Here is a 57,671-nt window from a genome sequence, read left to right on the forward strand (position 1 = left end):
TTTCGGAGGTCGTGGCGGTATCGCGTTGTATAACCGGAATCTCCTCCAGGCGTTGTGCGCGTATCCGACGATGGAGCGGGTGCTGGCCATCCCGAGAAAAGTGTATTATAGTTTGGAGAAGATGCCGGACAACCTCGATTACCGCGTAGAAGCTGCAAACAGCAAGCTCAGGTATTTATACGCTTGTCTGCGGACGGCATTCTCTTCCCCCCGTTTTGATGTGATTATTTGCGGCCATCTCCATTTGTTGCCGATTGCCTGGTTGCTCGGCATATTGTATCGGTGCCCGGTTGTTCCTGTTATCTACGGGCTTGAGGCATGGACTCCCACTTCGCATAGATTTGCGAACTACCTGTGTCGCAGATTGAAGACTTTCATTTCGATACGAAGGTTAACGGCGCGAAGATTTATTGAGTGGACAAAAATATCGAACGAACAGTATTACTATCTGCCAAATTGTGTCGACGAATCAAAATATGGAATCGGTCCCCGCAGAGAAGACTTGATTGAACGCTATAAGACCAGAGGAAAAACAGTTGTCATGACGGCCGGTAGGTTAGATGCCGGCCACGACCTGAATAAGGGTTTTGATGAAATCCTGGAGGTATTGCCGGAGCTTAAAACGCGAATTCCCAATCTTGTGTATCTGGTGATGGGGGATGGGGAAGATAGGGCAAGATTAGAGGAAAAAGCAAAAGAGCTTGGTGTTGCTGACATTACAATATTTACGGGTTATGTCTCAGAGGCTGAAAAGGCGGACCATTATCGCTTGGCCGATGTCTTTGCGATGCCGGGCAGTCATCCCGAGTTTGATCGTTATCCATATAGATTTGTTTTTCTGGAGGCGTTGGCTTGCGGCGTACCGGTGGTTGGATGCAGACTTGAGGATCCGTGGGAGATCAATGACCCGGACTCGCAAATCATTATACAGGTAAATCCGTACGACAGGGGTGAAATTATTGAGGGTATACTATCCGCGTTATCACGCCCGAAGAATCAAGTTCAGCCCGGGCTTGAAAATTATTATTTTGGCAAATTTGAGACAAATTTTCACCAGATTGTCTCACATATTATTGTTGGGGTGAAGTGCTGATGTCGGGGGCGGTTGCCAACAATATTTCTATTTTGTTCGCGCGTTGATCATAGAGGTCGAAACGCTCGCATGGGATTACGTATCTTACTATGCCAATATTTGTATCGATGTTGGTGCTGAAAATTGAAAAGAGAGATGAACCCGCTGGAACATATTCAAAGCGTCACCGTCTGTGATCTTTGCGGAGCCGACGTTACACAGAATGGAACCTGCGTGGCGGAAGGGCGGCAGGAACTGCTGGGTGTATCGATACATCTATCGACAGTCGTCTGTCGGCGTTGCCGCTTTATATTTCAGCCTGAACGGTTCTCCGAAACTCTGATGACAGCATTGTACAGACAGGACACCGGCAATGCCTTTGACGAAACAAAAGAAAAGCAATCAATTAACAAGTCATATCTGAGCGAAAGGCAAGCGGTTATCTCACGTGTGTTGACTGCCTACGGTATTTCAGAAGGCGCAGCAGTGCTCGATGTAGGCGGTGGACGCGGAGAGTGTTGTCAACATCTCGCGCAACGGCATCGGGTTGTGGTTGCAGACGCAACCGAGTGCGATCCGGCGGATCCCAGGATAGAGAAGGTGCATGGATTTTTCTCAGCGACCTTGGATGAGGGGACATTTGACGTCGTGGTGATGAATCACGTCCTCGAACATGTTTTTTCGCCCACAGAATTTCTGGCTGCTGCCAATCATGTGCTGAAAAAAGGCGGCATCCTTGTTGTGGAGGTGCCGTTCGAGCTTTATACTCCCCTCGTGGCCAGACACTTGGGCGACTGGCGGCATGTAGGTTACTTTTGCCGCGCCACATTGCGCCAGTTTCTCGAAAAATCAGGCTTCGTCGTGGAGCATCTTGCCTTGGAAACGGGGCGCTATGAAGCGCGACGTTTGCCGCTGGTTCGAGCAATCGCCCGCAAAACGACACCTCAGATACCGAGCAGGTCTGATCGTAATTCCGTCCTGGTACTGGTTGCCGATATGTTCAAGCCGGCTGTTCTGGGAGCGCTTGCTAAACGTCTGGTGTGTCGATGATTGTCAAAACGGTATCAGCAAATTTTGCCATCCAGGCGATAACCTTCGCGACCTCGGTCTTGACAGCGCGTATGCTGGGCCCTGTCGGGAGAGGTGAACTTGCGCTGGTATTGCTCTACCCTCAGCTTGTAGCCGGTCTCACACTCATGGGCGTTGATCGGGCGGTGGCTGTCCTTAGTGGTCGAGGGGAGCTTGTCCGGCCCATAGCAGCTATCAGCAAGCTGGTGCTGCTGCTCACTATTCCCGCGATGGCGGCTGGCTACATAGCCTTGCACTGGCGTTTGACCGACCCGCATATTGCGGGGTTGTCCACATTGTACCTCGCCTACGTTCCAGCAGTATATTTTTTCATGCTTGTTGTGTTCCTGTTTAACGGAACCGGTGATTTCGTTCGATTCAATCTGGTTCGACTGGGATTCTATGTGGTCAATCTAATTTTGCTGATTTCCATCTGGGCAGCGTCCCCATCGGCATCCCTGGACTGGGTGGTAATGGCAAACCTGGCTGCCGTTTACGGTGGACTGGCTTTGGCGACATGGTTGCTTCGTGGATTCCAGCGTTCGGGTGGCACCGGCATCGTGGCGGCTTCACAGACAAGCGATGTCCGTCGCACGCTCCGTCTGGCCTTAGTCTTTGCGATACCTGCAGCATTGGCCCAATTTAGCATTTCCGCTTACCAGATTGTTATAGAACATCACATGGGCGCAGGTCCATTGGGTCTATTCGTTGTCTATTATTCCTACAGCCGCCTGTTCTCTCCGGTGGGAAGTGCAATAGGATCACATCTGTTCCATCTCGGCATTGTAGGTGGGAATAGAGATATCGCGCTCACCTTTCGGAGAAGTCTGATAATCTATTTCGGATGCTCTCTGCCGTTATGGCTGATTGCCGGGTGGCTGATCCCACTGCTGTTCGGGCGGGGTTTCGTAGTGAATCCATGGGTTGTAGGGCTCCTCTTTGTTTCAGGCCCATTTACTCTTTCGTCAGCTACCCTGGCGGAATTCCTGAATGGACGGCAGAAAGTGGGCGCCAATACCGGCGGATTGGTGATTTATCTTGCCGCTTTGGTCGTCTTGGGTTGGTGGCTGGTGCCGCAGTATGGCCTTGTCGGGATGGCATTGGCGATGTTAGTTGCTGATATACTGCGTTGTGTTTACATCATCAGACAGGTTGGACGTGATACCCAACAACATATGGTAGACTTTTTATGGGTGACATGGACAGATCTTGCCGCACTGGCAATTGCCGGGAAAACGGCATTGCTGCGGTTTCGCGTGTGGCAGTCAACATTTTGATGTGCACTTCATGAGCTTTACGAGGTCGTTGTTTTGATATTGCCATTGCAGGAGAAGGTTATTATGGTAGATAAAGAAAATCTTTTAACGGTTCTCAAAGATTGCGCGCGAGAATACCCAAAGGACCTCATCGACAGAGAGTTAATGGATGTCCCCAGGATTGCCTTTAATATTTCTCTGGTTCTTCAACGGACTGAGGGCAGGGTTAGAATTTGTGATCTTGGTGGGGGCATCGGATTGTTTTCCGTGGGCTGTGCTGCAATTGGTATGTCTTCCATCCTTGTCGATGATTTTCGAGATAAGGTAAATACTGAGTTTGAGGCAGTACCTCGGACTGTTCACAATAAATATAACGTCGAGGTGATAAATACCGATGTTATCGAAACCCCACCCTCATTTGGCATTGGATCATTTGACGTCGTTACCACTTTTGATTCTCTTGAACATTGGCATCATTCGCCTAAACCTCTTTTTCGAAAGGTCATGCAGTGGTTAAAGCCGAACGGATTGCTTATCATAGGTATGCCGAATTGCGTGAACCTGCGAAAAAGAATTACCGTGCCGCTTGGTTATGGCAAATGGTCTCGTATGGAAGATTGGTATGAAGACGATAGATTCCGAGGTCATGTGAGGGAGCCGGATGTTGCGGATCTCCGCTATATAGGTGCAGATCTCGGCCTAAAAAACATTGAAATCCTGGGACGCAACTGGCTTGGTTATCAGTCGCGATTCAATTGGGTAAGAGTAATGACACCGTTAATTGATATGCCTCTCAGGCTGTTCCCTGCGCTGTGTTCAGACTTATACTTAATTGGGAGGAAACCGTCTTGATTTTGGAAGGCTGGACAAAAAAAAGCTGTTCCGCAAGTGAAAGAAGAAAGAAGAAAAAGCGCAATAAAATATTTATGGAATTGCGATCATGATAGTGAACCTTTTCCTCTCCAGTCATGTCTGGACCGCACCCCTCAATGCTTTCGGCGTACGCCAACATGTGGCGGCACTGTATGAAGAAGTATTTCGGGGCAGTGAGGTCAGAGTGTACCCCAGGAATCGTGAGGGCGGTTTGCTGGTCAATGGACTGCGGCATCTGCCTGCTCTCCTGTCAGGCGGAATCAACGTCCTTACACAGGGCTACCCAATCGTGACTGGCGCCCTGGCGACCTGGATTACCCGAAATCCGCGCCTCATCGTACATACGTGGAAAGTGCCGGGGTTTTCAGACGAGCGGATGTCCGCAAAAGTGAACGATCTTCTGCTGCGCCGGGTGATCAACCGTGCGCGCGCGGTTGTTGTTGTAAGCAAGCTCCAGAGACGTCAACTTGAAGCGCTCGGGGTATCTTGCCCAGTCGTGTTCGCCCCGGTGTCAGTGGATAGTGCGTTTTGGCGCGCAGACCCGGAGGACCTTGATGCGGTACTGATGCATTTTGGCCTGGCAAAGCACGGTTATATTTTGACGGCAGGCGGGCCCGATCGAGACGAGGTTTATGCTGCCAGGGTGGCCAGAATATTGGAGGTGCCCTATGTCCGGGCCAGTTGGGATATCCATACTGCCGAGCGCTCGCGACTACAACTTGCCCGTGAAGGTTTGGAAAATTACTCCCGAATCCTCAATAATCCTTCCGATGTTGAATTGAGGGCTCTATATGCCGGAGCACACGTGGTTTGTTTGCCAACACTGACGAGGACAAATCCTGCAGGTCTTACCTCTCTTGTGACGGCCATGGCTTGTGGGGCGGCAGTTGCCATACCGGAGACTATAGCAGAGGGCTACATCGAGGATGGGACGAATGGTCTGGTGTTCAGGGGATCTCCGGATGAATTTGCCGCGCGAACGCTTTCTCTACATGATAAGCTGCCTTTAATCCGGCAGAAGGCGCGGCAGTTTGCGGAAAATGAATTGAATACCATAACTGTGGCAAAGCACTTAAAAACCAAACTTCAAACTCAGCGAGTATTGGATTAGTCGAATGGCACAAATCATGTTAATAATAATGTCAGCAATTCTCATGCTGGCAATGTTTGCGTATGGGCGAGCACGAAAAACTGACTTTGATATGCTCGATATGTTTTTCTTGATGGTTATGCTTTATTTCGGTGTTTATAGTTTTATTGATGCGATGGTTAACGAAGTTGTTGGTAAAAGTGCCTTGGTTGTGATGGATACTTTTATCTTGATATTTACAGCACTCTTTGCTACCCGTTTACTTTATCTAAAGCTTCCCTTGAGAGTCAGGAACGTACTGCAGTTTAATTACCTGATAAATCAATGGGCCGATGTTGATCATAAGGTGGTTGGTTTTTTTGCCGCTTCGGTTGTTGCTTTCAGTGTCTATATATATTTTGACTTCGGGATTTTAGCAACATACTCCGGAGTAGAACTTGAATTGCTTGGCATCTCGGCGCCTTCGTGGGTTGGTCCTGTTAAGAGCTTAATGAGTGGCATCGGCTTTGCTGTATATGTTTTTATTGTGGCTTCATTATTAAAAGGGAAAATAAAACTATTATCAATATTTAATGTAGTAATGTTTGTTATGACAGCCATTCTTGCTCTTGAGGGCCGAAGGGCAACTCTTGAATTATTATTAGTCGCGTTTGTTATGTGGTCGTGTTCACGGCGAAGGAATGTTTATTCCATTAAATATGTGCCATATGTAGTTAGTTTGTTCATTTTAATTATTTTGGCCAGCAATATATATCAGACATATCGGCAGGATCTGTTTTCCATCGAGGCTAGAATTGAAAATAGAGAAATAACGGGCGTGATACCTGCACTTGCAAATATTGACGCCACTATCGATAATCTTAAAGATCGCTCTGCCATGTGGAATTTTAATTATATGATTATGTCTGAACAAGTAGATAACATATCGAAAATATTTTATGGTGACTTGGGTTGGCAAGCCTTTCTCAATTCAATCCCGACGTTATTATGGAGATCAAAAGAAGTAGTGGATATAGACGAAATGATTGCCACTTTCTATGGTTTTGAGATGATTGATTATCCGACCAATAATTTCGCTTGTCTTTTGGCGGATTATGGTATTTTAATGATAGTTGCTATTCCCATCATATATTTTGTTGTATTATTCCTTGTTGCATACTGTCATTTTAGATTTCCAAGTAAACCGCTATTTTTACTCGTCTCAACATTTAGCTTACAATATCTTATTAAAGTAGAGAACTCGTATGGTGACATATTTGTATTGCTTAGAAATGTTATCTTGTTAATAGTTTTGTTCATTATTGTTCGCTGGATTAGTCACTCATCTCGTATTGTGGCGCGCGCCAATTATTATGACAGGGCGTCATAGAGGCGATGACCTGTAGAATGCTGAAGTAATTTGAAATAAGGTTGGAACAATTAGTGATTTGGGGCAATTGACGCTGGCGAGATTGACTGATTAATTTAAGGATTTGTCTTGATGAAAGTTCTCCATGTAATACCAAGCTTGAGTGAAAATCTTGATGGGCCTGCAAACGCCATTGGGAAGATGTGCAAAGGTTTAGTTGTTGAGGGGGTCGATATTACAATTTATACGACGGACCTGCATCCTATTAATTACGATAGTCTCAAGGGTCTGGAAGTGAGGGTATTTAAAACATTTAAAAAAAGCAATTACTGTTTCAGCGCGGGTTTATGGTTGACATTGAAAAAGAATATATCGCAATATGACATTGTTCACATACACGCATTATGGGTCTTTCCTTCAACAATAGCAGCGTATCTATCAAGAAAAAAGAAAGTCCCCTATATCATCAGGACGTGCGGTATGCTGGATTATTACAGCGTAACTCATGATAAATGGAAGCATTTTAAAAAAAGGCTCTATTTTAATATATTTGAACGTCATAATTTGAATTTAGCTTCCGCCATTCACTTTACCTCTTTGGAAGAGCAGAAAAGAACGGAGCATCTGAACATTAAATCCTCATCCTTGATTTTGCCGGTCGGGGTAGAAATAGGCGAGTTTATTGATCTGCCTGCGAAAGGGTGTTTCAGGGCACGGTATCCTTTTTTAAAAGATAAGAAAATAATTCTATTTTTGGGACGAATCCATTATAAAAAGGGATTGGAAATACTTCTCGACGCGTATAAGAGGATATCGGATAGAACGGATAAAGCGCATCTCGTTATTGCAGGCCCTGACAATGATGGATATGAAGAACATTTGAAGAAAAAAGTCAGCAAGCTTGAGCTCAACGACAAAGTTCTTTTCACCGGACTGGTGAAAGGGAAACAAAAAATAGAGGCCTTTACTGATGCTGATGTTTTCTGCCTGCCTTCATTTCAGGAAAACTTCGGCATTGCCGTGGTCGAGGCCATGGCTGCACAGCTCCCTGTGGTGATAAGCGACCAGGTCAATATTCATGCTGAAATCTCTGACGCGAAAGCTGGATTCGTTACCCCGTGCGATCCGGAAGAAGTGGCTGATGCAATAATGCAAATAATAAGCAATGATACACTGAAGGGCAAAATGGGGTTGAATGCCCGTCAACTTGTTTTTAATAAGTTTTCATGGGACAGGATAGCGAAGAAGATGACGGAAAACTACCAAAGGATCATTCAAGAGTATAAGAGCGATGAGAGTCCTGTTAATTAAGCCGCCGATTACGTATTATAAAAGTGATATCGAATACTCGCCCTATGAGCCGCTGGGTTTGATGTATCTGGCGGCGTATTTACGAAAATATAGCGGCTGCGAGGTTAAACTGCTGGATGCTTCAGCGCGGATTGACTTAAAGCGATGGGAAGGCGATTTCTTAAAATACGGATATACCGATGAAATGATCGTTCGTGAAGTTGTAAATTATCAGCCCGATTTGGTCGGCATATCCTCCATGTTCACGATCAACTCAAAAGGGGTCCATGATACTGCAGGGCTCATCAAAAAAACAGCGAGAGAAATTCCGATTATTATCGGCGGAGCCCATGCTTCGGCGTTTCCTCACTGGGTGCTGAAGGACGACAATGTGTCTGCGGTTGTTAAGGGGGAGGGCGAGAAAACATTATTGGCAATAGCGGACCGCATCGTAAACAAAAAAAGCTTTCTTGATCTGGACGGGGTCGTTTTCAGAAACGTCGATGGTATTGTTGAAAATCGCGCCAGAGAATATATCGCCGATCTTGATACCATCCCGTTCCCGGCGAGAGACTTGCTCGATATGAATGTTTATTTCAACGAGAAATACAATTACAGTCATTCAATGTCGCCGCCGAGAACAACAATAGTATCAAGCAGGGGATGTCCCTACAGATGCACGTTCTGTTCGATACACTCACTCTGGAGGCACACGTACCGGATGCGCAGCGCTCAAAATGTCGCGGATGAGATCGAACATCTGAAAAATGAGTATCGCGTGAGAGAGGTCGCTTTTTTTGATGACAATCTGACCGTCAGCAAGAAACGAATGATCGCTATTTGCGATGAAATAGTTGGAAGGAAACTCGATATCCACTGGTGTACTCCAAACGGCATCGCCATATGGACTCTGGACAAGGAGGTGCTGTCGAAGATGCGGGAAAGCGGATGCTATAAATTGACGTTTGGAATAGAGACGGCATCGCCGAATACACAGAAGTTCATCAGAAAAGAACACATTGATCTTAACAAATCAAAAGAGCTTATTCGCTATTGCAATGAGATCGGCATCTGGACACATTCGACATTTATCATCGGATTTCCTTATGAAACCGAAGCGGATATTATGAAAACGATCGACTATGCGGTAAGTTGCGGTGTTGATATGGCAACCTTCTTTATTGCAACCCCCTATCCCGGGACGGAGATGTACGATATTTACAAGAAGGAGAACTTATTGCCGGATGTCGGCGCGTCTAACGCACTTGAATGGCTTGGAGCTGTTAACAAGGCAATGTGTGATACAAAATATTTAAAATTAGAGCAAATTGAGAGGTTTATTGCCCTGGCCCAAAGAAAAGTGTACCTGGACAGGGCCATCAGCTTTTTGAACCCACTCAGGGCGTTTCCTAAAATCAAAGGAAAAGACGAAATCAGATATTTTGTTAAACAGTTATATTCGTATTCTAAAAGACTGCTCAAGAGTCTGCATAAATGAAACTATCCTTCGTGAGGAACCATTGAAAATATGCATCGTGTCATCCTGTGGCGGTCACCTGACCGAAGTCCGGTGTTTGAAACCTGCCTACGAGGCTTATGAGTACTTCTATGTCTTGAACGATAAGGCGATCCTGCCTGCCGATATGCGGGACAGAACGTATTTCATGGCGCATTCTGAGCGTGACAAGAAGTTTTTTATCAACCTTTTGGAAGCGTTTCAAATCTTGCGTAAGGAAAAACCGGACGTGATACTGAGCACCGGTGCAGGGCCGGCGGTTCCTTTTGCCATTGTCGGGCGGTTTTTATTCAGGACGCGCGTGCTATTTATAGAAACAGTTACGAGAATTAACAAACCTTCCCTGACGGGTCGAATAATGTACTGGCTGGCCCATGATTTCTTCTATCAATGGAAAACCCTGCGACAGTTCTTCCCAAAAGCAAAATACGGGGGACCATTATTGTGACGACCTTTGTTTCAGTAGGAAATGCCACCCAACCTTTTGACCGTCTGATCGAGGCGGTTTTACGAATTGCCTCCAGACTGCCTCAGCCGGTTATTGTGCAGCACGGGAATACTCTTTTACAATGTACAGGGTGCATCTCAAGGCCATTTATGGAAATGACTGAATTCAGTCAGCATGTTGAGAAGGCAGAGTTACTGATTCTTCACGCGGGTGCGGGGTCAGTAATTCAGGCCATCCAGGCGGGGAAAGTTCCGGTGGTCATGCCGAGACGGGCAAAGTATGGCGAGCACGTGGATGACCATCAGTTGGAGTTTGCGCGGGCCCTGGCAGAAATGGGTAAAGTTGTGGTTGCTGAAGAACCGGAAGATTTGATTATTGCGATAGAAGAGGCAAGAAAGCGGCAAGGCATGGCGCACGCTTTGAATAAACGCCCCCCTCTGGTTGACTTGATTGACGAGACATTGCGGGAGTATGCGAAGACTTTTGAGAAAGCAACAACGCAGGATTAATCATTGAGTTAGTTATAAAGGGACATTACGCATTGGAGGTGTGAGCCATTACCAGAAAACGAATACTCATTTCAGGCTTTGCAGTCTTGCTTCTGATCGCCGGCATCGCGTTCTTCATCAAGGCGGGATCGCTGCTCACCGTTCCCAAATCTGCCACCAAACCCGCCGACCTGATCGTCATTCTGGGCGGCGAGACCGGCGCCAGATCGATCCGTGGACTTGAACTCTACCGGGAGGGGCTTTCTTCACAGATTCTTCTGACCGGTATTGAGTATGGAGAGCTTCAGACGCAGCAAAGCTATCTTGACTGGCGCGCGCAATTTCTCATCTCATCGGGTGTTCCCAAAGGCCGGATCCTCTTTGATCTCCGTGCAAGGAATTCCTGGGAGGAAGCGGAAAATACCCTGGAACTGATGAAGCACAAAGGGTGGCATCGGGTGATCGTCGTCAGCGATCCGCCGCATCTGCGCCGACTTGACTGGGTCTGGGGTAAAATATTCAAAGATAGTGGTATCGAGTATTCCCTGAGCGCCTCGCATCCTTCCTGGTGGGATGAAAAGAAATGGTGGAGCAACGAGATGTCCATGAAGTTTGTGACCATGGAGTATTTGAAGATTGGGTATTATGTTTTGAAGTATTAGCGAACAAGCGCTTTAGTTCAAGGTTCAGGGTTCAAAGTTAATAGTTCGGAGTTGGGAGACTTCGACGAGCTCAGTCGAGTCGTTCGGAGTGCGGAATTTAACCTTGAACCTTGTGCATCGAACTTATTTTGTCGAAAAAACGGTGAGTTGAACTGCGAAGGGGCACTCTATAGCGTTTTAATGAGATCGTCCTTGCTGATATTGTTCCAGAGGCTTACTTTTGAGAGGATATCATTCAGTGTTCCTTTTGCCAACATCTTATGGTCCGGGACGGTGACATGATGTTCTCCCGTAGTTGTTGTTTTGCGAAGCCTGACATGGCTTCCTTTCTGCCTGGTCACCTGATATCCGAGTTTTTGAAGACCTCGGATCAAGTCCTGTCCGCTGATTTGCGGCAGCTTAGGCGACACCGGTAAGCTCCATTTCAGACATTACAAGAATTTCCACTGATTTGCCCTTGTGAAGCTCTTCTTCAAGGTGCAAAGATACGGCCTCTTTTATATTTTTCAATAACTCCTCATACGTTGAGCCCTGAGTAAAGATATCCTCATCAGTGCCCCTTGCGCACCAATATTCACCATCAAAGTAGGTGTCCATTTTAACAAGCATATAAAATCCCTCCTTATTATCAATTGATTCTGCTTGACTCCTTCTATATAATAACATATCTGCTGATAGAGGGAAAGCAGTTTTAAGAGGAGTGGGGCGGATATGTTATTCAGGGTTTGAGGATCAGGGTTGATCAGTTCGTAGTTGATGGATGATAGCTGGCAAGCGAACAAGCTATCAAGCGAACAGGCGAACAAGCGTGCAAGATGGAAAGCCGACAAGCTGACAAGCGAATTAGCTAGTAAGCTGACTCGCTGGCAAGCATGCAAGCTGACAAGAAGGAGTCCATTGATCATCCTCGGTCTCAACGCATATCACGGTGACTCATCAGCCTGCCTCGTCGTTGACGGGAAGCTTGTCGCGGCGGCGGAAGAGGAGCGGTTCCGGCGCATCAAACACTGGGCCGGGTTTCCGACCGACGCTGTCAGATATTGCCTGACAGCGGGCGGGATCACCATCGACCAGGTGGACCATGTCGCCGTCAACCGCAACCCCAGCGCGAATCTTCTGAAAAAGGCGCTCTTTGCTTTCTCCAAGCGGCCGAGTTTTGGCGCAATCAAGGATCGGCTCTCTAATGCGTCAAAAATCCAGGATGTAAAAACCATCCTGGGTTCAAAGTTCAAGGTTCAGGGTTCAGGGTTTGATAATCAACTAAAAACTCATAACTTAAAACTCAAAACTGTTGTCCACAACGTGGAACACCATGTGGCTCACCTCGCCAGTTCGTTCTTCGTTTCTCCCTTCGATTCCGCGGCCGTGGTATCCGTGGACGGGTTCGGTGATTTTGTGAGCACCATGTGGGGTACGGGCAGCGGCAACCGGATCACCGTGGAAGACCAGGTGACATTTCCCCATTCCCTTGGTCTCTTCTATCTCGCCATGACGCAGTATCTCGGATTTCCCCATTACGGAGATGAATACAAGGTCATGGGCCTGGCCCCCTATGGCAAACCGACAGAGATGAACACGATGCGCCAGATAGTTCAATTGAAACCGAACGGGCGGTTCGAGCTGGACCTTGATCATTTTCTTCATCATTCGGAAGGCATATCAATGGTCTGGGACAATGGCGAACCGAAGATCGGGACGGTCTATTCCGACAAGATGATCGAGGCTTTCGGTCCGGCCAGGCAAGAAGACGGCCCGCTCACTGACCATTATAAAAACATTGCCGCCTCCCTGCAGGAGATGTACGAAGAGGTCTTCTTCCATCTTCTTGATCATGTATATAAGGAAACAAAGAACCCCAACCTCTGTCTTTCCGGGGGCTGTGCCATGAATTCCGTGGCGAACGGCAAGGTGTTCGACCGGACCGGTTTTAAGGACCTCTATGTCCAGTCTGCAGCCGGCGACGGCGGGGGCGCGATCGGCGCTGCATTTTACGTTTGGAACCAGGAACTGAAGAAACCCCGTTCGTTCGTCATGGAGCACGCGTTTTGGGGGCCAAACTTCAGCGAAGCTGAAGTTAGTTCGGAGTTGGGAGTTTTGAGTTCGGAGTTGGGGAAACTCAAGTGCCTGGTTGAAAAAGTAGAAGACGAGGCGGAGCTGTGCCGCAGAACGGCTGAGCGGATTGCCGAGGGAAAGGTGGTCGGCTGGTTCCAGGGCAGGATGGAGTGGGGGCCGCGGGCGCTCGGGAACCGCTCGATCGTGTGCGATCCCCGCCGTGCGGACATGAAGGAGATCCTGAACCAGAAGATCAAGCGCCGCGAGTCGTTCCGGCCGTTTGCGCCGTCGATCATCCGTGACGCAGTCGGAGAGTGGTTCGAGACCGACTATGAAGTGCCGTTCATGCTGCAGGTGTATCAGATCCGGGAAGAGAAACGTGCATTGATACCTGCTGTGACGCACGTGAACGGTTCCGGCAGGCTGCAGACCGTCACTGAGGGGCAGAATCCCAGGTACTTTCAGCTCATCAAGGCATTCGAGAAGCTGACAGGAGTGCCGATGGTACTCAATACGTCGTTCAATGAAAATGAACCCGTGGTCTGCACGCCGAAGGAGGCGCTGGACTGCTTTCTGCGCACGAAGATGGATGTGCTGGTGATGGGGGATTGGGTTGTGGAACGACAGCTTTGAGTCAGGAGTTAGGAGTTCAGGGTTCAAAATTCAGGGTTCAATTCTTAACTCCGATCCAATACCTCCTCAAAAAGCCCCTTGCTAAAAGCCGCGTATTTCAGTATTATAAAATTATCGGGAAAAACGGTGAATTAGAGCAAATAAGGAGGGTGATCAATATGGGGATATCCGTCAATATACCGGACAGAATGACTGAATACATCAAGGAACCCTATGATAATTCCGTGCAGGAGCTGCTTGCGGTCGAACTATACCGTGAGGGCCGGCTTACGCTGCGACAGGCGGCGGACATGCTGAATGTCGGCACTCAGGAAATGCTCGATGTGCTTTTAAGAAGAAAAAGCTATTTAAACTACGGACGGGAAGAGCTGAATGAAGACATCTCCTACGCTCGTAGTTAGCGACGCTGATGTACTCATCCACCTGGCAAAGCTTGGGAGACTTCCGCTTCTGCGGATGTTGTATGAACGTGTCTCGATTCCCGAATATGTACGACAGGAGATAATGTCCAAGGATGATCACGGGATAACCGAGGCGATTGGTTCCTATTTGATGGTTCATCCCGCTTCACAGGATAAGGCGACTGCGATTGCTTCGCAACACGGCATCCATATAGGAGAGGCGCACACCAAGGCGCTGGGTGAGTCGTTGAATGCCGAGTTGTTTTTATCCAACGAACGGAAAGTGAGAAAAGCGGCGATTGAGGAAGGTTTTCGGGTCGCCGGAACGATCGGCGTTATTTTGCGTGCCGCCCATATTCAGGCGATAACAATGTCCGAAGCGCTTTCCCTCCTTGAACTGATGCGGTCTGCGGATTTCAGAATCCATCCTGATTTAATTCAGGAAGCGATAAATAGCTTACGTGAATAAAAAGTTATTTTTATGATCTCGTTGCGTTGCGAACGGAAAAGGGGATCCACATACATACTCAGTTTTCCAGTGAAAGCATACTAAATCACATCCTGTACCTGTAAAGTTTCCTTCTCGTTTCGGCTATGAACTCCCTTTAACTGTTAAAATTGAATTCGAAGAATATTATCTCAAACATCGCTCATATTTATTTGGCCTGAAAATTCTCTTCATGACTTTTCCCAAGGTTATGAGCAGGGAAGGGGTGACGCACTGAGGGCAGCATGGGACATAGGGGACATAGGGCAGAGTGTTCAAAGTTTGTAGCTCTTAGTTGTGAGATTTGAATTGGACTGCGCAGGGCAGAGGGTAGAGCGTTTTGAGTTATGCGTTGGATTACGTGAGGAAGAGGGAGAAGGGAAAAGGGACGAGTACAACATCACCTCGCTCATAGTGTAGCATAGACGGCGTCCTCTTCCTTGATCCAGATCTTTTCGAATGATGCTTCAGATATCTGTTGATAGGCTTTTGTCAGTGACGCTTTTTCTTTTTTCGTCTCAAGAAAAAGAATAAAATCGTAAACTTCGACGAGAATATTTTCCGGAAGTCTGTCAACTTCATTTTTTATCATATCTTTGACTGTCATGGTCACTGCCTCCCGACCGGCGCTTCTTGTACAATTTTGAGTGGATATATCGAAAACCCTTGAACCCTTGTGTATAATATAGCATATCTGATGAATGAGGGAAAGCAGAAAGCAGAAAGCAGAAAGCAGAAAGCAGAAAGCAGAAAGCAGAAAGCATAGAGCATAGAGCAGAGGGCAAAGAGTACTGTACTTATCCTGTTTTGAGTTTTTAGTGATGAGTTCTTAGTTCAACGGCTGAGCATTGGGCAGGGAGCAAGTCTACGTGCACTGCAGGGGGGCTTTACGCAAACACCAATCGTCCTTTTGGTTCTGGAATTATTCTCCCCAAGTCCTTAGCCGTATCAATCCACTCCTGGATAATGACTTCCAGATTGGCAATAGCCTCCCCATACGTTGCACCGTCTGAAGCGCAACCCGGAAGCTCAGGCGCCTCGGCAATAAAGGCTTCATCGTCATTACTCCAATAGATAATCACTTCGTACTTAATCATGGACTTGATCTCCCAATTTATATTTTAGAACCACGTTCCGAATTTGTTTAACTTGATACGCCTTTGATTTTGATCCTTTTGGCTGCAAATTCAAAATCTCTTCAATTCCCATTTTAGAAAAAATGTGATGACTGCCGCGAATCCTTTCCTGAAAACCCAGAGTACGAAGCAATTGACGCATCTCATCAAAGGGGATATTAGCATCTGAAGTGCCGCACAATATTCGCTCTAAGAGTTTTTCTTTTTGCGTCACGCGTTTTCCCTCGTTACGTTGCTTGCAAAAAATAATACTTCAGAACGCGCGAATGGTCAAGCCTTATTTGTGGTGACAGTGTCAGTGAAATTGTTCCCCATAGCGCGGTGACGAATGCGGCATGGTCAGGCTTGACAATATCGTGTCTCAGAGATTGCAATGCATCCGACAATCGTCTACAATAAAAAGCAAGAACGGCATTGAATCCCTGATGAAAACAAGAACAAATACCTCGGAGGGAGATGTTTTAGACAGGGCATATTTATGAAACTATCCATCATTACCGTGGTGCTCAACAACGTTCAAACGATCGATGGTTGCATGCAGAGCGTTCTGGACCAGACATGTCCCGATGTTGAATATATCGTCATTGACGGCGGGTCGCGGGACGGGACCATTGATGTCATCAAGAAGCATAAAAGTCATATTACAAAATTCATCTCTGAGCCGGACAAGGGAATGTATGATGCCCTGAACAAGGGTGTCAGGATGGCCTCCGGCGAGATCATCGGTTTTCTCCATGCCGACGACCTTTACGCGAATAATAAAGTTCTTGAGACTGTCGCGCGCAGGATGGGATCGAATGGCATTGACTGTTGCTATGGGGACCTGGTGTATGTGCGTCGGGCAGATCCGGAAAAGATCGTCCGGCATTGGAAGTCCTGTCCTTTTCAGGACGGTCTGTTCCAGAAGGGCTGGATGCCGCCGCATCCGACTTTTTTCGTGAGAAGAAAAGCATACGAAGCCCACGGTGTCTTCGATACCCGTTTCACGATCTCCGCTGATTATGAACTGATGCTCAGGTTTTTTGAGAAGCACCGGATCTCTTCCGCATATATCCCGGAAGTCCTGGTGAAGATGCGGATGGGCGGGGCGAGCAACCGCAGTCTCAGGAATATGATGGTCAAGACCAAGGAGGACTATCGGGCGTGGAAGGTGAATTCCCTGCGCCGGAGATTTTATACGATCTTGCTCAAGAACCTATCAAAGGTGAGGCAGTTTTTTGGGGCAGGTTGAGAAGGGCAGGGGGCAGAGTTCGGGGTTCAGAATCTAACCTTGAACCGGGAACGTTGAACATTGAACGAAGGCAGAAGATGCGTTTGCATTCATTTCAGCTATTTGTTATACTCACATTGCGTTGACACCAAAACGAATAATTCACTAAAAGGAAATCATGCAGGAACAGACAGTACGGCAACCACCATCGCCCTCCATGGATTATCTGTGCATCATCGGGAAACGGAAAAAGCTGATCATCGGGCTGGTCGTTGTATCGGTTTGCGCAACGGCGGTCATTTCCTTGTTCATGACGAACATCTATCGGGCCTCCGCGGTCATTACCACGGTTTCGGAACGGGATTCTTCTTCCAGCGCTGCGATGCAAATGTTAAGCGCCAGCGGACTCGCAGGCATGGCGGATATCGCAGGCGTATCTTTTCCCGGAGGTCAAAAGCTGAACGTGCTGGAATCATACCTGAAATCCAATATTGTCAGGGAAAAGGTGATTGTAAAGAACGGGCTTCTTCCGGTCCTTTTCCCCCGTCGATGGGACGCGGAGAAAAAAGAATGGAAGCGGCAGTCGCCGGGATTCCTGAGGAGAACGCTCAATGTTTCCTCCCGTGTGGTCGCGACGCACGATGCTGCAGTGCAACAATCCGAAGAACAGCGAGGGCCGACGATCTCGGATGGGCTGAGGGTTTTGCAGGGAATGATCACCATTAAGAGTAATGTGAAGGCAAACACCCTGACAATAACCGTTGATGATCGTGACCCCCGGATGGCCTCGAACATGGTTGCCTGCCTGCTTGAGGCGCTTCAGGACCATTTGAGCGAAGAAAAGAAGAGAAGCGCGAACGAAAACAGGGATTATTTAAAAGGGCAATTAGTCAAGGCTGTTGATCCCTTAACGCGCCAAAAGATCTATTCTTTATTGTCCAAGCAGATCGAGACGGCGCTCATGGCCGAGGTGAAGGGGAACATTTTCACGGTTATCGATCCTCCGCGGGTCCCGGACCGGAAGGTAAGACCGAACCGGACGCGGCTGGTGATCAATGCCTTTATCCTGTCCCTGATCCTCGCGGTCTTTCTCGCGGTGTACCTCGAAAAGCGCGAGAAGTGAGGGGTTCTGAGTTCAAGGTTCAGGGTTCAAGGTTCAGGGTTCGGGGTTCAGGGTTCAGGGTTCGGGGTTCAGGGTTCGGGGTTCAGAATCTAACCTTTAACCTTGAACGTTGAACATTGAACCTTTTTCAACTTTTCCGCTTGTTCCATTCATGGAGGTAATAGAACAATGCCTCATTTTCCCGGGTGCTCTAAAAAAGCTGATGATATGCGCTCATTATCCAGGACCAACCGACGCCTGGTCTTGATCGCTGTCGGATGTTTCCTGTTGACCGCGGTTGCTCTTCTTATTCCGGTTGCCGCGCTCCATGCCCAGTCACAGGAAGGACTGGAGCGCCTCACGCCGGCACAGCGCCAGGCATTGCAGTCTGAAATATTGCGGAACAAGGGCGAACTGTCACCTGAGATGCTGGAAAAACTGCGGGCAGCGCAGGAGAAGCCCCAGACGCAGGAACAAACGCCTTCTGAGCCTCCCCGGCCCGGCGCGGAAGAGGTCCGTCAGTTGAACGTGAACAGGGCGGCAGCGGAGAAAGGGGAAAAGCAGTTCGAAGAGAAAACCTCCGAGGGTCAATTGAGGCGGTACGGGTTCGATTCTTTTTCCCTTTCGCGAAAAAGGATCCTGGTCCTTGAAGAAGCCATCAGCAAGGGCGAAATACCTTCAGCGGTCCAAAAGGACGCCCTGGCAGGGTTCGTCGGCCCTCTTGACATGGTTTCCGCTTCCCTGAACGCAAGCATCCCCGCTCAATACGCCATCAATCCCGGCGATCAGGTCACGGTATACTATTGGGGCGACCTTATCGAATTGATCAGCCTGAAACTGAAGATCGATGAAAACGGCGAAGTATCCATCCCCCAGGCCGGGCGGCTGGTCGTGCGGGGCATGTCGCTGGCGCAGTTTCAAAAGGCAATTCAGGACCAGCTCCAGCGGGTGTTCGGCAAGAACATCAATCTGATCGCCACGCTGGACAAACTGAGAAGCATGCAGATCTTCATCACCGGTGAGGCGTTCAGGCCCGGCAGTTATGCCGTCAGCTCCGTGACCACGCTGTTCAACGCGTTGTACGCATGCGGGGGCCCCAATGAGAGCGGCTCGCTCAGGGATATCAAGCTGGTCCGGAACAACAAGACCATGACCGTGGACTTTTACGATTTTCTCCTGAATGGGGACGGCCGTTCCGATCATCCCCTGCAGGCGGGTGATACCATCTTCATCACCCGGGCGGGAAAGCTGGTGTCCCTGGCAGGGGAGGTGGGTCGTCCCGCTGTCTACGAACTGAAAGAGAATGAAGGCCTCCGCGACCTGGTCGGAATGGCCAATGGCATCAAGCCCTCGGGTTTGACCAATAAGGTGCTGATTCAATCGGTCATCCCCCACCGGGAACGGATCGTTATCGATGTCGACATGAGCAGGAATGCTCTTGCGGCGGACCAGGCGCTCTTTGACCGGGATACGGTGCTGGTCGAGGCCATTCTTCCTGAAATAACGAACAGGGTCACCCTGACGGGCGATGTGAAGGTGCCCGGGACCTATGAATTAAAAAAGAACATGCGAATCGCTGATCTTTTTAACGAGGTCAATGAACCCCTGGGAGATGCGCTGCTCGAGAGGACCGTCGTTATCAGGCTCGACAGGGACCGAAGGACCACGACGGCCATCCCAATCAACCTGAAAAAGGCATTGCAAAAGGACCCGGACCATAACATCGAGCTCGCCTCCCTGGACCGGATCGTGGTGTATTCAAAATGGGACGTGAAATTCTATCCCGCGAAAATCGTTGAGATCCAGGGGTCGGTGCAGAGGCCGGGTTTCTATCAGCGTTCAGAGGGAATGAGGATACAGGACCTGCTCAGCATGGCCGGCGGCACCCTGCCGGGGAGCGTGAATGAGATAACGATCTCGAAGGCGAGATTTTATTCCGAGCCGAAGCTGTTCACGGTGAAGGCCGATCTTCTGGAAAAAGGCGACGAGTCCCAGAATGTCCTGCTCGATGACGAGGACATCGTGATGGTCCGGTCTGATTCAGGGTTCTTCCTCAGGCCCCAGTGGGTGGCGATCAACGGCGAAGTGAAATATCCCGGGAACTATCCCCTGATGGGCAAACAGTACCGGCTGAGCGGGCTCATTCAGCAGGCCGGCGGGTTGACAAAGGCGGCAAATCCCAAAGGGACGGTGTTCTTACGGAAGAGCGAGTTCCTGCCGTCGCCGGAACAGAAGGCCGATCTCCTGCGTGCCAATGATGTCTCCGATCTTCTGAATAAGATCGATTATCTGAGACAGTCGGCGCGCAACGCCCTTCTGCTCAGGTCCGAGGCTGCAAAGTCCGGGGCAGGAGAGACGCCGCTGGTGGTTGGGGCCGGCGGGATCCCCATAACGACGACCAACGCCTCCGCGAAGGAAGCCGTGGGCCTCGCCATGACGCCCACGATCGCGCAGTCCGCGGGCCAGGCCACGGGCAGCATTGTCAATGCCTTCACGCCCGGCAGCGGCGTCACCACGGGGGCGCGGACGCTGACGGACCGGCAATTGGCGCAGTCTACGAGAGTGGTCCTTAACCTGGAAAAGGGCATGCAAGGCGGCACGGGCAACCCCGACGACATCGTTCTTATGAACGGCGACACCATCACCGTTCCCTCCAGGCAGGAAACGGTCAGCGTCGTGGGAGCGGTGATGAGTCCCGTGACAACGCGCCTCGGCGGTCATAACAAGATCAGCGAGATCGTCAGCCTTGCGGGGGGATACGCAAAAGACGCGGACCAGGAGGGTGTATTGATCGTGCGGGTGGATGGTTCCATGGTGACTGCGGAGGATGACGGCCCGGTTGAAGAAGGCGATATCATTTATGTGCCCGCGAAGGTTTTGACCACGGAGATCGTTACCACAACGGACAAGATCATCAACGCGTTCAAATTTACCCTGGCCACGATCGCCAGTGTCGTCGTCTTTTTAGCGCTGATACATTAGGGGCGGGGTTCGGAGTGCGGAGTGCGGAGTTCAGGGTTCAGAATCTAACCTTGAACATTGAACATTTTTTTAAACCTCAGAACCGATAGCTGATCGTGCCGACATATCGTTCAGTGTTCTCCCAGTCCGTCTGGTCTTTCCTGAGGAACTGTACGCCCAGGCTGAGATTAAAATCAGGGGTCACGTATCGCAGACCCGGCATCACGTCCCAGGAGTTCTGTTCGAACAGGGTCTGAACGTCCTTTCTGGTCACCTGATGATATTCCACGATCGCCTGCAGGCGGCGGCTTTCAAATAACGGGACGAGCACTCCGGCGTTAAAAACGCCATATTGATCAACATAGGGGCTGGAGGTGGAATTCTCCAGTTTATCGATGAAAACGATCTGTCCCTCAAAGTAGACCCCGATGAGATAGCCTCCGCTCATTTCCTTCTCGGATGTTCCGATCAGCATCAGCCGGATCCCTTCATGTTTTACCGTCCTGAAACCTTTTCCCTCATCACCGGTCGGCAGAGTGCATGCCAACCCGAGTGCGATTGCCGGCATCGTATCACCCTGGGACGATAATCTCCACTTGAACAGGATATCGGTGTCTCCAACGCCGTCTTTGCGCGCGGCATTTGTATTAAGCCGGGCGCTGTCAAGCGTCGCCCGTATCCCGATCTCGATCCGGTCCGTGACGCCCGCGGTGACTGTCGCGATGCCCTGCGTGAGGCTGAAATCGGGCACATTGCTGTTCTCGGCAGAGACCGCGAGACCTGCGACAATGCTCCCCTTGCGTTGCGTGTAAGCCGAGTTGGTGATGACCAGTCCGGTCAATCCCTGGACATTCACCGGCCTGTTTACCACCCGGGACGGGTCATCGTCGAAGGTATATTCATTGCCGAAATCACCCGTCATGGCGGATGCGCAGTGACCACCCGTCATGACAATAAGAAAACCCAGTACGATCGCGATCACAGTCTTCATCAGATCGACCTCCGTTCAAAATGCAAGTTATGGGATGCTCACCAGCGCAACAGCCGTTTCCCGATGACCTCGCGCGCCGATAGATAAGCAGATTGATGTTTTTCCTGGCGCATGAAATGGACTTGAGTAAAAGTGTACTGAAGAATTACGGTTAAGTCAATGTTATGAAGATGTTTTTGTTTCTGGGCAGAGGCTTATCTCTTCCCGATACGACTTAGTAAGTATGAAAAACAGGTTCAGAGTTCATGGTTCAGAGTTTGGAGTTCGGTGCGCTGACTGATGAATGGGGCTTCTGCGGTTTCTGCATGATATAATACACATGATGAAGCAGGCGCTTCAATTCGTCTTGCTAGGTAACAGGCCTTATTATCGTAACGGCCCGAATTTTCAGGGGATATATCTTTATGCCATTCTGGCTCTTATCTTGCAATATTACCGTCAGTATTCGAGGGGAGATAGATGATGTTCTTTCATGCCGGGCAGGGAATGCGGCAGGATGTCCTTCGCGCCCAGCTCGAGGTATCGATGCTTCTGGACAAACCGGCCGCAGAAGAACGGAAGCGGAAATCGCAGGCGGCCATGAGCATCAGCTCCGTGTCGGTGATCGGGCGCTCTGAGGCTGAGGTGGGCGACACTGTAACAATAATTATCAATTTCACGGTGGATACCGCGATAACGCGCAATGTCGTTTATTCTGAGCTGAGGTGAGTCGGGAAAATGAACAAGACAATCCTGCGTTTATTTGTTGTCATCCTCTCTATGGCGTTGTTCGTTGTTTCAGCAGCTGCACAGCAAGAACGACCGGTTGCGAAAGACCAATCCCTGAGAAGAGGCGAAACGAGGGCAACGTTCGATCCGAACTTTTTTAAGGACGCACGAGTGAAGAGTGCATATCAGGCTGCGAGGGATGTCCCTTGGCTCCTGGACAGCATTAGGTGCTACTGTTTTTGTGAAGAGTCGTTTCATCATAAGAGCCTCCTGAGCTGCTATGTGGACGACCACGCGGCAGGGTGAGATATCTGTCTCGGGGAGGCCCTGAGGGCCTTCGAGCTTTACAAAAATGGATATTCGGTAAAAAAGATACGGGATACCATTGAAAAGGAATACAGAAGGTAGGGATGAATAAACGTCAGAGAGGAATCAATGAATAAAAGCCTGACGGGGAATGATGTGAAGATCGGTTTTTTGGTTCTCATCACGGTGAGTGCTGCGATCATTCACTTTGTCATTCCCACGGACCGGCATGATCTCCACATGGTCCATATTGTTCTCCGGAAACTCTATTTTCTCCCCCCCGTCATGGCGGCGGCCTGGTTCGGATTTAGAGGGAGTCTCTATACCACGCTCGCGGTCAGTTCGTTGTTTTCCCTCCATGCCTTTCTGGATTGGCCGGGGAATTATATGGAACAGGCAAACCAGGTGGGAGAACTCGCCAGCTTCTGGGTCGTGGGACTGATCGCCGGACGACTCTTTGAGCGCGAACAGTCGCTTCTCAGAGACCTTGCAAGTGCCAACGAGGAGACCCTTGTGGGCCTCGTTTCCGCTCTTGATCTGCGGGAGCGGAATACCCGGCTCCACTCACAGCGGGTGAAGGAGTACACTCTTCTTCTGGCCGACCGGTTCGGTGTCACTGAGGCAACGAAGAAAGCGATAGGACTCGGCGCTCTTCTACACGACGTAGGGAAGATTGCCGTGCCGGATCACATTCTTTTAAAACCTGAAGGACTTACAGAACAGGAATGGGATGTCATGCACACTCATCCCCTCGCCGGGTACGGCATCGTGAAGCCGATTGGTTTCCTCCATGAAGCAGCTGAGATCGTCCGCGCGCACCACGAGCGCTATGACGGGAGCGGATATCCGCAGGGGTTGAAGGGGGAAGAAATTCCTCTCGGGGCGAGACTCTTCTCAGTCGCTGATGTGTACGACGCTCTTACCTCTGCGCGTCCTTACCGTTCACCCGTCAGCCATGATGCGGCGCTCTCCGAAATCAGGGAAAAAAGCGGCGCCTATTTTGACCAGAGGGTCGTGGACGCCTTTGAAGCAATCGCACCTGAGTTATTGCAGGCAGTGAGGGAAAAATATCGAGACGATGAGTGAGAATGGAAGCGGGCCGGGGCTAAGAGATAACAAACAGGCAGACGAGAGGAATGGAAAATGAAAATATGCGTGTTCATGATAATCGCTATAAGCTCTGTATTCTTTTGTCTTCCCTATGGCAGCGCAGCTGCGGAAGAGATGAACGCCGCGCACAAACCGCACCAGCACCGGCACCTGGAATATGCAAAAATAAAGAATCCAATCGCAATGACGGAGCAATCCCTCGCCGAAGGCGGGAAGCGTTTCGAGAAGCATTGCATGGCTTGTCACGAAAAGACGGGGAAAGGGGGTATTGGTCCTGATCTAACAGGCACTGCGCTGAAGCATGGCAGCACCGACGGCGAAGTGTTTCATGTTATTACTGATGGCGTACAGGGCGCAGCTATGAAAGGATTTAGGGAAGAGCTGACGGAGGAGATGCGGTGGCATCTTGTTAATTACCTTGCCAGTTTGAGAAAAAACGAAATACATAAATAGTGTATGAAGAAAAGCGCAACATTTGATGTATATTTTCACACAAAAGGAGGAAACAAACATGAAAAAGGTTCTCGCAGCAACAGCAGTGGTAATTGGTTTAACGGCAGCGACGGCATTTGCCCAGATGGGCGGGATGGGAGGAGGCCAGGGGCAACAAGGTCAGCAGGGGGGGATGATGGGTAACCAGCAGTCCTCGCAGATGATGGGCAGTCAGATGATGAATCAGCAGATGATGCGCGACATGTCGGGAATGATGAACCAGATGCAGGGCATGATGCAGAAGATGTCCGGGACCATGGAGCAGAAGCAGGGTATGGACCATTCCAAGATGCAGGACATGTCGAAAGTGATGAATGATATGTCCGTTACCATGAAAGAGATGTCCGAGCATATGGGCAAGGGAACCATGGACCCCGCCACGATGAAGACAATGCAGGAGCGGATGAAAACTATGAACCATATGATGGATACTATGCAGAAGGGGAATAAATAACATGAAGCAGTGTGTGATTGGTAATCTTTCTATAGACGCAACAAACATGGGCTTTCAAAAGATGGATTGGAATATAAGTCCGCGTTTGCGCCGCCGCATTCGATACTTGGCCTTTCACGCACTGCTTATGGTTTTGTTAAGCGCAATCGTGGCCCCGTCGGCTGTTTCGGCTGATACTGGCCGCGGCTATCTCGACCTCGGCGGTGGTTACAAAACAGGTGATTTCGGCACCCCGACGACATCCAGCTTGTATTATCTCTCTTCGACCATCGGATATGTTGCGCCGAGATACGATGTCGGCGTTACCGTGCCGTATCTGTTTCTCACGAACAAGAACGCCGGCCAAAGCCAGACCGATAGCGGCGCGGGGGACATCATTTTGCGCGGCGGCGCGGTGTTCATTCCTGAAGGTCCGGGCGGTTTTTCTCTCAATGGGACGCTGGCGGTTAAACTGCCGAGTGCGGACGAAACCAAAAGTCTGGGTACCGGTGAAACCGATTACGGCGCATTCCTGGGTTTGCATCAACGGATCGAGGACTTCAAGCTTTCACTCACGGGAGGGTACATAAAAATCGGCGACCCTGCTGCCATCAACTACAACGATGTCCATCTCTATGGGGTTGGAGTATCGAGAGCATTCGGCAGAACGGACATCGCTGCTTCGCTTGACGGCCGAAGATCGACGGTCCCCGGCGTGCAGAATCCCCAGGAGGTCAGTGTCGGATTTTTTCATGTCCTGAACGCGGACCACGCGATCAAGGGAAGCGCCTTTAAAGGCCTGAACAACGGCGGTCCGGACTTCGGTGTGGATTTCGGCATCGTAAGATGGTTTTAGCTTAACCCTCCTCATCATAATCATACCCCTGCCGGGGAAACTCATTTTGTGCTATAGTTGACTGTATGAAATACTACAATTCATTGAGCAGACGCTACAGTATTTTGAGTGTGTTTATAGGTCGTTCCCGCAATCACCTTATTTTTCAATAAATAGCCGGGACCTCCTTTTGGCCTGTTCATTGCATCACTATCGTGCAAGGAGGTTAAAAATGAACAATCAAAAAGGCGAGGTTGTAACAGGGGTGATGGTCGTAATAATGCTGGGGATGATGTTTTTCGGCCATTTTTTTATGGGCAGTGGTCACGGTGACCGCCATGATCAAGAGAACGTTGAGCACAGTCAGGAAGATTCCGCAAAGGGACATCATCACATGCATTAGGGCCATAACGTTGTTGAGCGAGCTCCCGTGTCCGCAACGGAGGAAAATAAATGACGGTATTAACCATTAGAAAAAGAGGAGGTAGCTAATATGAAAGAGTTTGTTGTAATTGGATTGGCCCTGCTTCTCGCAGCAGGGACCGCGTATGCAAAGGGCTACGAAGTGCAGAAGAAAGCGGGCGAATATGATGTTACCGTTACCTTTGACAGGAACCCGCCTACAGCCAGCGATAATGCCGTAGGTATCACGATCAAAGACGCGGCAGGTCATGTTGTCAAAGATGCGGTGGTCAAAATAGAGTACTCCATGCCGGCGATGCCGGGAATGCCCCCCATGAGCTACAAGGCGGAGGCAGTTCTAAAAGGCGACGAGTATAAGGCCACGCTGGGCCTTTCCATGTCCGGATCGTGGAATCTCGCGGTTAAAATCACCCGGGCTGGAAAAACATCGACGATGAAATTAACCGTGGACGCGAAGTAGTTTGAGCCAAATGTGGAATGCGGAGTGCGGAATGCGGATTAAAATTCTGGGCCTGTTTGTCTTTCTTTTCGTTGGCGCGGTTCTTATCAGCGTATCGGGACGGGCCATTGCCGCGGAGGAGGTGCTGAACCTTCAACCGCTGATTGACGAAGCGCTGAAAAATAACCGCGAACTGCTTACCGCCGAGGCAAGGTGGAAAACATCTACCTATAAGGTTTCTCAGGCGACGAGTCTCCCCGACCCCATGGTAATGATCGGATACCAGAATGAAGGCTGGAACAGATATACGTACGGCACGATGCAAGGGGCGCAGTGGATGTATTCCGTGTCCCAGATGTTCCCCTATCCCGGGAAGCGATCGTTAAAAGGAGAGATGGCCGCAAAGGACGCGGAAAGCGTCGAGGCTTCGTATCGGGCCGCGCGGCAGAAGACCGCAGCCACGGTCAAGGAACTCTATTATGAGCTGTTCCTCGCCTATAAGAATTTAGACATTATCCGGGACAAAACCGCCCTTTTTTCACGGGTCGAAGACGCGGCCGTTGCGCGGTATTCATCCGGCATGGCGCCCCAGCAGGAAGTACTGATGGCCCAGACGGAGAAATACATGCTCCTTGAAAAGGAGACGATGCTGCAGCAGAAGGTCCAGTCACTGGAGACGATGCTGAACAACGAGGTGGGAAGGGACGTCAACTCCCCCCTCGCAAGACCAGCGGAACCGGCGCAGTCGGCATTCCCTTTCAGCATGGAGGAGCTTCAAAAAACAGCATTGGAAAACTCCCCTGAGTTGCGGTCCAGGGAGAGGATGGTTTCCTCCGCGGATGCGCGTATCAGCATGGCGCGCAAAGAGTATTTCCCCGATTTTACCATTGCCGCGACCGTTTATAAAAGGACCGGAGACTTCGAAGACATGTGGAGTCTGACCGCCACGTTCAATATTCCGCTCTTTTACCGGTCAAGACAGCAGCAGGGTGTGGCCGAGGCGAAGTCGTTTTCCTTCGAGACGCGCCATGAAGTTGAGGGAACAAGGTTGATGCTGTCTTCAGCCATACGGGACAACTACACCATGCTCAAGACCACGGAAAAGCTTATGGACTTATACAAAAAAGGCCTGATTCCCAAGACCTATCAGGATTTTGAGTCGGCCATTGCCGGGTATGCGACCGGGAAAGTTGAGGCGATCACGGTCATCAGCAGGTTGAAAGCGCTTCTCGACTACGAGACGCTGTACTGGGCGCAGTTTGTAGAGAGGGAAAAGGCTGTCGCACGGATGGAGTCGATCGCGGGGATCAGTGATTCCGGAACGGTGGTGAAAAGCGAATGATAAATAAAAGTGTAGTCAGAATTGTCGTATGCATCAGCTTTGTCTGGACATTTCTATTTTCCCCCATGCCGGGTCCCGCCGGCAGTGCGATAGACGGCCTTGTCGTACAATCCGTCTTTGCCCAGCACGCCGGACATGGAGGGGCGCCGCCTGCCCAGCCGGAACCTGCCAGGAAGCAGGCAAAGGAACAGCCGAAGGAGCAGCAGGAAGCTGTGGAAGCGCCCACAGTTGAGATCCCGCTGGATAAACAGCAGATGATGGGACTCAAGACCGCGCCGGTCGCTAGGAAAGCCCTCCGGAAGACCATAAGGACGGTGGGCAGGATCGAGGTCGATGAGCGAAGGTTCGCCACGGTCACGACCAAGTTCGAAGGATGGATCGAGAAGCTGTATGTGGATTTCACCGGCAAACACGTAAAGAAGGGTGAGCCGCTGGCGGAAATTTACAGCCCCGAGCTGTTCGCGACCCAGCAGGAGTTCATCAATACCCTGCGGTGGAAGACGCAGGGAGGCGCGATCCGCGACGATGAGGTCGGCAGGATGTACGCACGCGACAATGAGACGATCATCGAGGCAGCGCGGCAGCGGCTGCGGTTCCTTGACATCAGCGACGAGCAGATCAGGGAGATCGAGGCCACGGGCAAGGCGCTCCGGACGCTCAAACTCAACAGCCCCGTGGACGGCACCGTGATCCAGAAAACGGCGGTGCTCGGCACGCGCGTCATGCCCGGCGAGAAGCTGTTTGACATTGCCGACCTGTCCACAGTATGGGTCGTGGCCGAGCTCTACGAGTCCGATCTGTCCCTGGTCCGGGAAGGAGAAACGGCGAAGATCAGGATGGGCTCTTCCCCGGGCAAGGTTTTAAGCGCCCGCGTCGAGTACGTCTCCCCCACGCTGTCCGAAGAGACCCGGACGGCGCAGGTGCGATTCTCCCTTCCCAACCCCGATGGTCGGCTCAAGCCGAAAATGTTCACTGACCTTGAGCTGGAGGTGAATATGGGGACGAGACTCGTCGTTCCCGAAGACTCCGTCATCAACACCGGCGAGCGGCAGATCGTCTACGTGGATAAAGGGGAAGGCAACTTCGAACCCCGGCTCGTGACCGTGGGGATCGTCTCCGACGGCATGGCGGAGGTCCTGAGCGGCCTGAAGCTGAATGAGCGTGTTGCCGCGTCGGCCAACTTCCTCATCGACTCCGAGGCACGGTTGAAGGGGATTGTGAAGTAGTGATAATGCAGAATGCGGATTTCGGAATGCGGAATAAAAATCGAGATAACAACGACGCCGTTTCCCCTTTGTTTTTCTCCCCTCAGGGGAGAGGCAGGGTGAGGGGTGGTTTAATTCCGCAATCCGCACTCCGAATTCCGCAATGGGGTAATTCATGATCGCTAAAATAATCGAATACAGCGCCAGGAACAAGTTCATCATCTTTCTTCTGGTGGGCTTTCTCTGCATCTGGGGATATCTTTCTCTGCGAAACACGCCCCTTGACGCCATTCCGGACCTCTCCGACACGCAGGTCATCATTTACACGGAATGGCCCGGCCGGAGCCCGAACCTCGTAGAGGACCAGATCACCTATCCCATCACCGCCACGCTCCTGGCCGCTCCCGGGGTCCAGGTGGTCCGCGGGTTTTCCTATCTCGGCAGTTCTTTTATCTACGTCATCTTCGAAGAGGGGAAGGACATCTACTGGGCGCGGAGCCGGGTGCTGGAGTACCTTCAGGCCGTCAAGAACAAGATCCCGGCTGATGTGAACCCGGTCCTGGGACCGGATGCGACCAGCGTGGGATGGGGGTTTGAATACGCGATCGTCGACGAGTCGGCGCAATACGACCTTTCCCAGCTTCGTACGGTCCAGGATTACAACATCAAACTCGCCCTTGAGAGCGTGTCAGGCGTTTCCCAGGTGGCCTCCATCGGCGGGTTCGTGAAGCAGTACCAGATAACACTGGACCCGAACCGGCTCCTGGCCTACAACATCCCGATCAACAAGGTGATGGACGCCGTCAAGAAGAGCAACAAGGACGTGGAGGGCAGGGTCCTGGAGTTTTCCGGCGTGGAGTACATGGTCAGGGGCCGGGGATACATCAAATCCCTCCAGGACCTGGAGGACATTTCCGTCGGCATTGGCGGCGGCGGAACGCCTGTCTATCTCAAGGACATTGCGCGCATACAACTCGGGCCGGAGATCCGGCGGGGCATAGCGGAACTAGACGGCAAGGGCGAGGTAGCCGGCGGGATCGTCGTGGTCCGCTTCGGCGAGAACGTCCTGAACGTCATCGATCGGGTGAAGGAAAAGATCAGAACCGTCATCGAGCCGAGCCTGCCGAAAGGCATGAAGATCGTCGTCACCTACGACCGGTCCGACCTGATCCACCGCTCCATCGACACGCTCAAGGAGGAGATCATCAAGCTCGCCCTGGCGGTGAGCGTTGTCTGCATCATATTCCTGTTCCATTTGCCGAGCGCGCTGGTCGTTATTCTGACGCTCCCGGTGGCCATCATCATCTCGTTCATCCTGATGTACTATATGAACGTGACCTCGAACATCATGAGTCTTTCCGGCATCGCCATCGCTGTCGGCGCCATGGTGGACGCCTCGATCATCATGGTCGAGAACGCGCACAAGAAGCTTGAGGAATGGGAGCATGCGGGCAGGCCGGGATCGCGGGTGGACGTGATCATCCACGCGGCGCAGGAAGTCGGGCCATCCCTCTTCTTCTCGCTCCTCGTGATCACCGTCGGGTTCCTGCCTGTCTTCACGCTTCAGGCTCAGGCGGGGCGGCTGTTCAAGCCGCTGGCATACACGAAGACCTTCGCCATGCTCTTCTCGTCCTTCCTCGCTGTTACATTGACGCCGGTTTTGATGACCCTCTTTATCAGGGGGAAGATCAGGAGCGAGGAGAAAAATCCCGTCAGCCGCATCCTGCACCGGCTGTACGAGCCGGTGGCCGAGCTTGCGCTGCGGTACAAAAAGACGGTCATCATCGCCGCGGTGGTCATCATGGCAATGACGGTGTATCCCTTTCTGAAGCTCGGCACCGAATTCATGCCGCCCTTGTATGAAGGGACGCTTTTTTACATGCCGGTCACCGTACCGCCGCCTTCCATCTCGGTAGTGACGGACCTTCTCAAGCTCCAGGACAAACTCCTGATGCAGATCCCGGAGGTGGCGCAGGTCTTCGGAAAGGCGGGCCGCGCCGAGACCGCCACGGACCCCGCGCCGCTTGAGATGTTCGAGACCGTGGTGAACCTGAAGCCGGAATCCCAGTGGCGGAAGGGCATGGACGTGGAGAAACTCAAGAACGAGATGAATGACGCGCTTTCCATCCCCGGTGTCGCCAATTCCTTTACCATGCCGATCAAGGCACGCATGGATATGCTGTCCACCGGTATTCGGACGCCCGTCGGGATCAAGGTCCTGGGTCCCAGAATAGAAGAGATCGAACGGGTCGGGATCGAGATCGAGAACGCGGTCAAGGCCATTCCGGGCACCAGGAGCGCGTACGCGGAGCGGTTGACCACGGGTTATTTCCTGGATTTTTCCATCAAACGCAGAGAGGCGGCCCGTTACGGACTGGCGGTGGACGATGTGCAGGAGGTCATCGAGACCGCCGTGGGCGGAATGACCCTCACCACGACGATCGAGGGACGCGAGCGGTACCCGGTCAACATCCGGTATTCGCGGGAAATGCGGGACTCGATCGACAAACTGAAGCGCATCCTTGTGCCGGTGATGTCGGGAGGTTCCGAAGCCGAGGGCCAGGGGGCCATGGCGCAGCCGGCAACGCGCGCCCGGCGGACGCTCCAGATCCCGCTCGGCGAGCTGGTGGACATCAAGATCGTGAAGGGTCCGACGGCGATCAAGAGCGAGGAGGGGCTGCTCGCGGCATACGTGTATATCGATTTTTCCGGGCGGGACGTCGGCGGTTACGTGGAAGAGGCAAAGCAGAAAGTGGCCGCGGCGGTCAAGGTGCCCCCGGGCTACCGGCTTCAGTGGAGCGGTGAGTACGAATATATTGTCAAGACCCATGAGAGATTGAAATTTGTCATTCCGGTCACGGCGCTCATAATTTTTGTGCTGATTTATCTAAACACCCGGTCCGCGACGAAGACGGCTATTGTGCTGCTCGCAGTCCCGTTTTCGCTCGTCGGGTCATTCTGGTTTCTCTATCTGCTTAATTACAACATGAGCATCGCAGTCTGGGTCGGGATCATCGCCCTGGCCGGCCTTGACGCGGAGACCGGCGTTGTGATGCTTCTTTATCTTGAGCTTGCTTATGAACAGTGGAAGAAGGAAGGCAGACTGAACACTGCGGCCGACCTGAAGGATGCCGTCATGCACGGTGCGGTAAAGAGGATCAGGCCCAAGATCATGACGGTCAGTGTGATTCTCGCGGGTCTTATCCCGATCATGTTCAGCAATGGAGCCGGTTCAGACGTGATGAAGCGCATTGCCGCTCCCATGGTCGGCGGTGTGATCACCTCGACGATCCTGGAACTGATCATCTATCCGGCGATCTATGTGATCTGGAAGGAACGGGAACTGAAGAGAACGTGAGACGAGGGACGAATCGTCCATCATCTCTCGGCTTTCTAAGCAGTTGTAGGTTGGGCAAAAAGCATCTCCTTGCCCAACATCTTTTCGCTCCCATTTGTTGGGCTTCACTAACACCGTTTAGCCCAACCTACCGACTACCGACTTTCAATTCCGCGGGGCTCATCTCGTATGATTCGGCGAGCGATACCACCGGTGTCAGCCAATATTTTGCAATTCGCGGCCCGCTTCTAACGCACGGCTGATCCGCCGGGCGCAGCCCGGTAGGTGTCAAGCCGTTGGTTGGAACATTTGAGACGAAAGAAAATGACGGACTAAATCACGGGCAAGGTGTAACGGGCTCACAACACCGGCTACTTTGTGGTGCGTGAAATAGTCTGATGGCGGGCATGAAGATTGACGACTGTTGCAGAGGACCCTTTTTCCCGATCCTGTAGTGCCTTCGCCATTGCTGTAGCATCATGTTTGTACTTGGCCGCAACCGCGTCTTTTCCCCGCCAGACTTCTTGAATAATTTCATCCTTAATCATCGTTTTGATCCCCCATAAGTTCCAAAGGCGTGCATATCTCCGGATATTGATAGCCGTTGCTTATGCAAACACTCCGAATTAATGGTTTCAGTTCGGCGTTGTCGATATGACGACAATTCCAGGTCAGCAAATAATCAACTTCGTGATAAGCTGCCAATGCTACATGTATTGCATCACCAGTCGCAGCATGCGGCAACGCTCCAGCCTTCAGAAGCGCGAGTGCAAGTTTGGTTACTTCGTCTGTTATTGCAAGATGTGGCAATTGTGATAAAACCGCGAGGCGCCGTCCCGCTGCATCCGGATCGCCTTGCTCGGCCTCCTCCACAACCAATTGTGAGGTGTAGAGCTCGAAGCGCAATCGTTGAATCGTCCACCATGAACTGGTTGCGTTCTGCCACGCTGCGGCAATCAAATCCCGTGCTGGTCGGGCAGTCAGATAACTCACAATTGATGTTTCAATATAAACAGTTTTCATAAGGTTCAATGACCAAATATTACTTACTAACATTTTACAGCAAAGTCATTATAAATGAAAGTACCTATTATGTTCCATATTGCGGCTCTAAAGGCAAATAAGTTTGTAGGTTGGGCTGAACGCTTCAGGCGAAGCCCAACTCCTCTATCTGTTGAAACATGTTGGGCAGGATGTATCTTTTTGCCCAACCTACGAACTTTTCGCTCCCATTTGTTGGGCTTCACTAACACCGTTCAGCCCAACCTACCGACTGACTACTATATGTCATTCTGACGATGGACGAGGGACGAAGGACAACGAATCGTCCGTCGTCCTAGCGAACGAAGTGAGCGGACGTCCATCGTCCGTCTGCATTTTGCATCCATCGTCCGTCCGTATTCCGTCCGCAGGGGAATAGGAGAACCTACGACGCGGTCAACTCCCGGTCCGTGTTCTTATTGGCTTCGAGCAGAAGGTTGTTGGTGCTTGCGTTCACATTGACGTCGTCCGTCACCTGCCCGTGCTTGATGCAGAATTGTCCTGTTTCCCAGTTGACAATCTCCAGGAAGGCGTTGGCCCCTCTGAGGTTTCCCACGGAGGCATGCACGATCTTTCCGTTCAAAAGATAGAGCTTGCCGCTTCCCCGGTCCCCCTCGATCTCCACTTTTGCCGTCTTCAAGCCCAGGCTCAGGATCTGAATGATGTCGGGAAGGCTGAACTCCTCGATCTTGCCCGTAAGTCCTTCTTTGGGCTCCCGGGGCGCCGCCGCCGGACTTTTTGCTATCAGTTCATGGATCTTGTGCGTCAACTTCCCGATATCAATGGGTTTTGAGAAGTACTCCACATCACCCCCGACGATCTTCGGATAGTCTTTATCGGGCGTAATGATGAGCACTTTCCGTTCCTGGGCGATCGCCATCTGAAGAACGATATGAGAAACCCGGCTCGTTGCCTCCGGCTGGAGCGCCTCGATGTCGGTGATGACCAGGACAGGCTGCTTATGCCTGATGTATACGATGGCGTCGATGGAGCTGGACGTATGGTAGACCTGCATCTCGTCTGCATTCGTGCTGAGCTTGATCAGTGCCGCGATATTATCTTCACGTTCGAAGATCAAAATGTTCTTATCAGAGGTCTTGACGTTCGGTTCTTCCTTGATGTTCGAGAGAAAGACCTCAACAACCTCAGGATCGAATTGGCTGCCCGCGTTCTTTCTTATTTCCTCAAGCGCCTTGTCGTGGGACAGCGCCTTACGATAGGGGCGGTCCGTGGTCATGGCATAAAAGGCGTCCGCGACGCTGAGGATCCGCGCTCCAATGCAGATCTGCCTGCCCTTAAAACCGTAGGGATAGCCGCTTCCGTCATAGTGCTCATGGTGCTGGCTGATGATCAGGTCCAGGTTCCACGGAAACTGGATCTGTCGCAGGAGCTGGATCGTATGGATCGGATGCTCCTTGATCGGGGTAAGTTCGATCTGGTTCAATCGGACCGTTCCCTCGAGGATCTGAAGCTGGATCCCCACCTTGCCCAGGTCACGGAGCAGTGCCGACATGCGAATGGACTCCACGAGCTCTTCTTCGAGGCCCATCTTCGAAGCCAGTTTGGAGGCCAGCTCCGCGACGAGATGATCGCTATTGAAAAAATAGCGGTCATTGACCCCGAAGATCTGCAGCAGGCGGTCGGCGAGGGCAAAGATGAGCTGTTTCGAATCCCCCAGCTCTCTTCGCAGCACATGTTCGGTCTTGACGGAAGTGCGGATGAGATCCTTGAATTCATCGGTGTTGATGAAAAATCCGTTGTTCTCACGGGAGAGGGGGCCGATCAGGACGGTTTTGACCCCGGGCCGTATCTTTTCGGCGATCACCTTGAACCGTTCACCCTTGATCCCTTCCATGACACTGCCGGCAATGATCAAACCGATATCTTTATCATGAAGGATCTGCATCGCTTCGAGAGCAAGGTGTGTCTCGAAAACAGGAAAATCATCGGTCTTGAACAAATTATCGAAAAATGATTTTTCATCTTTGTTCTCTATAAAGACCAAAATGCCTGGCGCCATAGTACTCTCCTTTATCGCGCACTTTCTCGTGTAGTGCGTCTAACGCTTCTTTACATTTGACGTGTCACCCTGAACGAAGTGAAGGGTCTCATGTGTTTGGAAAAACAAGATTCTTCGCTTTGCTCAGAATGACAAACAAAGTAAAACAATTTATGACGCACTACACTATCCATGAAGCGGTTTCAATCCTGTTCCTGCGTCCCATAAGAATCTCTGCGCTTTTTACCGGCAGCCGACTACTTCGTTTTTGGCGTCGTCGCGGCGTCGTATCTCTTCAAATAGTCGCCTGCCATCCGCTCCGGGTCGCAGCCCAGCGCTTTTGCATAAAGCATGAGAAAACCCCGCGTATAGGCACGCGCCGGCAATTTGCCATAGACTTCCTCTTCGATGAATTCGAGGTAGCGCGTACCGATCTTCGTTATATCAGCGATATTCCGCACGGTAAGTCCGTGCTGTTCCCTCAGCATCTTGATGGCGGGTCCGGTGAAATCCGCGATGAACTGGGAGACCGGCGTGATCGTCTCGTGCACGGTTTTTGGCGGCGCGGGCTGCTGGACCAGCGGTTCCAACGTGCTCAAGTAGCGGTTCTCCGACGGCAGCGTGAGCGCCGGCTGAGCAGGACGGGGCTGATACGTAAGCTCGGAAGGGAATGACAGCTGGTCTTGACGGGGCTGATCTGCCGGGTCGGACGGGAGCGGCGGAAGATCAGGCAGTTCGTCCTGTCCCCGCAACAGCGCATCGTACCGTTTCCGGTTGCTCTCGTATACCAGGGTCCGGTAGGCTTCTTCGATCCGCTGGGTGATGGCGGCGGTCTCTTCAGGGCTGAAGAGCGAATAGAGCGCCATGGAATTCGGCTCGTACACCCGCCGGACCCGCTCATAGGCCTTGTGGATCTCCTGAGAGGTCGCCCGGGGGCTGACCTCCAGCAACTCGTAGTAGTTCAAGTCCTCTATTTTTTTGATCATGGCTTTTCCCGCAAGCTCCCCCTGTTAGTACAGCATGCTCAGCGTAAGCTGCTCTTTCCTGAGCAGATTATGGACGATCCGTTCTATGCAGCGCGACGGCCGCGAGTAGGGGTATTCGATCATGAGCGGCCGTTTGCTCCGGATGGACTGCCAGACGCAATCATCGTATTCCACATAGCCCAGATATTCCACGTCGATGCCGAAGTATTTCTGGCAGGCGCTTTTCATGGAGAATCCGATCTGAATGTCGTTCTTGGTCCTGACCTGGTTCACGATCAGCTGGGGCTTGAACTTGAGCACTTCGAGTTCGAGCACCTCGCCCACTTCCCGCTCCATCGACTTCACGCGCTCGATGAGGTCATAGGGGGTGCGGATGCCCATATTGTTCTTCTGGTCCATGGCCGCGTCGATAAGGTCCTTGATGTTCTGATCGACCACCACCTTTTTGAACCTTCGGTAGAAGGCGCTCTTGATGAACCGATAGGCGTTCTCAATGGCCGTGGGTTCGGGCAGCACGACGAGGATGCCGTGGTCCGAGAACAGGAAAAAATCAAGGATGTTGAACGAGGTGCCCGCGCCGAGGTCAAGGAGAATGTAGTCCGCATCCAGCGTCTCGAGGTGTCTGAGCAGACGCGTCTTCTGCGCGAAATTCGGATTGGCCGCGTCGAGGAAGTCCTGGGCGCCGCTGACAAGACTCAGGTTCGGGATGCTGGTCTTGATAATGACTTCCTGGATGGTCTTGACGCGACGGTTCAGAAAATCCGAGAGCGTCATCTCCGGAACGCCGATGCCGAGCGTGGTGTGAAGGTTCGCGCCTCCCAGGTCGGCGTCCACCAGCAGGACCTTTTTCTTGAGGCGCGCGAGGGTGATGCCGATGTTCCCGGTGATCAGGCTTTTGCCGATCCCGCCCTTGCCGCCGCCGATGGCCCATATCTCTTTTTTTCGCAGGGCATCCTGGAGCTCGATCATCCTGTCCTGTTCTCCTCGATTGACGTTTCTGCCATTGTTCCCGTTTCAGCCGCCTCCGGGGACGATGATTCTTCCAGGGTCGTCTCCCCGAACGCGGGTGTTTCCGCGTCCTCTCCCTCAACGAGGGGGACCTCTTCCATGACCTCTTCTCCGGCCTCGAGCTCCTGGAACTCCTTGAGCGTCGGAAGGGCGGAGAGGTCTTTCAATCCGAAGTACTGGAGGAATTCCAGCGTGGTACCGTACATCATGGGTTTGCCCGCAACGTCCTTCTTGCCCACGATCTTCACGAGGCGTCGTTCCATGAGGTTCCGCATGATGCCGCCGATGTTCACGCCGCGGATCGCCTCCACTTCCGAGCGGGTGATGGGCTGTTTATACGCCACGATGGCGAGCGTCTCGAGCGCGGGCTTCGAGAGCCTGGTTGATGTTTTTACGGTCTTGAATTTCCGGATCCATCCGAAGAGCTCCGGCCGCGTAGCGAGCTGGTATCCGCCGGCCACCTCGGCAAGCATAAGACCCGAGCCCCGGTCGATGTATTCCTGCTGAAGCAGCCGGACCTGCGCCTCGATCTGTTCGGCCGCTGCCTCTTCAAAAATGCCTTTGAGCCTGTCCAGGGAAAGGGGATTGCCCGAAACGAAAACAATCGCTTCGATCGCCGATTTCAGTTGATGATCATCCAAATCAGAACCTCTCGAATCGAACCAGAATTTACCACTGAGGCACGGAGGTCACGGAGGAATACTTTGGAACCTGATTTTTTCTCCGTGTCTCAGTGTCTCCGTGGTTAGAAATTGTTTTCACATCGCCGTCGGGTCGCCCATTCTTCCGAGCGCCACCCTGGCGTTCATCTTTATATCGACGTCCGTCGCGGTCTCCATGATCTTTCGGATCTTCGGGATCGCGTCCTTGACGAGCTCCGCGTTCGAGCTGCCGATGTTCCCGAGGGCGGCCACGGCATTCTTTACCGCGTTCGGGTGGCCGCTGTCCAGATACTGCATCAACCTCGGCACCAGGCTTGCCACTTCCCGGGGATAATGCAATCCGATAGCTCCCAGCGCGAAGAGCACGCCGCCGCAGGTCGCCTCTTTCGAGAACTCAAGCACCTCCACGAGCCGGGGAAGGATCCCCTTGATCAGCTCCGGCGCGTTGATGCCCACCTTGCCCAGGGCGTGCGCGGCTGACTCGCGCTCGTCATCATCGCCCCCCTCGAGCATCTGGATCAAACGCGGGACAGCGTCAGTTACGAGGTCCGTATGGGCGAACCCGATGTTTCCGAGGGCGTAGGCAGCTTCCTGACGCACGAGGCTCTGCTCATGCCCGAGAAGCAATTTCAATTTTGGTGCGGCTTTGGCAGCCGCGTCCTTGAAGCTGAAACCCAGGTTCCCGACAGCGTTCGCCGCGTCGATCTTGATGAACATGTCCGGGTCGTCGAGCAGCGCGATCAGGGTCGGCAGGTGCGGCCGGGTATCGTTCGGGTAGTCGAATCCGACGCGCGACAGCAGGTTCAGAACGCCGGACCGTACGTCACCGTTCTTCTCCGCAAGGAGCGCGACAAGATCGCCGATGAGCGATCGGTCCGCGTAGATCGCAGTCTCGATGTCGCCGAAATTTTTTGCCAGCGCCAGCGCCTTGATATCGGGTTTCATGGTCAGAACACTCTAACCACACCCTGCACTCGCGGTTCCACTCGTAAACGCTGGGTGCAGGCAGAGATCACTGAGAAAGAAATTAAACGAGCTTTGCATTTTATCATGAAGAAGATTGCCGTCCTCTGCGTCCTCTGTGGTGAACGATGTGCAATTTTTAACCGAACAAATTCCCCGTGGCCGTGTCCCGGTCCCGGGTCTCGGTCACGGCCTTCATGATCCGGATCGCGCCGAACTGCTCGATCTGGAACGCCTTTACCACGCGGGTCTTGATCAGCTCGAGGAGCGCCAGGAACGTGCCGATCACCTGGGCCTTGGACGCGCTCTCTTCGAAGAGGTCGACAAAGAGCATGCTGTCCACGGTCTCCAGCCGCGACAGGATCTGGGATATCTTCTCGGTGATCGAGACGGTCTCGGCCGTGATCTCGAAACTGGCATCAGGCACCCGCGCCATGACGTCTTTGAGCGCCGCGAGCAGGTCGAAGAGGTGAAAGTCGAAGAGCAGGGGTTCATCGTCCTCCGGGACGTCGGGCACGGCCTCGGACGCCCGCATGTACACCTTTGACCAGGTTTCTTCCTTGTCCTCGAGCGTTATTGCCGCTTCCTTGTAGCTCTTGTATTCGAGGAGCCGCCGGATGAGTTCGGCCTGGGGATCCGTACCGTCGTCTTCTCCCTCGGGGTTTTCGGATGGCGGCAGCATCATCTTTGATTTGATGTGCGTGAGCGTGGAAGCCATCACGAGGAACTCTCCCGCGATCTCCATGTCGAGGCTCTTCATGAGGTTGATGTATTCGAGATACTGCTGGGTAATGAGTGCGATGGGGATGGAGTAGATATCGAGTTCGTGCTTCTTGATGAGGTGCAGGAGAAGGTCCATGGGACCTTCAAATATCTCCAGCTTTATCTGGTACGACATGGGTAGTAGCGCCTCTCCGGGCACGCGCCTTCCCAGGCTGTGCCGCGCGTGACATTCTTGTAAAAAATTAGACTTATTTGCCCGAAAAGTCAAGAGAAAACAACGCGGGCAGGGCGCGCGGGTGAAGAACGTGAGACGTAATGAGTGAAGCATAATGAGTGAAGCTTAAGGAGCAGGGGGGTGGAAAGAGGGACGAAGGCAGGGGGGGAGAGGGCAAAGGGCAGAGAACAGAGGGACGATGGACGAGGGATGAGGGACGAGACTCACCTCGGATTTGAAACTCCGCGTTCCGAATTTCATTTTCCTCACCGAGGGTGTCTGGTATAATCATACGCAGGAGAAGACGGATGATCACCGGCAATGACGGGTACACGGAAAAAGAACTCTTGCGCATGGTCCGGCACTGGGTCCCGCGCGAGCGCGTGCCGAAACGCGTGAAGATCAAGGACACCTCGGATTTTTTCCACGTGGACTACGATGACGTGGTCGTGCTTAAAGGCGTTCCCTTTTTCGTACGAAACAATGAGCGCGAGGGCCGGTTCGGGCTGGACGACGAGCCGAAGTTCTGGGTCAAGCGGTCCATCAATCTTTTGACGGGCGAGACCAAGATCCTTAAGTGGGTGTTCAAGGAGCAGTTCAACGTCACGATCGGCGCCCTCGTGTTCGAGTGCGTGCGCAGCCCCCACAAGGAGGCGCGCATCCTGGAACTCGTGCGCGGCCGGGACGATTTCATGCAGGGGAGGACGGTTCCCGATTCGGCGGGCAATCCCCTCAGGATCCTGGACTATATTCACGGCAGGACGATCGCCCAGATCACGCTTTCACTGGGCAGGGACCATGAGGACTTTTTTTATCATTACTATCCGGCGTTGCTCGAGGAATACATCGGCATGGTGAAGGCCATCCGGTTCCTGCATGAGAGCGGCGAGAAGCACGGCGATATCCGGCGTGACCATGTGATCAAGGACGAGGCCACGGGCCGGTACCGGTGGATCGACTTCGACTTTAACTACCGCCACGGGGAGAACCGGTTCGGATACGATCTCTTCGGTTTGGGGAATATCCTTATTTATATCACCGGCAGGGGGGATGTCATAACGCACCGGTTGCTGCAAGACGATCCGGACGCCCTGGACCGTCTTTCGTCTGACGACATGAACATGGTGTTTCATAACCGTGTAGCAAACCTCCAGAAGGTCTTTCCCTACATTCCCGATGCTCTGAACCGGGTGCTGATGCATTTTTCGACGGGGGCGAAGGTGTTTTACGATACTACCAGTGAACTGCTGGACGATCTGGGAGAGGCGAGGGAGATACTGAACCGATCATAGACTGGGGGAAGGGGAGAACGGGCGACGGAGTACAATTCACCGCGTCTTCATGTCCTGCCATCGCCGCGTCAGGCAGTAAAGAAAGGGGTCCACCTCATGAAGACCGAACAAGACAGTCCCGTCAAGGACAAGCATTTCCTGGTCGCCGTGGATGATTCGGAAAGTTCAAAGCGCGCCGTGGTCTATGTCGCCGACCTTCTCGGCAGTCTGCCGGGATTTACGGTGACGTTATGCAGCATCATCCCCGCTCCCGAGCAGGACTTTTTCGACCGTGAGGAGCAAGGGCAGGAATGGATCAAAGAAAAAACAGCTCAGGCCGGGAAAATGCTCGAGAACTACCGGCAGGTCCTGATCCAATCGGGGTTCTCCGAGGACAAGGTCAGTATCCAGACCTTTGTGAACGAGGAAAAATCGTTCGCCGACGCGATCCTCGCTATGCGCTGCGATCTCACCTGCTGCACCGTGGTGGTCGGCAGGCACCACAAATCCAAGACCGAGGAGTTTCTCTTCGGCAGCACGTCAAGCAAGCTTATTCATGAGGCCAAGAACTGCGCGGTGTGGGTGGTGGAGTAAATGGCAGGGTTTGGAGTGCGGAGTTCGGAGTGGGGAGCGGGGAGTGCGGAATGCGGAGTTCGGAGTGCGGAGTTTGGAGTGGGGCGTGGGGAAAGCAGAGGGCAAGTGAGTCAAGTGTAATGGGGGATACAACTATATTTACCAATCATCTCACAAACAAGCGCATACAGTGCATCATCGTAGCGGCATCACTCCTGATCGGCTGCGGAACTCTCACGCCGCGCGATCCCGCGGCTCCGGCTTCTCATCATGCTCAGCGCAAATATGATGAAGCGGTCAAAAAAGGCGCCGTAGTTCCGGCGGAGAAGGGGAAGGAAGATCGAAAGTGATTTGGAATATTTTGACCGGTCTGGTCAGGGCGGGAGGGATTCACCTGCAAAACAAACAGTGCTGGTAACAATAGGGCGCAGAGAGGGAGGGAGGACACAGAGGCAGTTCCTCCATGCAATCACGATCTTCTCCGTGTGCTCTGTGGTTAAATCTTGACAATACGGAAAAGCCAGGAGGAGAAGGCCCGTGAAAAAAATTTACATTATTTCCGATGCCACCGGTCAGAGCGGTCTGCACATCCTGAGGGCGGCCATCGTGCAGTTCGAACATGCCCGCGCAAAAATGATGGTCTTCCACAATATCGATGCAAAGACCAGACTCAAAACGATCCTCGACAAGGCCAGGGAGGACAAGGCCCTTATCGCTTTTACCTTTGTCAGGAAAGAGATGAGGGACTATGCCCACGCATTCTGCCTGAAGAACACGATCTACCATCTTGATATTCTGGGCCCGCTCATCAATAATCTCTCCGCCTATCTGCGGCTGGAACCGCTCGAAACCCCGACCCTGCTCAGAAAGGTGGATGAACGGTATTTCAAGCGTATTGACGCGATAGACTATACCCTCGGGCACGATGACGGCAGGGGCGCCGAGCGTCTTATGGAAGCTGATATCGTTCTGGTGGGCCTCTCGCGGACATCCAAGACCCCGACCTCTTTCTACCTGGCCCAGGAGGGCTTCAAGGTCGCAAATGTCCCCATCGTTCCGGGGATCCCCCTGCCGGAAGAGCTCTTCGAGATCGACCAGCACAAGGTCGTCTGCCTTACCATTGACCCCGAGGTCCTCCAAAAAATAAGGACGGTGCGTCAAAAAAATTCCAGGCTCAAGCCGGGCTACAGCGAGTTCAAGAAGGTCTTTGCCGAAGTAGAATATGTCTGGGCGCTCATAAAAAAACACCGGAACTGGACAGTCGTCGATACGACGAACAAATCCATTGAGGAGACCGCGTGGGAGATCGTCCACCATGTTGTCGGAGCCGAACATGACGAATATTATTAGCATGAAGCAGGTCTCTGCCTCCGGTTTTGCGCGCGGCTCGTCCCTCGTTCAATGTTTCTTTATGCCCGCACCATCGCTTTCCCTTGCCACAACTGAAAAAATCGGATACAGTTACGAGAGAACAGCACGAAACGCATTTCATTGACGGGCTCACCAGGAGGCAGGAGAATGAATAATAAAATGCCGGGGAACAAGGTCCTCATCATTGCCGTTGTCTCAGGGATCATCCTACTCGCGGGAGCGCGGGGATTTTTTTCCTTCATGGCGGACTGGCGGTTCTTCCGCGAAGTCGGCTATGACGCGGTCTTTCAGAAGACCTTCATGGCAAAGCTGCTGACCGGGCTCGTGTTCGGCCTGACCGCCTTTCTCATGGTCTTCATCAATCTCTTCATTGCCGGAAAGCGCAAGCTCCCGTCCGGCATGGTGAACCCCCTCTGGGAAAGCGTGCCGCAATTGCAGAACCTCGACCTGAACCGGCTGATGACCGCGATCTCGCTTCTGGCGGCGCTTCTCGCGTTCGTGTTCGCCTTCCCGCTCGGCGCGCAATACTGGGAGCAGGCGCTCCTGTTCCTGAACAGCGTGCCCGCGGGCCTCGTTGATCCGCTCTTTGGCAGGGACATCTCGTTCTTTCTCTTCCACTATCCTTTTCTCGACGCGATGAACATCATGCTGCGCAGCCTGATCGTGATCGCCGCGGTCCTGGCAGCCGCCGTCTATCTTCTCCGGGGCGGCATTGCGCTCGCGGGCGGGTCCTTCTCCGCCGACCCTTTCATGAAACGTCACCTCGGGATCCTCCTGTCGCTGTTCCTCATCTCCCTCGGGTTCAGTTTTGCCCTCGACCGCTTTGGCCTGCTCACGACCGAGCACGGGGTCCTGTACGGGGCCTCGTACACTGATGTGCATGTGCGGCTGACCATGCTCGCGGTCATGGCCGTGCTCGCGGTTGCCGCAGCGATCGTTATCCCTTTTGTTACCGCGCGCCGCTCCCTTGCCATTCCGCTCATCACGCTCGTTGTGCTTGCCGGCGCGTACGTCCTGGGGCTGAAGGTCTATCCTTCGACGATCCAGAGCTTTCAGGTCTCGCCGAACGAGAGCGTGCTCGAGCTGCCTTTCATCGCCGACCATATCAAGTTCACCCGCTTCGGTTACGACCTGGAAAATATTGAGCTCCAGCCCTTTGCCGCGAACAAACAGCTTGCCTTCACCGATATCCGGAAGAACCTGTCCACGATACGGAACATCCGGCTCTGGGACGAGGAACCGCTGCTCAAGACCTACAGCCAGCTGCAGCAGATCCGGACCTACTACCACTTCCGTGACGTGGACAATGATCGTTACAGCGTCAACGGCAGTTATCTGCAGGTCATGCTGTCGCCCCGGGAGCTCTCCTATGCCGATCTGCCGAACAAGTCCTGGATCAACGAGCGGCTTGTTTTCACGCATGGTTTCGGACTGGCTCTGGGGCCGGTGAGCGGGATCACGAAGGAAGGCCTGCCGGAGTTCTTCATCAAGGACATCCCGCCTGTCACGAGTGCGGGGCCGCAGGTGAAGCGTCCCGAGATCTACTATGGCGAAAGCCCGAACGACTACGTGATCGTGAATACGAAGACCAGGGAGTTCAGCTATCCCACGACGAAAGAGAACGTCTATACCGTCTACGCGGGCAGCGGGGGGGTCCGGCTCACCTCGATCCTGTCGCGGCTGCTCTATGCCGCCTACTTCGGAAACTTCAATATCTTCCTGTCGAGCGATGTGACGAACGAAAGCCGGATCCTCTATAACCGCTCGATCATGAAGCGGGTGACGGAGATTGCGCCGTTCCTCTCCTTTGATCCCGATCCCTACATGGTCATCGCTGACAACGGACGGTTGTCCTGGATCATCGATGCCTACACCCGGAGCGGCAACCTTCCCTATTCGAAACCACTCGCCGGAGGGACCAACTATATCCGCAACTCGATCAAGGTGGTCGTGGACGCCTACGACGGGAGCGTTGTGTTCTATGTGGTGGACCAGAAGGACATCCTTGCGAAGACCTATGCCGCGGTCTTCCCGACCCTGTTCAGGCCCGTCACCGAGATGCCGCCGGACCTCAGACGCCACATCCGGTACCCGCGGGCGCTGCTCCAGATCCAGGCGCAGATGTTCAAGACCTTTCACATGACGGATCCCGCGGTGTTCTACAACAAGGAGGACCTCTGGGAGGTCCCGTCGTACCGCCAAAAGACCATGGACCCCTATTACCTCATCACGAAGCTCCCCGGGCACCAGGCGGAAGAGTTCATCCTGCTCCTGCCCTTCACGCCGTCGAAGCGGGACAATCTGGCGGCCTGGATGGCGGCGCGATGCGACGGCGAGAACTACGGAAAGGTCATCGTCTATACCTTCCCGAGGGACCGCTTGATCTTCGGGCCCCGCCAGATCGACGCCCGCATAGACCAGGACGCCTATATCTCGCAGCAGCTCACGCTTTGGGGCCAGCGCGGCTCAGATGTGATCCGCGGGAGCCTCCTGATCATCCCCATCGAGGACTCGCTCATCTATGTCCAGCCGCTCTACCTGGTGGCCACGGACAAGGGGGGGCTGCCGGAACTTCGCCGGGTCATTGTTGCCTACGGGAACGACGTGGTCATGGAAGAGACGCTTGAGGCGGCGATCCAGCATTTGTTCAGCGGCAGCCTGCCCAGCATGCGGATGATGGAGACCGCCGGGGCGGCGGTCACGCTGCAACCCAGGGAACTGGGTTCCCGGGCCATGGAACAGCTGCGCAAGGCGCGGGAAGCGCTCCGGAAAGAGGACTGGACCGGGTACGGCAAGTACCTGAAGGAGCTGGAAGAGACCCTCCGGCAGATGACGAAGTAAGGTCTTGCATTGGATGGATGCGATGGATCTTCTCGGGAGAAATGGGGAAGGAAGCTCAGGTCGAAATATTGTCCGCAGATTACGCAGATTTCACAGATTAAATCGGATCTGAATTGTATTTTTTGAAATCTGCGGATAAAATGATTTTTCTCTGGTGTAATACCCTTCTGGGTACAGATGTGCTGAGTAGTTACTCGATTTTTTCTCAGTGTTCTCTGTGGTTAAGTTTTGCAGCTTCATTTTTCATTCTCTTTTTCATGAAAATTTGACACTATCCCGCTCCAGCAAGCAATCTTCCAATAAGCGCCGGCACGATCGTCATTCCCCGCGTTCGCAGCCAGGTCTGAGCATCCACAAGCTGATCAAGATAAAAGTGTTTGGGGACGGCGTGGCTGCTGATGATGATCAGGAAGGCAAGAAAGAGCAGGAGAAAGATGGTTGACCTGATCTGGGGAATGACGCCCCCCACCAGACCGTGCGTCCGGCGACGGTAGTTCGCACACTTGATCCTCTCGGAGAGCGGCTCTTTTTTAAAGTCATCGAGGCTTACTTTGAGAGCGTCAAAACTGCCGAAGATCCAGAGAAGTGGTATCAGAGGGGCAAACAGCACCATGAGCGTGAAGATCCCTTCAATCGTTGTACGGGCTGCTGAGGCCTCAAGGGAAGGCCAGGCCAGCAGGGTGACCGGGATCGAAACAACGGAGAAGAGGCTGAATATAGAACAGCAGGTAAAGATACTGCCTTTGACCGGTTGTCCGTTCAGATGCTGTCCCCAGCCGGGAATAAGCAAAGAACAGAGAACGGGATACACGCGGCCTGGTACTTCCGTAAAAGGCGTTTTTCTTGCCCGGACCGCCGTATGATATGCATCGCCGGCGTTGTAATTCCAGAAGACCAAAACACAGAAAAGCAGAATCTCAGCGGCCATGAAAATGACCAGGCTGGAAATGCCGTACGAGCGGAGCGCGTGGAAAAGAGGTTTCCCGTACACGAGGGAAAGAACAACGCCTGTGTACGAAAGCAGCATGGAGAAAAGGAACCACAGCCCTTTCTCTTTCTGACCGTTGTAGATCTGCCCCGCTCCCCAGAAAAACAGGGAAAGCGTATACGCCGCTGCAGGATTCTTTTCTGCAGGAGGGGGTGATTCATGGGTGATACGCATTGTTTCCTGAGACGGAAGATACTCATCAGGATCCTCTATTACCCAGATTTTTTCCATACCTTCGCTCCTTTCCGATGCTGTTGTGAATTCCTTTACGTAGTATATGCAAATATTCTTCACATTTTGGTGATGGCGCTCACAATAACGGGACGGGGAACTTCATTAAATTTCGGGCGCCGAAAAAGGGATGAAATCGCTCCCTATCAATCGGGACCGCATCCAGAGCGGGGTTTGATAAATGTATTTTTTTTGTGATTTTTTTAGCTATGTTTCATGCCCTTGCAATGAACCTTGATTTATTAAACCCGCATGTAAATTGACTAAATGTAGTGATAATTTGAGCTTGACTCCACAAGATGTTGTAGTATGATGTACATGTCTTGAAAGTGGCATAACGCTGTTTTAGATATTTGTATAAATATTGGAAGGGCGGCCCAAATCAAGGGTCGCCCCTTTGTCGTTTTCATGCAAAGGTCGCAAAGATGAGATAAGGAGGTCTATCATGCCAAAGTACACGAGGAATTCGGGGAAGGACTGGTCGAATACAGACCGCAGGGAACTGAGCAAACTGGCGAATGAGAATACACCAACCCGCGTTATCGGATTGAAGCTTGGACGGACAGAGGCTGCGGTAAGAACCAGGGCGAGTTCGGAGGGCGTTTCTCTGAAGCCGACTAATCAGTCGCCGTATAACAGAAAGCATTAACCCTTCATCGGCGACCGGTTTCGCACAAAAAACACTTTCCGTTTCGTATTTTGCCACAGATGTGCCTTCTGTGACGCTACAAGGAGAGGCTTGAAATGATTACTATTCGTATAGGAGAAAGTGTACGGAGTCTTGAGGACGACAAAAGCCTTGATGAAAGTTGGATAAACCAACAGATCAACCGACGGCGCGCTGACAACCAGCCTGTGTGTGTTCAAATATCCATCAAGGAAAACCCTTTGAACATGGCTCTTTCTTCGTCAGGCTGCCCAAGTAGAGGCGGTGGAAGGCCACCAAATCAGCATGAGCAGCAGATATTTGACCTCTGGGAAAAAGTAGGCATGAGCAAATCAGAGTTTCATGGCGGCAATTTGGTTGCGTTTCTTAAACAACTGAGTAGCTTAATATAAATTATATGACGACAGTATTTTTTTCATATTCACACAAGGATGATGCCCTCCGGGATGAGATGGAAATCCATCTTTCCGCACTGAAGCGTCAAGGCTTGATTGACACGTGGCACGATCGCAGAATCGGAGCGGGAGAAGAAATAGATCATGTTATCAGTGAACATCTGGAAAAGGCTGACATCATTCTTCTCTTGGTTAGCCCCTATTTTATTGCATCTGACTATTGCTATGATGTTGAAATGAAAAGGGCTATCGAACGACAAAAGGCCGGAGAAGCTCGGGTGCTCCCGGTAATTCTCCATCCTTGTGATTGGCACAGCCTGCCGTTTGGAAAACTGATGGCGACCCCGACAGATGGAAAGCCTGTCTCCATGTTTCCGAATCAACATGCTGCTTTTCTTGAGATTTCCCAGGCTATTCGAAAAGCTGCGGAAGAGGTAAATGCCAAGTCCTATGGCGGGAGTTCTGCAAAGTCCACTGTACAAGTAGCACCCGACAGGAAGGTTGACTCAGAGCCTCAGATAAGATCGAGCAATCTGAGGGTAAAGAAAAAGTATGCCGACATTGAGAAGGACCGATTCTTAAATGATGCATTCGAATACATCGCGAAATATTTTGAAGGATCGCTTTCGGAACTGCGGTCGAGAAACAATGACGTTGAATCAGATTTCCGTCGTATAGATGCAAATCATTTTGTTGCTGCCGTCTATATGAATGGTTCTGAAACCAGCCGATGCAAGATTTGGCTGGCTGATAGAAGAAGTTTTCCGGGGGGGATTGCTTACTCAGTGGGGAATTCACCCGGTGATAGCAGCTACAACGAGTCAATTTCTGTAGACGATGACGGATATATATTGTTTCTTAAACCCCTTGGCATGGCGTTTCGCGGACGCGTTGAAAATGAAAAGATGGGCTTTGAAGGTGCGGCTGAGTACTTATGGGGGATGTTCATAGAGCCATTGCAACGATAACAATTAATGAAAGGAATGAAAAGAGCAGCTGGTGAATGCTATCACTCCCCCGGCGTAGTCGTCGGCAGACTTTAACACGATAAGGCCATTCATTTCAGCAAGGCCAACAGCCTTAAGACGAGCTTTCAGTTTGCGGAGCCATAAACGTCGGTCACTCCCCTATAATGAAAAAATGAAGGTGGAGAATGGCAATGACAGGGGCGGCAGGAGATTAAAACTGATATTTCAAGACCTGTCCCCAAATGCTTTTGATATCTTTATCTACCTAACCTATCTTAGCGAGGAATATAAGTTTAACTTGCTGGCAGAGGTGGAGAATAAGATCGCGGTGAACGAAGCGAAGTATCCGGTGGAGAAGGCAAAAGGATCGAGCAGGAAGTATATAAATTTATAAGGATTGCTGGGCGCACGACTGGCAATGTGAAAGAAGTTATCCCAAATGCCCTTATCGGAGGCGGACTATGCCTGAGAAAAAATGTTTTGTCATAACGCCAATCGGAATAGACAATAGTGAAATAAGGGATCATTCTGATAAATTGTTGAAACATATAATACAACCGATTGTTGATAACCTTGGATATAATGAACCGATTCGAGCCGATAAAATAACTACCCCAGGCATAATTACTATGCAGATAATAGAGCATCTAGTCAACGATGATCTCGTCATTGCTGATTTAACAGGCGGCAACCCTAACGTCTTTTATGAACTCGCAATACGCCATATTACTAAAAAACCTATTGTGCAATTAATTAAGCATGGTGATCATATACCATTTGATGTCACCGTAATAAGAACTATTGAATTTGATCTTAAGGATCTTGATAACGTTGAACAATGTAAAAAAATGCTTGAAGATCAGATTCGTGAAGCAGAAAAAAATCCAACTATGATAAGCAGCCTGATTCCGGCAACGCTTGATTTAATAGAGCCGTATAAAGCATCCAAGCCTTTGGAAAAAAAGATGGAAGACATGATCGGAATTCTCCTTAAAATTTTACCGATTCAACTAGACATGCATAAGGATATAAGAGAAGTACTTGATAGATATAAAAGTGGCGGACAACTTATGCCTGGATTGCTTGGAGCTTACGATTGGGATCAGATGCGGAAAAACATGTTAGGAAAGGCACTTGCCGAAGGTGGACCGTGGGGCGCACAGAAGTCAAGTCAGATGCAAACTGACGTCTCAGGGGGGACACCTCCGGGCAATGAACCAAAAAAATAAAAACCAGAGGAAAGATTAAGATTGGAAGATGGCTCTAACTGACTATCACGCCAAATATTTTGCTCACGACCTGACGCGGCGCTGCGCCTCGGATAGCGTGGAGAAGCTCGCTTCCGTGCTTTCTGATGCCCAGGTGGACCTCAACCCGCATCAAATCGAAGCCGCGCTGTTCGCCTTTCGTAATCCGTTTTCGCGTGGCGCTATCTTGGCCGATGAAGTAGGATTGGGGAAAACCATCGAGGCCGGTCTCCTCCTTTCGCAGAAATGGGCCGAAGGAAAGCGCCGGCTTCTCGTCATCGTTCCCGCTAATCTGCGAAAACAATGGAGTCAGGAGCTTGCCGACAAATTTTATCTTCCGTCTGTCATTCTGGAAAATAGAACATTTAATGATTTCATTCGTTCCGGGAATCTCAACCCATTCCAGCAGGATGCCATCATCCTCTGCTCGTATCAGTTCGCCCGAAAGCAAGAACCCTATCTGCGCCAGACCCCATGGGACCTAGTTGTAATCGACGAGGCTCATCGTCTTCGGAACGTTTACAAACCGTCCAGCAAGATCGCAAACGCAATCAAGCAGGCCGTTGCATCTTTCCCCAAAATACTCCTGACCGCGACGCCTCTCCAAAACTCGCTTCTGGAACTCTACGGACTTGTAAGCATCATTGATGATTATGCTTTCGGCGACTTTAAAACCTATCGAGCGCGATTCGCCCGCCTGGGTAATGATGCCGATTTTAATGAACTAAAAGAACGTCTCCGGCCCCTCTGCAAACGTACCTTGCGTAGACAAGTACTAGAGTATGTAAAGTTCACCAATCGTCATGCCTTGGTGCAGGAATTCGTGCCGACATCGGAAGAGCAGCGGCTATACGATTTGGTCTCCGATTATCTCCAGCAACCGACACTCTATGCCTTGCCTGCAAGTCAGCGCCAGCTCATGACGCTCATCCTGCGCCGCTTATTGGCATCGTCCACATACGCAATATCCGACACCCTTGACGGCCTTGCTCGCAAGCTTGAGGTCGCAGCCATCAAAGCAGAGACAGTGGAAGCGCCACCCGAGGATCTGGCCCAAAACTGGGAAGAACTGGACGAACTCGCTGATGAGTGGGACGAAGATAATGCTGAACAGGCCGCTGAACAACCACGGCTTTCATCTGAGCAGCTCGCGGAGATGCGACAGGAAACAGATAAACTCCGGGAATTTCATCGACTGGCCAGGTCCATTGTTAAAAACTCCAAAGGAGAAGTGCTTCTGACCGCATTAAGACGAGGGTTTGCCGTAGCAGAGCAAGCGCAAAAGAGCCAGGGCGCGGCTACACTCCAGCAGAAAGCCATCATTTTCACAGAGTCTCGCCGTACACAAGAGTATCTTTTCCAAATTTTGGAACAGACAGAGTTCGCTGGTAAAGTAGTGCTCTTTAATGGAACGAATAATGATCCGAAATCGAAAGATATCTACCGTCGATGGTCGGAAAAACACGAAGGAACAGACCGCATTACCGGTTCGCCCAGCGCAGATATGCGGGCGGCTCTGGTGGATTGTTTTCGTGACGATGCGTCCATTATGATCGCGACCGAGGCCGCAGCCGAAGGTCTCAACCTGCAATTCTGCAACTTGGCTGTAAACTATGACCTTCCCTGGAACCCCCAACGCATCGAACAGCGCATAGGCCGATGTCACCGTTACGGCCAGAAGTTTGATGTGGTGGTTGTTAACTTTCTCAACAAGAACAACGCTGCGGACCTACGGGTCTACGAGCTTTTGGCTGAGAAGTTTCGGCTTTTCAGCGGCGTGTTCGGCGCGAGCGACGAGGTATTGGGCGCCGTGGAGTCTGGTGTTGATTTTGAAAAGCGTATAGCTGCTATATATCAGAAGTGCCGCACCCAGGAACAAATACAGTTCCAATTTGATGAACTCCAACGAGATTTGGAATCCGAGATTGCACAGGGTCAGCGTGATGCCCGCGAGCAACTTCTAAATAACTTCGATCAGGAAGTGGTAGAAAAGGTCCGCATCCAGAGCTATGATTATCTCGACCGTTTCAACGAACGGCTTTGGAATCTCACTCGTCATCTACTCGCTCCTTTCGCTCGTTTTGATGAACGGGAATACAGCTTCATGCTTGAACGCAATCCTTTCCTTGGTGAGACCATTCATCCTGGGCCTTATCGAATGGGAAAGAATGTGGAAGACGCCAATACGTACCGGGTTGGACATCCTCTTGCCCAGCGTGTGCTTGAAAAAGGGAAGGATCTGACACTTGCTCATAAAGAGGTTGTATTCCAGTATTCCACTGGCGGGAAAAATATCGCGATCCTCGAATCGCTCAAGAATAAGCGCGGCTGGCTTTCATGTCAGCTTTTCAGCGTGACTGCTTTGGAAACCGAGGACCACTTGTTGCTTGCGGGTGTCACCGACGATGGCGAGATCATAGACGAAGCCAGATGCAGACGACTGTTCGATCTACCCGGCACGGACCAAGGCTCCGGCGAAATTCCAACGAATATCAAGACCGTGCTGGACGAGGCCACGGCAAGTCAGCAGAAGAACGTAATAGAAAGAACCTCCGCGAAAAATGGCGTCTGGTTTGAAACAGAGATGGATAAGTTGGATCGCTGGACTGAGGATCGTCGTACTGCGCTCAAGGTTGAACTCGAGGAGCTAGATCAGCAAATCAAGGAGACGAAAAAGGCCGCACGCTTTGCCCCCAATCTTCCTGAAAAACTCGAACAACAGCGCTCATTGCGTACATTGGAAACAAATCGGGATGAAGCGTGGCGGAGCTATGATGCCGCAAGCCGTGAAGTTGACCGCCAAAAGGACGCGCTGCTTGACGAGATCAGCAGGCGGTTACAGCAGAAAGCTGAGCAGAAAATGCTCTTTGCACTTCGGTGGCATTTAGTGTAAAAGTAGCGATGTTGCCAAAGGAGACAGAATGAACGAACCGGAAAAACTCGACCTCCGCTCTCTCGATATCTCAGAAGAAAGAAAGCAGGAACTTTTGCGCCTCTTTCCGGAGATTCGCACGGAGGGAGGAAAGATTGATTTTGACCGCCTGCAGCTTGCCCTGGGCGAGAGTGTGGACGTGGGTAAGGAACGCTACGGTATGCATTGGCCCGGCAAGGCCGAGTGCTTCAAGACCATCCAGACCCCCAGCATGGCCACACTAATCCCAGCGCCGAAAGAGTCCGTCAATTTCGACACCACGGAGAACCTCATCATTGAAGGCGACAATCTGGAAGTGTTGAAGCTTTTGCAAAAGTCGTATCTCGGCAAGGTCAAGATGATCTCTATTGATCCACCTTACAATACCGGTAACGATTTTATCTATCCAGACAACTACACCGAGAGCCTGCAAACCTATCTTGAATATACCGGGCAAGTGGACGCCGAAGGCCGGAAGTTCAACACCAATGCCGATACAGATGGTCGCTTTCACTCCAAATGGATGAATATGATGTATCCGAGGCTGTACTTGGCGCGTAATTTGTTGCGAGATGACGGTTTGCTTTTTGTATCTATTGATGATCATGAGCAGAGTCGTCTTATTAGTCTTTGCGATGAGATTTTTGGCGAGGAAAACTTTCGGGGAAAGGTGACTCGAAGCACTGGTACGCCGACGGGGCAAGGCAACGAAATCCTCGTCAATCAGATAGACTATATCGTGGTGTATTCTAAGTCCGAAGAGGCAGATCTGACGGGGCTGGAATTCACTGACGAGGACGCGAGCATTTATGATCAAGAGGATGAACGTGGACGATACCTCACGCGGTCGTTAAGAAAAACGGGCGGGGAGGATAGACGTGAAGATCGCCCCAGTATGTATTATGCTATTAAAGGCCCTGATGGGAAAGATGTATTCCCCATAGGACCAGGCGGATATGAAAGTCGTTGGAGATGCGGATCAGTCAGATATGAAGATCTCAACCAGAAGGGTTGGATTGAGTGGAAAAGGACGGGAGAGTCCACCACGAAAGGAGAACTAGCTTGGCGACCATACCAGAAGTTTTACCTAGATGGTCGCAAGAAGCAACCGTCTAACCTCTGGACGGATATCGAAGGCAACAAGAAGGCATCGCTGGAGGTTAAGGATCTCATGGGCGGTAAGGTTTTTGATTCTCCGAAGCCAGTCCAACTAATTGCACAATGCATTAGCATTGGGGCAGACCAAGAAGGTATCATCCTCGACTTCTTCGCTGGCTCCGGTACTACCGCTCATGCCGTCCTCGACCTAAATAAGCAAGATAATGGTAATCGCAAGTTCATCCTCGTCCAGCTTCCCGAGCCGACCAGCCGCGAAGATTATCCACTCATCACAGATATAACGAAAGAACGTGTACGCCGGGTTATTCAAAAGTTGAACAAAGAAGATCAAGGCAAGCTGGCACTGAATGACCAGAGCGGGCAGCAGGATCTAGGCTTTAAAGTTTTCAAACTAGCCGAGTCCAACTTCAAGCCCTGGAACGCTCAGGTAGAACAGGGCAATATGGCGGTCTTGGAAAAACAACTTGACCTGCATGTTGACCATATCCGCGATGGTCGAACGAGTGACGATATTCTCTATGAAATCCTGCTCAAGAGCGGTTTCCCGCTGACAACGCCGGTGAAAAAAATCACGCTTGTCGGCAAGACGATTCACAGCGCGGCGGACGGGGCGCTCTTTATCTGCCTTGAGAAGGAACTGACCCTGGAGCTTATCCGCGCCATGGCGGAGCGGAAACCCGCACGAGTGGTATGCCTCGACGAAGGCTTTACGGGCAACGATCAGCTCAAGGCAAATGCTGTGCAGATATTCAAAACCAAAGGTGTTACGAGCTTTAAGACGGTGTGATGATGAAATCATTGGAGCTTGAAGACATAGAAAAAATAGAGGCTAATTGCGAAGGGCAAGATAAGGAATTTAAGTCCGCTCGTGGTGGTTTTCCGCGCAGTTTCTGGGAGACCTATAGCGCCCTGGCCAATACCGATGGCGGAGCGATCTTGCTCGGCGTCGCTGAAGATGAATTCGGCGACGTCCTCGCGGATGGTCTGACCGCGAAACAAATAGATGAGTACCAGAAGATCTTTTGGGATACCGTGAACAATAGAGGCAAGGTGAGCCGAAATCTATTAACAACGGCTCATGTCCAGGTGGTCGAGATAAAGGACGCGCGGATTCTCGTCGTGCATGTGCCTCGCGCCTCGCGAAGCGAGCGACCGGTATATCTCGGTCCCACGCCTTTCGGCAATACCTTTCGCCGCAGTCATGAGGGGGACTATCACTGCACCGAAGATGAAGTCCGCCGAATGCTGGCTGACGCGGATCCCGAGGCGGCTGACCAGCGAATTCTTCAAGGATTTTCAATCGATGATCTCGACCCTGTTTCGCTCGCTCAATACCGCCGGCGTTTTTCGGCCACCAAGCCCGACCACCCGTGGCTGACGCTCGAAATTCCCGAACTGCTGGAAAAGCTGGGCGGATGGCGGCGAGACCGCGCTACCGGGAAGAGCGGGTTGACGCTTGCCGGGCTCCTCATGTTCGGGAAACACCAGACTATTGTCGATCCTCAGGCCGCCCCGCGGTATTTCGTCGATTACCGGGAAAAACTCGATCTCACGCAGCGCTGGAGCGACCGTATCTATCCGGACGGGACCTGGGAGGCCAATCTGTTCCAGTTCTATCAGCGGGTGTGGCCCAAGATCACGGTGGATCTGCGCGTGCCCTTCAGGCTGGAAGGCGTGCAGCGAAAAGACGAAACGCCGGTCCATGAGGCCCTGCGCGAGGCGTTTGTAAATGCCCTTGTTCATGCGGACTACACTGCGCCGGGGGGCATTGTTATTGAAAAAGCCCGCGATCGTTTTGCGATGGAAAACCCCGGGACGCTGCTGGTATCGCTTGAACAAATGCGTCGCGGCGGTGTCAGTGAGTGCCGGAACAAGTCCCTGCAACAGATGTTTATCATGATCGGCGGCGGCGAGCGGGCCGGCTCAGGATATGATCGCATCCAGAGCGGCTGGCGCAGCCAACACTGGCGGGCGCCCGCTCTGACTACGCAATTTCAGCCCGAACGGGTGCGGCTGGTCATGCCGATGATCAGCCTGATTCCTGAAGATGCTTTGACCGCCCTCCAGAAGCAGTTTGGCGACCGGTTCAACAGCCTTTCAAAGCAAGAGGTCCAGGCGTTGGCTACGGCCTATCTTGAAGGCGAAGTCTCCAATGTTCGCCTTCAGGAACTGTTGACCGACCATCCGGTTGAAATTACGCGGCTTCTGCAAGGTCTGTGCGAACAAGGTTATTTGTTGTCCGACAACCGCCGCCGATGGACAAAATACCGTTTGGCTCAGATTGGCGACTCCTCACATTTGCCCCAGGAGTCCTTACATTTGGAAGGGGACTCCTCATATTCGGGCAGGGACTCCTCATATTCCGAAAACAACTCCTCATATAAGGCGGAAGATGAAAAGGCGCTTATGAGCATAGCTGCATCAATTGCTTCTACAGTGAGAGCGCCAGCGCAGGAGGTTCGTAAGGTAATAATCGAACTTTGCAAAGGCAGATTTCTGACTGTGGAGTCTTTATCCGGCTTACTCAACCGTAATCCGGCAGGGATTCGTAACCAATATTTAACGCCCATGGTACGAGAAGGCATACTCCGTCTGCGTTATCCAGAGACGCCGAATCGGCCGGATCAGGCATACACGTCTGTTGAAGGATCAAAATGAAACTTCAGTTTGACCCCAATCAGCAATACCAGCTTGACGCCGTGGCGGCGGTGACTGACCTCTTTGACGGTCAACCCCAGGGCGCGCCTGAATACTCCGTCATCCATGTCGGTGATTACGG

The 57,671-nt window shown here is 51.8% G+C and carries 56 protein-coding genes (2 of these 56 cut by a window edge); 41 read left to right on the forward strand and 15 right to left on the reverse strand.

Going from position 1 to position 57,671, the window contains the following annotated elements; all coding sequences use genetic code 11:
- The 11 genes from asnB to M0R70_04435 all read left to right on the forward strand — a co-directional run.
- A protein-coding gene (gene asnB / locus M0R70_04385; GenBank protein ID MCK9418602.1) for an asparagine synthase (glutamine-hydrolyzing) crosses the window boundary here: on the forward strand, positions 1 to 1,093 show its final stretch. The gene continues 1,829 nt to the left of window position 1, outside the view; 1,093 of the gene's 2,922 nt are visible here — the last part of the coding sequence; its start codon lies off the left edge, out of view; it ends in the stop codon at positions 1,091 to 1,093.
- Positions 1,094 to 1,228: 135 nt separating this feature from the next.
- A complete protein-coding gene (locus M0R70_04390; protein ID MCK9418603.1) occupies positions 1,229 to 2,122 on the forward strand; it encodes a class I SAM-dependent methyltransferase in 894 nt (297 codons plus the stop codon).
- Positions 2,119 to 3,417 carry a polysaccharide biosynthesis C-terminal domain-containing protein gene (locus M0R70_04395; protein MCK9418604.1) on the forward strand — a complete coding sequence of 433 codons (1,299 nt, stop codon included), beginning with the start codon at positions 2,119 to 2,121 and terminating at the stop codon, positions 3,415 to 3,417. The genes M0R70_04390 and M0R70_04395 overlap by 4 nt, the downstream gene beginning before the upstream one ends.
- A 63-nt stretch (positions 3,418 to 3,480) precedes the next feature.
- Positions 3,481 to 4,248: a class I SAM-dependent methyltransferase gene (locus tag M0R70_04400; GenBank protein ID MCK9418605.1), complete on the forward strand. Its 768-nt coding sequence runs from the start codon at positions 3,481 to 3,483 to the stop codon at positions 4,246 to 4,248.
- Between the two features lie 88 nt (positions 4,249 to 4,336).
- Positions 4,337 to 5,380 carry a glycosyltransferase gene (locus tag M0R70_04405; protein MCK9418606.1) on the forward strand — a complete coding sequence of 348 codons (1,044 nt, stop codon included), beginning with the start codon at positions 4,337 to 4,339 and terminating at the stop codon, positions 5,378 to 5,380.
- Positions 5,381 to 5,384: 4 nt separating this feature from the next.
- Entirely contained in the window at positions 5,385 to 6,728 is a 1,344-nt protein-coding gene (locus M0R70_04410) for a hypothetical protein (GenBank protein MCK9418607.1), read from the forward strand.
- 111 nt (positions 6,729 to 6,839) lie between these two features.
- A complete protein-coding gene (locus M0R70_04415; protein MCK9418608.1) occupies positions 6,840 to 8,018 on the forward strand; it encodes a glycosyltransferase in 1,179 nt (392 codons plus the stop codon).
- Positions 8,019 to 8,079: 61 nt separating this feature from the next.
- Positions 8,080 to 9,495, forward strand: coding sequence for a B12-binding domain-containing radical SAM protein (locus M0R70_04420; protein ID MCK9418609.1), 1,416 nt, complete (start codon positions 8,080 to 8,082; stop codon positions 9,493 to 9,495).
- Between the two features lie 22 nt (positions 9,496 to 9,517).
- Complete coding sequence (locus M0R70_04425; protein MCK9418610.1) at positions 9,518 to 9,961, forward strand: UDP-N-acetylglucosamine transferase subunit ALG14; 444 nt, start codon at positions 9,518 to 9,520, stop codon at positions 9,959 to 9,961.
- Positions 9,958 to 10,470, forward strand: a complete 513-nt coding sequence (locus M0R70_04430; GenBank protein ID MCK9418611.1) for a multidrug MFS transporter — start codon at positions 9,958 to 9,960, stop codon at positions 10,468 to 10,470. Before M0R70_04425 ends, M0R70_04430 begins: the two co-directional genes overlap by 4 nt.
- Positions 10,471 to 10,556: 86 nt before the next feature.
- Complete coding sequence (locus tag M0R70_04435) at positions 10,557 to 11,111, forward strand: YdcF family protein (GenBank protein ID MCK9418612.1); 555 nt, start codon at positions 10,557 to 10,559, stop codon at positions 11,109 to 11,111.
- Positions 11,112 to 11,278: 167 nt separating this feature from the next.
- Here the strand turns inward: M0R70_04435 and M0R70_04440 are convergent, their stop codons facing one another.
- Together M0R70_04440 and M0R70_04445 are read right to left on the reverse strand one after the other, a co-directional pair.
- On the reverse strand, positions 11,279 to 11,521 hold the full coding sequence (locus M0R70_04440) for a type II toxin-antitoxin system HicA family toxin (protein ID MCK9418613.1): 243 nt from the start codon (positions 11,519 to 11,521) through the stop codon (positions 11,279 to 11,281).
- Positions 11,511 to 11,720 carry a type II toxin-antitoxin system HicB family antitoxin gene (locus M0R70_04445; protein ID MCK9418614.1) on the reverse strand — a complete coding sequence of 70 codons (210 nt, stop codon included), beginning with the start codon at positions 11,718 to 11,720 and terminating at the stop codon, positions 11,511 to 11,513. Before M0R70_04445 ends, M0R70_04440 begins: the two co-directional genes overlap by 11 nt.
- A 288-nt stretch (positions 11,721 to 12,008) precedes the next feature.
- On the opposite strand from M0R70_04445, the gene M0R70_04450 reads away from it, so the two are divergent.
- The 3 genes from M0R70_04450 (at position 12,009) to M0R70_04460 (ending at position 14,666) form a co-directional block, all read left to right on the forward strand.
- Positions 12,009 to 13,796, forward strand: coding sequence for a carbamoyltransferase (locus M0R70_04450; GenBank protein ID MCK9418615.1), 1,788 nt, complete (start codon positions 12,009 to 12,011; stop codon positions 13,794 to 13,796).
- Between the two features lie 158 nt (positions 13,797 to 13,954).
- Positions 13,955 to 14,197: a UPF0175 family protein gene (locus M0R70_04455; protein ID MCK9418616.1), complete on the forward strand. Its 243-nt coding sequence runs from the start codon at positions 13,955 to 13,957 to the stop codon at positions 14,195 to 14,197.
- A 103-nt stretch (positions 14,198 to 14,300) separates the two neighbouring features.
- On the forward strand, positions 14,301 to 14,666 hold the full coding sequence (locus M0R70_04460) for a DUF3368 domain-containing protein (protein MCK9418617.1): 366 nt from the start codon (positions 14,301 to 14,303) through the stop codon (positions 14,664 to 14,666).
- Between the two features lie 427 nt (positions 14,667 to 15,093).
- On the opposite strand, the gene M0R70_04465 is transcribed toward M0R70_04460, so the two are convergent.
- The 3 genes from M0R70_04465 to M0R70_04475 form a co-directional block, all read right to left on the reverse strand.
- A complete protein-coding gene (locus M0R70_04465; GenBank protein MCK9418618.1) occupies positions 15,094 to 15,291 on the reverse strand; it encodes a toxin-antitoxin system, antitoxin component, Xre family protein in 198 nt (65 codons plus the stop codon).
- Positions 15,292 to 15,571: 280 nt separating this feature from the next.
- Complete coding sequence (locus tag M0R70_04470; protein MCK9418619.1) at positions 15,572 to 15,781, reverse strand: type II toxin-antitoxin system HicB family antitoxin; 210 nt, start codon at positions 15,779 to 15,781, stop codon at positions 15,572 to 15,574.
- On the reverse strand, positions 15,774 to 16,034 hold the full coding sequence (locus tag M0R70_04475) for a type II toxin-antitoxin system HicA family toxin (GenBank protein ID MCK9418620.1): 261 nt from the start codon (positions 16,032 to 16,034) through the stop codon (positions 15,774 to 15,776). Before M0R70_04475 ends, M0R70_04470 begins: the two co-directional genes overlap by 8 nt.
- A 264-nt stretch (positions 16,035 to 16,298) precedes the next feature.
- Between M0R70_04475 and M0R70_04480 the strand changes: the two genes are divergently transcribed.
- From M0R70_04480 to M0R70_04490, 3 genes are all read left to right on the forward strand, one after another.
- A complete protein-coding gene (locus tag M0R70_04480) occupies positions 16,299 to 17,051 on the forward strand; it encodes a glycosyltransferase (protein MCK9418621.1) in 753 nt (250 codons plus the stop codon).
- Between the two features lie 157 nt (positions 17,052 to 17,208).
- Positions 17,209 to 18,153, forward strand: a complete 945-nt coding sequence (locus M0R70_04485) for a Wzz/FepE/Etk N-terminal domain-containing protein (protein ID MCK9418622.1) — start codon at positions 17,209 to 17,211, stop codon at positions 18,151 to 18,153.
- Between the two features lie 207 nt (positions 18,154 to 18,360).
- Positions 18,361 to 21,114 carry an SLBB domain-containing protein gene (locus tag M0R70_04490; GenBank protein MCK9418623.1) on the forward strand — a complete coding sequence of 918 codons (2,754 nt, stop codon included), beginning with the start codon at positions 18,361 to 18,363 and terminating at the stop codon, positions 21,112 to 21,114.
- Positions 21,115 to 21,190: 76 nt separating this feature from the next.
- On the opposite strand, the gene M0R70_04495 is transcribed toward M0R70_04490, so the two are convergent.
- Positions 21,191 to 22,084 carry a hypothetical protein gene (locus M0R70_04495; GenBank protein MCK9418624.1) on the reverse strand — a complete coding sequence of 298 codons (894 nt, stop codon included), beginning with the start codon at positions 22,082 to 22,084 and terminating at the stop codon, positions 21,191 to 21,193.
- A 459-nt stretch (positions 22,085 to 22,543) separates the two neighbouring features.
- On the opposite strand from M0R70_04495, the gene M0R70_04500 reads away from it, so the two are divergent.
- The 10 genes from M0R70_04500 to M0R70_04545 all read left to right on the forward strand — a co-directional run bounded on the left by M0R70_04500 (position 22,544) and on the right by M0R70_04545 (position 32,735).
- Positions 22,544 to 22,792 (forward strand): hypothetical protein, encoded by a 249-nt coding sequence (locus tag M0R70_04500; GenBank protein ID MCK9418625.1) that lies wholly within the window; start codon positions 22,544 to 22,546, stop codon positions 22,790 to 22,792.
- Between the two features lie 435 nt (positions 22,793 to 23,227).
- Positions 23,228 to 24,184, forward strand: a complete 957-nt coding sequence (locus M0R70_04505) for an HD domain-containing protein (GenBank protein MCK9418626.1) — start codon at positions 23,228 to 23,230, stop codon at positions 24,182 to 24,184.
- A 57-nt stretch (positions 24,185 to 24,241) separates the two neighbouring features.
- Positions 24,242 to 24,661: a c-type cytochrome gene (locus tag M0R70_04510; GenBank protein MCK9418627.1), complete on the forward strand. Its 420-nt coding sequence runs from the start codon at positions 24,242 to 24,244 to the stop codon at positions 24,659 to 24,661.
- 58 nt (positions 24,662 to 24,719) lie between these two features.
- Positions 24,720 to 25,154 (forward strand): hypothetical protein, encoded by a 435-nt coding sequence (locus M0R70_04515; protein MCK9418628.1) that lies wholly within the window; start codon positions 24,720 to 24,722, stop codon positions 25,152 to 25,154.
- Between the two features lie 127 nt (positions 25,155 to 25,281).
- Complete coding sequence (locus M0R70_04520; GenBank protein ID MCK9418629.1) at positions 25,282 to 25,989, forward strand: transporter; 708 nt, start codon at positions 25,282 to 25,284, stop codon at positions 25,987 to 25,989.
- A gap of 211 nt (positions 25,990 to 26,200) precedes the next feature.
- Complete coding sequence (locus tag M0R70_04525) at positions 26,201 to 26,371, forward strand: hypothetical protein (protein ID MCK9418630.1); 171 nt, start codon at positions 26,201 to 26,203, stop codon at positions 26,369 to 26,371.
- Between the two features lie 90 nt (positions 26,372 to 26,461).
- Positions 26,462 to 26,851 carry a FixH family protein gene (locus tag M0R70_04530; protein ID MCK9418631.1) on the forward strand — a complete coding sequence of 130 codons (390 nt, stop codon included), beginning with the start codon at positions 26,462 to 26,464 and terminating at the stop codon, positions 26,849 to 26,851.
- 31 nt (positions 26,852 to 26,882) lie between these two features.
- On the forward strand, positions 26,883 to 28,172 hold the full coding sequence (locus tag M0R70_04535; GenBank protein MCK9418632.1) for a TolC family protein: 1,290 nt from the start codon (positions 26,883 to 26,885) through the stop codon (positions 28,170 to 28,172).
- Positions 28,169 to 29,398, forward strand: coding sequence for an efflux RND transporter periplasmic adaptor subunit (locus M0R70_04540; GenBank protein ID MCK9418633.1), 1,230 nt, complete (start codon positions 28,169 to 28,171; stop codon positions 29,396 to 29,398). The genes M0R70_04535 and M0R70_04540 overlap by 4 nt, the downstream gene beginning before the upstream one ends.
- A 154-nt stretch (positions 29,399 to 29,552) precedes the next feature.
- Positions 29,553 to 32,735 carry a CusA/CzcA family heavy metal efflux RND transporter gene (locus M0R70_04545; GenBank protein ID MCK9418634.1) on the forward strand — a complete coding sequence of 1,061 codons (3,183 nt, stop codon included), beginning with the start codon at positions 29,553 to 29,555 and terminating at the stop codon, positions 32,733 to 32,735.
- A 350-nt stretch (positions 32,736 to 33,085) separates the two neighbouring features.
- On the opposite strand, the gene M0R70_04550 is transcribed toward M0R70_04545, so the two are convergent.
- The 8 genes from M0R70_04550 to M0R70_04585 all read right to left on the reverse strand — a co-directional run bounded on the left by M0R70_04550 (position 33,086) and on the right by M0R70_04585 (position 40,271).
- Entirely contained in the window at positions 33,086 to 33,262 is a 177-nt protein-coding gene (locus tag M0R70_04550; GenBank protein MCK9418635.1) for a hypothetical protein, read from the reverse strand.
- On the reverse strand, positions 33,255 to 33,737 hold the full coding sequence (locus M0R70_04555; protein ID MCK9418636.1) for a type II toxin-antitoxin system VapC family toxin: 483 nt from the start codon (positions 33,735 to 33,737) through the stop codon (positions 33,255 to 33,257). The genes M0R70_04550 and M0R70_04555 overlap by 8 nt, the downstream gene beginning before the upstream one ends.
- 403 nt (positions 33,738 to 34,140) lie before the next feature.
- On the reverse strand, positions 34,141 to 35,775 hold the full coding sequence (locus M0R70_04560) for a DUF4388 domain-containing protein (protein ID MCK9418637.1): 1,635 nt from the start codon (positions 35,773 to 35,775) through the stop codon (positions 34,141 to 34,143).
- 236 nt (positions 35,776 to 36,011) lie between these two features.
- Entirely contained in the window at positions 36,012 to 36,740 is a 729-nt protein-coding gene (locus M0R70_04565; GenBank protein MCK9418638.1) for a helix-turn-helix domain-containing protein, read from the reverse strand.
- A 24-nt stretch (positions 36,741 to 36,764) separates the two neighbouring features.
- Positions 36,765 to 37,709: an AAA family ATPase gene (locus M0R70_04570; GenBank protein ID MCK9418639.1), complete on the reverse strand. Its 945-nt coding sequence runs from the start codon at positions 37,707 to 37,709 to the stop codon at positions 36,765 to 36,767.
- A complete protein-coding gene (scpB, locus tag M0R70_04575) occupies positions 37,706 to 38,389 on the reverse strand; it encodes an SMC-Scp complex subunit ScpB (GenBank protein MCK9418640.1) in 684 nt (227 codons plus the stop codon). The genes M0R70_04570 and scpB overlap by 4 nt, the downstream gene beginning before the upstream one ends.
- A gap of 117 nt (positions 38,390 to 38,506) precedes the next feature.
- A complete protein-coding gene (locus tag M0R70_04580; protein MCK9418641.1) occupies positions 38,507 to 39,355 on the reverse strand; it encodes a HEAT repeat domain-containing protein in 849 nt (282 codons plus the stop codon).
- A gap of 157 nt (positions 39,356 to 39,512) precedes the next feature.
- Positions 39,513 to 40,271: a segregation/condensation protein A gene (locus M0R70_04585; GenBank protein MCK9418642.1), complete on the reverse strand. Its 759-nt coding sequence runs from the start codon at positions 40,269 to 40,271 to the stop codon at positions 39,513 to 39,515.
- A 347-nt stretch (positions 40,272 to 40,618) separates the two neighbouring features.
- On the opposite strand from M0R70_04585, the gene M0R70_04590 reads away from it, so the two are divergent.
- The 5 genes from M0R70_04590 (at position 40,619) to M0R70_04610 (ending at position 46,366) form a co-directional block, all read left to right on the forward strand.
- A complete protein-coding gene (locus tag M0R70_04590) occupies positions 40,619 to 41,602 on the forward strand; it encodes a hypothetical protein (protein ID MCK9418643.1) in 984 nt (327 codons plus the stop codon).
- 96 nt (positions 41,603 to 41,698) lie between these two features.
- The gene (locus M0R70_04595; protein MCK9418644.1) at positions 41,699 to 42,175 is read left to right on the forward strand and encodes a universal stress protein; all 477 of its coding nucleotides are present in this window, start codon (positions 41,699 to 41,701) and stop codon (positions 42,173 to 42,175) included.
- 119 nt (positions 42,176 to 42,294) lie between these two features.
- Positions 42,295 to 42,504 (forward strand): hypothetical protein, encoded by a 210-nt coding sequence (locus tag M0R70_04600; GenBank protein MCK9418645.1) that lies wholly within the window; start codon positions 42,295 to 42,297, stop codon positions 42,502 to 42,504.
- 187 nt (positions 42,505 to 42,691) lie between these two features.
- Complete coding sequence (locus M0R70_04605; protein ID MCK9418646.1) at positions 42,692 to 43,504, forward strand: kinase/pyrophosphorylase; 813 nt, start codon at positions 42,692 to 42,694, stop codon at positions 43,502 to 43,504.
- Positions 43,505 to 43,672: 168 nt separating this feature from the next.
- A complete protein-coding gene (locus M0R70_04610; protein MCK9418647.1) occupies positions 43,673 to 46,366 on the forward strand; it encodes a UPF0182 family protein in 2,694 nt (897 codons plus the stop codon).
- 271 nt (positions 46,367 to 46,637) lie between these two features.
- Here the strand turns inward: M0R70_04610 and M0R70_04615 are convergent, their stop codons facing one another.
- On the reverse strand, positions 46,638 to 47,585 hold the full coding sequence (locus M0R70_04615; protein MCK9418648.1) for a hypothetical protein: 948 nt from the start codon (positions 47,583 to 47,585) through the stop codon (positions 46,638 to 46,640).
- A gap of 445 nt (positions 47,586 to 48,030) precedes the next feature.
- On the opposite strand from M0R70_04615, the gene M0R70_04620 reads away from it, so the two are divergent.
- From M0R70_04620 to M0R70_04660, 9 genes are all read left to right on the forward strand, one after another.
- On the forward strand, positions 48,031 to 48,234 hold the full coding sequence (locus M0R70_04620; GenBank protein MCK9418649.1) for a hypothetical protein: 204 nt from the start codon (positions 48,031 to 48,033) through the stop codon (positions 48,232 to 48,234).
- Between the two features lie 95 nt (positions 48,235 to 48,329).
- Complete coding sequence (locus tag M0R70_04625; protein ID MCK9418650.1) at positions 48,330 to 48,644, forward strand: hypothetical protein; 315 nt, start codon at positions 48,330 to 48,332, stop codon at positions 48,642 to 48,644.
- Between the two features lie 59 nt (positions 48,645 to 48,703).
- Positions 48,704 to 49,615: a toll/interleukin-1 receptor domain-containing protein gene (locus M0R70_04630; GenBank protein ID MCK9418651.1), complete on the forward strand. Its 912-nt coding sequence runs from the start codon at positions 48,704 to 48,706 to the stop codon at positions 49,613 to 49,615.
- Positions 49,616 to 49,787: 172 nt separating this feature from the next.
- Positions 49,788 to 50,009: a hypothetical protein gene (locus M0R70_04635; protein ID MCK9418652.1), complete on the forward strand. Its 222-nt coding sequence runs from the start codon at positions 49,788 to 49,790 to the stop codon at positions 50,007 to 50,009.
- Positions 50,010 to 50,076: 67 nt separating this feature from the next.
- Positions 50,077 to 50,844 (forward strand): hypothetical protein, encoded by a 768-nt coding sequence (locus M0R70_04640; GenBank protein MCK9418653.1) that lies wholly within the window; start codon positions 50,077 to 50,079, stop codon positions 50,842 to 50,844.
- A gap of 28 nt (positions 50,845 to 50,872) precedes the next feature.
- Positions 50,873 to 53,755 carry a DEAD/DEAH box helicase gene (locus tag M0R70_04645; GenBank protein MCK9418654.1) on the forward strand — a complete coding sequence of 961 codons (2,883 nt, stop codon included), beginning with the start codon at positions 50,873 to 50,875 and terminating at the stop codon, positions 53,753 to 53,755.
- A gap of 28 nt (positions 53,756 to 53,783) precedes the next feature.
- The gene (locus tag M0R70_04650) at positions 53,784 to 55,679 is read left to right on the forward strand and encodes a site-specific DNA-methyltransferase (GenBank protein MCK9418655.1); all 1,896 of its coding nucleotides are present in this window, start codon (positions 53,784 to 53,786) and stop codon (positions 55,677 to 55,679) included.
- Positions 55,679 to 57,550 (forward strand): putative DNA binding domain-containing protein, encoded by a 1,872-nt coding sequence (locus tag M0R70_04655; GenBank protein ID MCK9418656.1) that lies wholly within the window; start codon positions 55,679 to 55,681, stop codon positions 57,548 to 57,550. The genes M0R70_04650 and M0R70_04655 overlap by 1 nt, the downstream gene beginning before the upstream one ends.
- Positions 57,547 to 57,671: the start of a DEAD/DEAH box helicase family protein gene (locus M0R70_04660; protein MCK9418657.1), read on the forward strand. 2,851 nt of this gene lie beyond the right edge of the window; the window shows 125 of its 2,976 coding nt (coding positions 1-125); it begins with the start codon at positions 57,547 to 57,549; the stop codon falls past the right edge of the window. The genes M0R70_04655 and M0R70_04660 overlap by 4 nt, the downstream gene beginning before the upstream one ends.

Source organism: Nitrospirota bacterium, assembly GCA_023229435.1.
Classification (GTDB): Bacteria; Nitrospirota; UBA9217; order UBA9217; family UBA9217; genus JALNZF01.

Excerpts from the sequence above, each read along its gene's own strand:
- M0R70_04550 (MCK9418635.1), bottom strand. The coding sequence starts at position 33,262 with ATGATTAAGGATGAAATTATTCAAGAAGTCTGGCGGGGAAAAGACGCG.
- M0R70_04615 (MCK9418648.1), bottom strand. The coding sequence starts at position 47,585 with ATGGAAAAAATCTGGGTAATAGAGGATCCTGATGAGTATCTTCCGTCT.
- M0R70_04390 (MCK9418603.1), top strand. The coding sequence starts at position 1,229 with ATGAACCCGCTGGAACATATTCAAAGCGTCACCGTCTGTGATCTTTGC.
- M0R70_04580 (MCK9418641.1), bottom strand. The coding sequence starts at position 39,355 with ATGAAACCCGATATCAAGGCGCTGGCGCTGGCAAAAAATTTCGGCGAC.
- M0R70_04595 (MCK9418644.1), top strand. The coding sequence starts at position 41,699 with ATGAAGACCGAACAAGACAGTCCCGTCAAGGACAAGCATTTCCTGGTC.
- M0R70_04455 (MCK9418616.1), top strand. The coding sequence starts at position 13,955 with ATGGGGATATCCGTCAATATACCGGACAGAATGACTGAATACATCAAG.
- M0R70_04515 (MCK9418628.1), top strand. The coding sequence starts at position 24,720 with ATGAAAAAGGTTCTCGCAGCAACAGCAGTGGTAATTGGTTTAACGGCA.
- M0R70_04410 (MCK9418607.1), top strand. The coding sequence starts at position 5,385 with ATGGCACAAATCATGTTAATAATAATGTCAGCAATTCTCATGCTGGCA.
- M0R70_04600 (MCK9418645.1), top strand. The coding sequence starts at position 42,295 with ATGGGGGATACAACTATATTTACCAATCATCTCACAAACAAGCGCATA.
- M0R70_04540 (MCK9418633.1), top strand. The coding sequence starts at position 28,169 with ATGATAAATAAAAGTGTAGTCAGAATTGTCGTATGCATCAGCTTTGTC.
- M0R70_04585 (MCK9418642.1), bottom strand. The coding sequence starts at position 40,271 with ATGTCGTACCAGATAAAGCTGGAGATATTTGAAGGTCCCATGGACCTT.
- M0R70_04420 (MCK9418609.1), top strand. The coding sequence starts at position 8,080 with ATGTATCTGGCGGCGTATTTACGAAAATATAGCGGCTGCGAGGTTAAA.
- M0R70_04405 (MCK9418606.1), top strand. The coding sequence starts at position 4,337 with ATGATAGTGAACCTTTTCCTCTCCAGTCATGTCTGGACCGCACCCCTC.
- M0R70_04480 (MCK9418621.1), top strand. The coding sequence starts at position 16,299 with ATGAAACTATCCATCATTACCGTGGTGCTCAACAACGTTCAAACGATC.
- M0R70_04500 (MCK9418625.1), top strand. The coding sequence starts at position 22,544 with ATGATGTTCTTTCATGCCGGGCAGGGAATGCGGCAGGATGTCCTTCGC.
- M0R70_04490 (MCK9418623.1), top strand. The coding sequence starts at position 18,361 with ATGCGCTCATTATCCAGGACCAACCGACGCCTGGTCTTGATCGCTGTC.
- M0R70_04505 (MCK9418626.1), top strand. The coding sequence starts at position 23,228 with ATGAATAAAAGCCTGACGGGGAATGATGTGAAGATCGGTTTTTTGGTT.
- M0R70_04395 (MCK9418604.1), top strand. The coding sequence starts at position 2,119 with ATGATTGTCAAAACGGTATCAGCAAATTTTGCCATCCAGGCGATAACC.
- M0R70_04470 (MCK9418619.1), bottom strand. The coding sequence starts at position 15,781 with ATGATTAAGTACGAAGTGATTATCTATTGGAGTAATGACGATGAAGCC.
- M0R70_04590 (MCK9418643.1), top strand. The coding sequence starts at position 40,619 with ATGATCACCGGCAATGACGGGTACACGGAAAAAGAACTCTTGCGCATG.
- M0R70_04510 (MCK9418627.1), top strand. The coding sequence starts at position 24,242 with ATGAAAATATGCGTGTTCATGATAATCGCTATAAGCTCTGTATTCTTT.
- M0R70_04655 (MCK9418656.1), top strand. The coding sequence starts at position 55,679 with ATGATGAAATCATTGGAGCTTGAAGACATAGAAAAAATAGAGGCTAAT.
- M0R70_04535 (MCK9418632.1), top strand. The coding sequence starts at position 26,883 with ATGCGGATTAAAATTCTGGGCCTGTTTGTCTTTCTTTTCGTTGGCGCG.
- M0R70_04635 (MCK9418652.1), top strand. The coding sequence starts at position 49,788 with ATGAAGGTGGAGAATGGCAATGACAGGGGCGGCAGGAGATTAAAACTG.
- M0R70_04625 (MCK9418650.1), top strand. The coding sequence starts at position 48,330 with ATGATTACTATTCGTATAGGAGAAAGTGTACGGAGTCTTGAGGACGAC.
- M0R70_04545 (MCK9418634.1), top strand. The coding sequence starts at position 29,553 with ATGATCGCTAAAATAATCGAATACAGCGCCAGGAACAAGTTCATCATC.
- M0R70_04460 (MCK9418617.1), top strand. The coding sequence starts at position 14,301 with ATGTCCAAGGATGATCACGGGATAACCGAGGCGATTGGTTCCTATTTG.
- M0R70_04525 (MCK9418630.1), top strand. The coding sequence starts at position 26,201 with ATGAACAATCAAAAAGGCGAGGTTGTAACAGGGGTGATGGTCGTAATA.
- M0R70_04650 (MCK9418655.1), top strand. The coding sequence starts at position 53,784 with ATGAACGAACCGGAAAAACTCGACCTCCGCTCTCTCGATATCTCAGAA.
- M0R70_04495 (MCK9418624.1), bottom strand. The coding sequence starts at position 22,084 with ATGAAGACTGTGATCGCGATCGTACTGGGTTTTCTTATTGTCATGACG.
- M0R70_04570 (MCK9418639.1), bottom strand. The coding sequence starts at position 37,709 with ATGATCGAGCTCCAGGATGCCCTGCGAAAAAAAGAGATATGGGCCATC.
- M0R70_04520 (MCK9418629.1), top strand. The coding sequence starts at position 25,282 with ATGGTTTTGTTAAGCGCAATCGTGGCCCCGTCGGCTGTTTCGGCTGAT.
- M0R70_04555 (MCK9418636.1), bottom strand. The coding sequence starts at position 33,737 with ATGAAAACTGTTTATATTGAAACATCAATTGTGAGTTATCTGACTGCC.
- M0R70_04415 (MCK9418608.1), top strand. The coding sequence starts at position 6,840 with ATGAAAGTTCTCCATGTAATACCAAGCTTGAGTGAAAATCTTGATGGG.
- M0R70_04485 (MCK9418622.1), top strand. The coding sequence starts at position 17,209 with ATGCAGGAACAGACAGTACGGCAACCACCATCGCCCTCCATGGATTAT.
- M0R70_04465 (MCK9418618.1), bottom strand. The coding sequence starts at position 15,291 with ATGACAGTCAAAGATATGATAAAAAATGAAGTTGACAGACTTCCGGAA.
- M0R70_04400 (MCK9418605.1), top strand. The coding sequence starts at position 3,481 with ATGGTAGATAAAGAAAATCTTTTAACGGTTCTCAAAGATTGCGCGCGA.
- M0R70_04565 (MCK9418638.1), bottom strand. The coding sequence starts at position 36,740 with ATGATCAAAAAAATAGAGGACTTGAACTACTACGAGTTGCTGGAGGTC.
- M0R70_04630 (MCK9418651.1), top strand. The coding sequence starts at position 48,704 with ATGGAAATCCATCTTTCCGCACTGAAGCGTCAAGGCTTGATTGACACG.
- M0R70_04530 (MCK9418631.1), top strand. The coding sequence starts at position 26,462 with ATGAAAGAGTTTGTTGTAATTGGATTGGCCCTGCTTCTCGCAGCAGGG.
- M0R70_04645 (MCK9418654.1), top strand. The coding sequence starts at position 50,873 with ATGGCTCTAACTGACTATCACGCCAAATATTTTGCTCACGACCTGACG.
- M0R70_04560 (MCK9418637.1), bottom strand. The coding sequence starts at position 35,775 with ATGGCGCCAGGCATTTTGGTCTTTATAGAGAACAAAGATGAAAAATCA.
- M0R70_04610 (MCK9418647.1), top strand. The coding sequence starts at position 43,673 with ATGAATAATAAAATGCCGGGGAACAAGGTCCTCATCATTGCCGTTGTC.
- M0R70_04620 (MCK9418649.1), top strand. The coding sequence starts at position 48,031 with ATGCCAAAGTACACGAGGAATTCGGGGAAGGACTGGTCGAATACAGAC.
- M0R70_04640 (MCK9418653.1), top strand. The coding sequence starts at position 50,077 with ATGCCTGAGAAAAAATGTTTTGTCATAACGCCAATCGGAATAGACAAT.
- M0R70_04445 (MCK9418614.1), bottom strand. The coding sequence starts at position 11,720 with ATGCTTGTTAAAATGGACACCTACTTTGATGGTGAATATTGGTGCGCA.